This window comes from Imperialibacter sp. EC-SDR9 (assembly GCF_902498805.1).
Classification (GTDB): Bacteria; Bacteroidota; Bacteroidia; order Cytophagales; family Cyclobacteriaceae; genus Imperialibacter.
In genome coordinates this window covers 57,672-102,189 of record NZ_LR701593.1, presented here as the reverse complement: position 1 = coordinate 102,189, position 44,518 = coordinate 57,672, and the positions used below count along the sequence as shown (strand labels likewise).

30 protein-coding genes (1 of these 30 running past the window's edge) are annotated in these 44,518 nt (G+C 47.1%); 14 read left to right on the top strand and 16 right to left on the bottom strand.

What is annotated here, in order from left to right:
• Nucleotides 1-393: 393 nt before the first annotated feature.
• From GC130_RS18795 to GC130_RS18750, 10 genes are all read right to left on the bottom strand, one after another.
• The gene (locus GC130_RS18795; RefSeq protein WP_151999891.1) at nt 394-630 is read right to left on the bottom strand and encodes a DUF2442 domain-containing protein; all 237 of its coding nucleotides are present in this window, start codon (nt 628-630) and stop codon (nt 394-396) included.
• The gene (locus GC130_RS18790) at nt 608-934 is read right to left on the bottom strand and encodes a DUF4160 domain-containing protein (RefSeq protein WP_226940545.1); all 327 of its coding nucleotides are present in this window, start codon (nt 932-934) and stop codon (nt 608-610) included. Before GC130_RS18790 ends, GC130_RS18795 begins: the two co-directional genes overlap by 23 nt.
• The gene (locus GC130_RS18785; RefSeq protein WP_151999890.1) at nt 924-3,542 is read right to left on the bottom strand and encodes a DUF5686 and carboxypeptidase regulatory-like domain-containing protein; all 2,619 of its coding nucleotides are present in this window, start codon (nt 3,540-3,542) and stop codon (nt 924-926) included. Before GC130_RS18785 ends, GC130_RS18790 begins: the two co-directional genes overlap by 11 nt.
• A gap of 226 nt (nt 3,543-3,768) precedes the next feature.
• Nucleotides 3,769-4,398: a hypothetical protein gene (locus GC130_RS18780; protein WP_151999889.1), complete on the bottom strand. Its 630-nt coding sequence runs from the start codon at nt 4,396-4,398 to the stop codon at nt 3,769-3,771.
• A complete protein-coding gene (locus GC130_RS18775; protein ID WP_151999888.1) occupies nt 4,395-4,796 on the bottom strand; it encodes a GreA/GreB family elongation factor in 402 nt (133 codons plus the stop codon). The genes GC130_RS18780 and GC130_RS18775 overlap by 4 nt, the downstream gene beginning before the upstream one ends.
• 491 nt (nt 4,797-5,287) lie before the next feature.
• Entirely contained in the window at nt 5,288-7,681 is a 2,394-nt protein-coding gene (locus GC130_RS18770; RefSeq protein ID WP_151999887.1) for a glycogen debranching protein, read from the bottom strand.
• Nucleotides 7,682-7,769: 88 nt separating this feature from the next.
• Nucleotides 7,770-10,103, bottom strand: a complete 2,334-nt coding sequence (gene pbpC / locus GC130_RS18765; RefSeq protein WP_151999886.1) for a penicillin-binding protein 1C — start codon at nt 10,101-10,103, stop codon at nt 7,770-7,772.
• Between the two features lie 190 nt (nt 10,104-10,293).
• Nucleotides 10,294-15,858 (bottom strand): alpha-2-macroglobulin, encoded by a 5,565-nt coding sequence (locus GC130_RS18760; RefSeq protein ID WP_151999885.1) that lies wholly within the window; start codon nt 15,856-15,858, stop codon nt 10,294-10,296.
• A gap of 146 nt (nt 15,859-16,004) precedes the next feature.
• On the bottom strand, nt 16,005-16,613 hold the full coding sequence (locus tag GC130_RS18755; RefSeq protein ID WP_151999884.1) for a hypothetical protein: 609 nt from the start codon (nt 16,611-16,613) through the stop codon (nt 16,005-16,007).
• 3 nt (nt 16,614-16,616) lie between these two features.
• Complete coding sequence (locus GC130_RS18750) at nt 16,617-17,981, bottom strand: hypothetical protein (RefSeq protein WP_151999883.1); 1,365 nt, start codon at nt 17,979-17,981, stop codon at nt 16,617-16,619.
• Between the two features lie 133 nt (nt 17,982-18,114).
• Here GC130_RS18750 and GC130_RS18745 point away from each other — a divergent pair, with 133 nt between their 5' ends.
• Nucleotides 18,115-19,392: a serine hydrolase gene (locus GC130_RS18745; protein WP_151999882.1), complete on the top strand. Its 1,278-nt coding sequence runs from the start codon at nt 18,115-18,117 to the stop codon at nt 19,390-19,392.
• 80 nt (nt 19,393-19,472) lie between these two features.
• Complete coding sequence (locus GC130_RS18740) at nt 19,473-20,819, top strand: polysaccharide deacetylase family protein (protein ID WP_151999881.1); 1,347 nt, start codon at nt 19,473-19,475, stop codon at nt 20,817-20,819.
• A 13-nt stretch (nt 20,820-20,832) separates the two neighbouring features.
• Here the strand turns inward: GC130_RS18740 and GC130_RS18735 are convergent, their stop codons facing one another.
• Nucleotides 20,833-21,384 (bottom strand): DUF1697 domain-containing protein, encoded by a 552-nt coding sequence (locus tag GC130_RS18735; protein WP_151999880.1) that lies wholly within the window; start codon nt 21,382-21,384, stop codon nt 20,833-20,835.
• Nucleotides 21,385-21,521: 137 nt separating this feature from the next.
• Here GC130_RS18735 and GC130_RS18730 point away from each other — a divergent pair, with 137 nt between their 5' ends.
• From GC130_RS18730 to GC130_RS18675, 12 genes are all read left to right on the top strand, one after another.
• Entirely contained in the window at nt 21,522-22,091 is a 570-nt protein-coding gene (locus tag GC130_RS18730) for an RNA polymerase sigma factor (protein WP_151999879.1), read from the top strand.
• A gap of 186 nt (nt 22,092-22,277) precedes the next feature.
• Nucleotides 22,278-23,420, top strand: coding sequence for a FecR family protein (locus GC130_RS18725; RefSeq protein ID WP_193217910.1), 1,143 nt, complete (start codon nt 22,278-22,280; stop codon nt 23,418-23,420).
• A gap of 99 nt (nt 23,421-23,519) precedes the next feature.
• A complete protein-coding gene (locus tag GC130_RS18720; protein WP_151999877.1) occupies nt 23,520-26,924 on the top strand; it encodes a TonB-dependent receptor in 3,405 nt (1,134 codons plus the stop codon).
• Nucleotides 26,925-26,955: 31 nt separating this feature from the next.
• Nucleotides 26,956-28,707: a RagB/SusD family nutrient uptake outer membrane protein gene (locus GC130_RS18715; protein WP_151999876.1), complete on the top strand. Its 1,752-nt coding sequence runs from the start codon at nt 26,956-26,958 to the stop codon at nt 28,705-28,707.
• Between the two features lie 198 nt (nt 28,708-28,905).
• Nucleotides 28,906-29,862, top strand: coding sequence for a hypothetical protein (locus GC130_RS18710; RefSeq protein WP_151999875.1), 957 nt, complete (start codon nt 28,906-28,908; stop codon nt 29,860-29,862).
• A gap of 14 nt (nt 29,863-29,876) precedes the next feature.
• A complete protein-coding gene (locus tag GC130_RS18705; RefSeq protein WP_151999874.1) occupies nt 29,877-32,057 on the top strand; it encodes a PQQ-binding-like beta-propeller repeat protein in 2,181 nt (726 codons plus the stop codon).
• Between the two features lie 55 nt (nt 32,058-32,112).
• Nucleotides 32,113-33,456, top strand: a complete 1,344-nt coding sequence (locus GC130_RS18700; RefSeq protein ID WP_151999873.1) for an enolase C-terminal domain-like protein — start codon at nt 32,113-32,115, stop codon at nt 33,454-33,456.
• A gap of 261 nt (nt 33,457-33,717) precedes the next feature.
• The gene (locus tag GC130_RS18695; RefSeq protein ID WP_151999872.1) at nt 33,718-35,046 is read left to right on the top strand and encodes a hypothetical protein; all 1,329 of its coding nucleotides are present in this window, start codon (nt 33,718-33,720) and stop codon (nt 35,044-35,046) included.
• A gap of 115 nt (nt 35,047-35,161) precedes the next feature.
• Nucleotides 35,162-37,387: a DUF5916 domain-containing protein gene (locus GC130_RS18690; RefSeq protein WP_151999871.1), complete on the top strand. Its 2,226-nt coding sequence runs from the start codon at nt 35,162-35,164 to the stop codon at nt 37,385-37,387.
• 75 nt (nt 37,388-37,462) lie between these two features.
• The gene (locus GC130_RS18685) at nt 37,463-37,942 is read left to right on the top strand and encodes a nuclear transport factor 2 family protein (RefSeq protein ID WP_151999870.1); all 480 of its coding nucleotides are present in this window, start codon (nt 37,463-37,465) and stop codon (nt 37,940-37,942) included.
• Nucleotides 37,943-37,991: 49 nt separating this feature from the next.
• On the top strand, nt 37,992-39,107 hold the full coding sequence (locus GC130_RS18680) for a bile acid:sodium symporter family protein (protein WP_226940544.1): 1,116 nt from the start codon (nt 37,992-37,994) through the stop codon (nt 39,105-39,107).
• 28 nt (nt 39,108-39,135) lie between these two features.
• Nucleotides 39,136-40,176: a sugar kinase gene (locus GC130_RS18675; RefSeq protein ID WP_151999868.1), complete on the top strand. Its 1,041-nt coding sequence runs from the start codon at nt 39,136-39,138 to the stop codon at nt 40,174-40,176.
• Nucleotides 40,177-40,252: 76 nt separating this feature from the next.
• Here GC130_RS18675 and GC130_RS18670 read toward each other — a convergent pair whose 3' ends face one another.
• The 5 genes from GC130_RS18670 to GC130_RS18650 form a co-directional block, all read right to left on the bottom strand.
• Nucleotides 40,253-41,389: a lactonase family protein gene (locus tag GC130_RS18670; protein WP_151999867.1), complete on the bottom strand. Its 1,137-nt coding sequence runs from the start codon at nt 41,387-41,389 to the stop codon at nt 40,253-40,255.
• Between the two features lie 38 nt (nt 41,390-41,427).
• Nucleotides 41,428-42,315 (bottom strand): dienelactone hydrolase family protein, encoded by an 888-nt coding sequence (locus GC130_RS18665; RefSeq protein WP_151999866.1) that lies wholly within the window; start codon nt 42,313-42,315, stop codon nt 41,428-41,430.
• A gap of 53 nt (nt 42,316-42,368) precedes the next feature.
• Nucleotides 42,369-42,785, bottom strand: a complete 417-nt coding sequence (locus tag GC130_RS18660; protein ID WP_151999865.1) for a DoxX family protein — start codon at nt 42,783-42,785, stop codon at nt 42,369-42,371.
• Between the two features lie 188 nt (nt 42,786-42,973).
• The gene (locus GC130_RS18655; RefSeq protein ID WP_151999864.1) at nt 42,974-43,492 is read right to left on the bottom strand and encodes a hypothetical protein; all 519 of its coding nucleotides are present in this window, start codon (nt 43,490-43,492) and stop codon (nt 42,974-42,976) included.
• A gap of 19 nt (nt 43,493-43,511) precedes the next feature.
• Nucleotides 43,512-44,518 carry the 3' portion of a DUF3500 domain-containing protein gene (locus GC130_RS18650; RefSeq protein ID WP_151999863.1) on the bottom strand. The gene runs 61 nt beyond the window's last position, so only the last 1,007 of its 1,068 coding nucleotides appear in the window; its start codon lies off the right edge, out of view; the stop codon is at nt 43,512-43,514.

Sequence of the window (44,518 nt, the reverse complement as noted above, 5' to 3'; positions counted from 1 at the left end):
AATAACCAAAAACATGACTTCGACCAGAGGGTATCGTAAATTACCCCGATAAGTAGTTCTGCAATCTTTCATTTGACTAAAGATATTGCAAAAAAGATTGTCTTTTACCTGTTCAAAACCTTTTGAAGCCGGAAAAACTATTTCGCTCTATTGGATCAAAAAAAAAGACAAAAAAATTTACAATTATCTCATTTTCAGTATATTGAACCATGAAAGAGGAGCACAACACCAAACGCAACAGCTCCCTTTTTTTATACTAAACACACACCATATGAGACTTTGATAAGCCTCCTTGAGGCTTTGACCATTCTGTGCCCCGGGCCCCGAAAAATTCTTTTACCATTAGTCTCGTAATAATTATTTTGAATGCGATTGCCCTGAACCACGTACTATTTATCGGAGCAAGCCCGCTACCAGTATGTCTTCGTCCAAACTCTCCCAGTGGATTCCTTCTCCGCTGCCGATCAATCTCCAGTTATTTTTTTGTTTTTCTGTAGCATCTCTAAGTTTTGGGAACCAATCGAGAGGTATGGCAACTTCACGGCCATCATCTAATCTGATGAACATTTTTAAGTCATCAAACCAAATATCAACTGCATTGCTGGATTTATAGCTTGTTAAAATACTCATCCCATTTGTTCTTAAACAGTTCCAAATTCTCAATCACTAATTTACGAATCTCATTGATTTCAGCGGCGTTGAATCTTTTCGATTTAACGAGTTCAATAGGCTCAAGGTTAAATTTTGCTGTGCCGTCACCTTTTTCAACATGAATATGCATCGGGCTATGATCATTTGCATAAAAGAAGAATCGATAACCTTTGTGTCTTAAAATTGTCGGCATCTGACATAATGCTAATGCTTCATAAATATAAGACTTTTGCAGTATGTTGACCAACTCTCCATAATGAGCACTATTAACTTCAGAAATCAAATAAGTCCTCCAGGTTTGTTGCAATACCTATTCTTACGCCAAAGTTCTTGTATTGGCCATCTTCAAAAGCCGCAATGGCCTCCAGCCTGAAAACCCGCATGATATAATCCAGGCCGTAGCCCACTTCTGTGTAGTTATTAGAATTGGGTGTGCCGAGGTAATTGATAAACATGTTTTCTTTAATCCCCATCATCCGCACAAAAGCAAGTTGTGTCACCACTAGCTTGCGCCATTGGTTATGCACAAATGCGGTAACGTATTCATCATTGGTGCTGTAATAGTAGTAATCAAGCAAGCGGAAGTTCTCCACCGGGTCTAGCGTAGCAAATAGTGTTTGGTTGCCTGGGAAGTGCTTAAAGTCCGGAAAGTAAATGGCCTTGTCATTAAGAAACTTCCCGGCATTCACCCGAACGTCCAGCTTGGAACGGATGCCCCACTCAAAACTGTGTTTCACCCCTACGTCCAACAGGTCGTAGTTAACATCGCTTTCAGCCCAGGGCATGCCTTTCCTGTACTCAAGAGTGAAGGTGGGCGTCGACTTCCTGATCTCCTCTTTCGACCCGTTCTTCATTCTGTACTTCAGCCATGGTTTGTACTCCCCTGAAATGTTAAATATCAGTGCCTGGTGCTCAAAAAAGCCTGTTATTTCTGTATTGGCATTGAGAGGGTTGTTGGCTGTATATTCTTTTCCGGGGTGTTTGAAAAAAGTGTAGTCTGAATTGTTGGCCAGGCTTCTTCTCTGCGCATACTCAACGCTGGCCTTCGCCGAGAATTTGTCGTTATATCGTTTTTCGTTTTCCAGCCTTACAAAATCCTTTTCATATAGTTTTAAATAGCTTTCCTTCAAAAGCAGGGCGTAGGCAGTGTTGATATAGGGGTGGATGGGCTCAAGGGCACTTAACTGCTGCACATAACTGCCTGCCTCCAGCCGGGCGCTGCCTCTTGTGCCGCTTTCCCCGTATTGGAAATCTACATAACCTTTCGGTAGGAGCTTTTCTCTGGCAAAAGAATAGCGCAACACAGGGCCGAACTGGAGTTTATTGCCATTTTCAAACCGTCGTGAGTAGTTGATGTCGTAAAAGAAATTAAAACCTTCTACTGTATTGAAGCCGATGGTTTGTAGTGGAGACTCGATGTTAAGGCGACCCTTTTTCCCCAGCTTGTAGGAGCTTCCAAAAACTGGATCACCGAGCCTTACTTTTCTGTCTCTTCTGTTTTTTCCTTTTTTCGTGGTGTCTGATTTGTACTCGGCTTCTTCCGCTTTGTCGAGGCTGTCTATCTTCGTATACCCCCTGATCTCATAGGCAGTAAGTGGCACAGGTCTCATGCTTGTCCAGAAGGTGGAGTCGTTGTTGTAGCTTGTGGTGGAGTCTCGTTTTATGGAGATATTAGAAACAATCTCAGGAAACTCAAGATCTTCCATTTCTTCCTTTTCGTATTCCTTCACCAGCTTGCGCAGGTCTTTTCTGGTCACTTCCTTGTTCTGAGCCAGCTTTTCCAGTGTTTCCTGGCCTTTCGTCTTTTGCTTCACTTCAGCGGCAGCCTCTTTATCTATTTTTTCGTCGATCACCGTTACCGGAATGTCGAGGTCGGGGTTGAGGGTGATTTTGTATTCGCTGAGTGTGGCCAGGTAGTTGTACTGGAAGTCGAACCCGAAAAAAGAGCCGTTGATGACAAACTTATGACTTACCGGGAGCCAGGCTTTGTCCTCGATCGGATTGTATACCTGCTCAATGTTGAATTTGATCCCCAGCTTATACATGGTAAGGTCGAGGCTGTGGATGCTCCAGAGGTCGTCAACGATGTAGATTGTTCCCTCAAAAATGTCGTCTCCTTTGCTTCGGGGCGTGACAAGTATTTTGTTGATCACGTAGCCGCCTTCCCGGAAATAGCCGTCGTAAGTAAACCTGTAATAAGCGAATGCTTTGGGTGAAAGCGGAGAAATGGCGTCCACAACCTTTGGCTCGTAGAAACTGGCCGTGAGGAACTCACCAGGGCCTGTTCCGTTGTCTTCCCCCTGCGAGAACACCGCCACCACCTTTTGCGAGTAGGTACTCGGCCGTTCGTAGTGCAGCTCACTCACCGACTCGGAAGTAAATGCCATAGTACTGTCAATGCCCTCTTCGGCTATTTTGTTGCGGAGGAAAAAGGGTGAGTCGAGCAATCGGCCGGATCCCTTCATGTAGACTTTGGCATCGTAGGCATCGAGCTGGTTGGCATGGAAGCTGGCCTTGCCGATTGCTTTGCGCATGATGGTGTAGGCAGGGTCTTCTTTGCCGCTGCGTACTTCCACTTCTTTGAGGAGAAATATTCTGGGTTTAAGGGCGAGGTTGTACGTTTCGAAGCCGGTAGTCACTTCAAAGAAATGCACGTTCGATTCGTAGCCAATGTACTGAAACACAACATCGTATTTGCCGGGAGCAAGCCGTACCTCATAGTCGCCTTCGACATTGGAAGTAGTGCCCGTGTTGATGTTGCGAATGAAGATAGTGGCAAAGGGGAGAGGCTCATTATTCTCTCCAAGCACTTTGCCTTTAATACCAGTATTTTGGGCTAAAGCGGTGAAAGACACCAGCAGTAGCAGGGATAAAGAGTAAAAACAACGCATCTAAAAAATTTGAGTTTTGATTGACCTTGTAGCCTAGATGTAATAATCAGTGCTGAGGTTGCGTAAGTAATTACAATATTAATTTTTTTCCGTCGGCACAGCAGGCCGAAGGCGGTAGAAAAGTTGGGGAATTGACCTTTTAGGAGAAATGAATGGGGCAGTGAAAGAAGTGTTTTTTTTTAGGAAGTCCATCACTTGGGCAAATGGACTTCCTGTGCTTAGTCGCTCAATTAAGTATTGGGTTTTGAGGATGCCTATTCACTTTGAGGGTGCTAGAAGCAAAAATCAGTGCCTGGATGATCAGTGCAATGACAAGTAAAATGGCACTTTCCAGTTGGGACGACAAAGTGCTTGCACTAAACAGTGCTTTAGCGTCTGTCATTAGAGATGCTCCTTCTGTTACCTGGATGGAAGAAAGTGTTTTCAGGGACAATGCTGCCTCCTTTGCGTATGCTTTTGCAGCCGTCAGGTCACCCTGTTCTGCCTTCGCACCCATTTTTTTGCTGAGGTCGTTGAACCCGCCAAAGACTCTTTCTTCTTCCTCAGTGAGCACTGTTTCCAGGTACGACTCGTTCAAGACCATTATTTGCCGGAAGGCCGCCTCCACCTGCTGTTGTTTGTCGGCATGTTCAATGTTCTCGGAATCAATAATTCTCTCGATCAAGTGGAGGTGCTCTGCGTGCTGAAAAATGTAGCTCTCCACCACCAACCGATCCTGAAATATCGAATGGATCGTTTCGCTGATTTTCACCGAGTTTTTCCTTTCTTTCAGGTTATTGAATAACACTATCAAAAAAACAGTCAGGAGTAGTGCTGCCGCTGTTGTTTTGTTTCGAATGCTGTATGTCCATTTCATAGCGTCTGAATTTTAGCCTCTTCTATGGCTTGTTCAACTTTCAATATCTTGAGTTTTTTTGGGCCGCCAGGTAGCGTCCACTGAACAGTCATGCCTTTCCTGAAGCCGATCAGCGCAATGCCAAGTGGCGACAGTATGGATACCCTTTTCTCAGCAATATTTGCTTTGTTCGGAAGAGTGACTGTGAAGTTGATTTGTTGTTTTGAATTGATCTCCTCAATTTCAAAATAGGAGTTTAGTCGAATAACATCTTCCGGTATTTTGTCGTTTGCAACAACCCGAGCACGATTAAGCTCATTCGTCAGTTGTCTTATCTCAGCAGTCTTTAAATGATCCGGTAGATTAGCTATCAGGGATTTAATTGTATTGTGGTCTGCTTTTGTTATAATTGGATTCATCGTTACGTCGTATTTAAATTGAACATGGCACCAAGCGAATGCCACTGAGTGAATAGGGCATCCGTATGGTGGTATTATGCCTGAAAGTGAAATGCTAGGTAGGTTGAATAACGTGCTCCGGGTAGTCAGAGCAAGAAGTCTGCAGGAACAGTACTACCGGCCTCCTTACTTCTTTGATGAAATGGGAGGCCTATTTTACAAAGGCTTTGTTGTGCGTACAAAGCAACACACAGCTATCGATTCCGCCATCTGGCGAAAAGGGCAATTTGAGTATGTCCTTTGGTTTGCGCACGTTGTAATCTTTTTGCTATTAACAAGATACAACTTAAAATGGTTTGGTAAGCCAATTTCTGTAATATCGGTTGTTAAAGATCGACTTTTCTCTTCATATGCCTCACCCTTTCTCATAAACCGAACGCTATTTGCGGGAATGAAGAGAGTGGATAGGATGCAAATGGCAGGATTTGCAGTGTATCAGCATTTTGATTCCGCTACCGCTGAATTGATATCAAATTGTCAACACCTGTTAAACGGATAATAATATTTTCATTTTCCGCCGTTGAAGAAAATACCTTTCCATTAACTTGAATTGTGGAGTTTTTTTCACCCTTTAGTTTTAATAATACTGTCCAGCCAGGGTTTCGTTGTGTCACCTGATAGGTGACCAGGCTATCTTTCGAGCTTTTTGTGAAGCCAATGACGTTATCCCCCATCCACACGTCGCTGATAGAAACATCGTCCCAGCCCTCGGGCATGTCGGGTGCTATCGTCACCTGTTTTTTGTGCGTCTCTGGTTGAATTCCGAAAAAGTAACTAACAATCGGGACAGCAACGGCGTAAATGTTCCATGCCTGCACAATCATGCCATAATCAGGGCTCACCTCGTACATGGAGCCGGGCAGGGCGTAGCTGAATGAGTTGTGCAGCTTTTTCAGGTAACCAAGCGCCTCGCCGGGATGCCCGTATCTTGCCTCGGATATGGCCTGCACGCCAGTTGGTAGTGTCATTACCGCACCCACGTAGCTGAACGACTTCCATTTGTTGGAGGCATCGCTGGCTTCATCTCTGTCCATGCCCGTCACGTACATGCCGAAACGGTTGCTGTACTTTCTGGCAGTAGCTAAAGCCTTGTCAGCCTTTTCAGGATCGGCAATGCCCATTTCAGTCGGCGTGTTGACGACCCAGTTGTGGTGAACCACGTAGCCGCTGGTGGTTCCAGTAGCGTTAGCGACCAACTCTTTTTTTGTTTTCTGCAGCTCTTTGATCGACCATGGTTTGTTGATGGTGTCGGCTCGCACTATGGCGGCATCAATCAGCTCCAACGCTTGTGCCTTAGTCGAGCGGAAGTCAGCGAACGATTGGGCACTTTCTACCCACCATTCACTATTGATTTTCTTTTTCAGTGCATAGGCCTTCTTCTGGTATTCAGTGCCAAAGTCAGGCTCGTCCATTTCCATTGCCATTTGCGCAGCAGCTTCATAAGCTTGTTGCGTGTACACCACTACATCCACCATCTCGCTGTGCAGCCCATGAATTTCCATCATGCCGGGGCCGTCCGGATAGCCGTTGCCATCTTTGTCCTGTTCTTCGATCCACTTGATACCCTTCTTCACTTCCGGGTAGTATTTTTCGATTGTCTCTTTGTGGCCAGTCCACTGGTAGAACGTCCAGAGAAGGGAAATAAACTGAGGCGTTTCGTTCAGGTTGCCTGGATTATAGGTTTCGCCATTGGTGGAGGTTTCATGAATGATCCGGCCATTGCCGTTTAATTCCATCGAGAGCTTTTCAATCAGGTTGATGGTCGAGTTCACTTCAGCCGGGGAGCCAGTAGCCAGCATACCCTGCAGGGTATAGCAGTTGTCGGCACCAAACCACCACGGATAGTCGGGTAGCCCGGCGGAAACACCTCTCCCTATTTCCGGCACATCTCTGATGAGCCAGGCGGTATTGTACTTCACCCATCGGTACATGGTTTCAATGTCTTTGTCGGGGATGGAGATGGATGATGCCTGAGCTATTTGCTCATACCGATTCATTTTGTTCTTCAGCGTAACAGAGGCTGTTCCTTTTAGCTGATCATAGGTGGTATGGGCGTCGTCGGCTGATGTGTATGAGCCAGCGATATAGTACTGAACCGGGTAGGTTTCGTTGGGCTGTAAAGTCACCCTCGAAACAATGGTGCCGTCGGTGCCCAGCCCTTTTCTTTCCTGAGGGCAGGGGCTTTCATCGATTCTGTATCCGATAACAGGCTCGCTGCTGCCAAATATGGTATACCAGTCGTTGTTCAGGTCTTTTGCTAAATAAGTCTCGGAAAGCTCCTGCAAAAAGAGGGTGTCTCTGCCATTCTCAATGTTTTTTCTTTCCGCCAACCACACGGGCCTGAGGTCCACCATGCCTGTGAACGCAAGCTCCAGCGACTTTTCCTCTTCGCTTTGGTTGGTGATAGTATATTCTACAATGAGCCCTTCCATGCCATCATCTGGCACAAATTGTATTCTTTGAACCTGTAAATCGCCGTTGCTGAAAACATGTTTGTTAGCAAAAGGGTAGTTGATGAATTCATCGGCCTTATCCAGACACCAGGGAGCCTCTTTGCCAACCTCTCCGATATTCATTGAAAAACCATCCATTAATTTAATCGGGTGATCCCAGATACCGCCCATTTCTCCATCTACATGCCAGCCGAGGTCGGGGAAGCTACCATCCTGATGGCCAATCATATAAACCCGGTCGCCGGCCGTCACAAATGGGCTGCCCAGGTACTCCGGTTTACCGCTGATATGTTCTACGCTGTCCAGGCTGACCAGAAGGCTGGTTGGTTTGGTGTCCGTATCGCAGGACACAAAGGCCATTGATATCAATAAAAAGCAAAGGAGTTGTTTCATCAAAAACGCAGCATTTTAAATGGTTAAAAGTACCGATTCCTTTACTTGGAAGCAAAGGTGAAATGACTACCGCCGAAGAGCCTGAAGCTCATCGCAGGACCTCAAATCCCTGCTTTAACTCATTGCCCTCCTCATCCACAAGTGTAAGCATGTGGGGGCCAGGTTCCGGGTGGAAGCCCATTTGATGGATGAAATTCGTTGAGCCAACGTAGACTTCATCCAGGTGCCAGTAGATGGTTGAAGCCGGGTTACGGTGCGCCGCTTCAAATATGGCCAAGCCTGGTTTGCCATCCTGCTCAACGGGCACATATACTTTGGTGAACTCTCTGGGATAAATTAATTCCATGAAGCCATTGGTGTTTTGCTCTGCGCATGAGGACAGAAAAGGTGGTGGCTCTTTGTAGTTGGAATGATACTGCTTGTAGTACCATGCCTGCACAGCCGGAAGCACGAACCAGGGTTTAGAATGCATCTTGTCGACAGCGTAGCAGGCGCTGCTTACCTGGTGTTTTTCAGCTTGATCCAGATGGAGAAGGTGGTGGTAGGTACAGCGTTTGCCCTGAAGCATATAGTCAGGTAAATTTGAGTCAGTTGTTTCCGTGCAATACTCGCTTGCCAAAAGTCCGCTTTCTTTGCAGATGCTGACCATCTTTCCGAACGGCTCATCGAAGGTGGCGTCGCCATCCAACAGTTCGAATATGCTGAACATCAGCGGTGAGGCAGAGCGTATGCCAGTGAGTCCTGGTCTGCCCTCACTATCGGCGTTACCTACCCAAACACCTACTAAATAGCGGTCGTTGAGGCCAATGGCCCAGGCATCACGAAAGCCATGACTGGTGCCGGTTTTCCAGGCAATGGGGCGGTACGAGCCATACATTTCTGCACCTGACATTTCTTCCGGGCGCCTCAACTGCTGCATTGCCTGAAAGGCGTAGAGAATGGAAGGTGCCGTCAGGAATCCATTGGTTTCGAGGTCACCTTCTCGTTTGGTCGTTTTTAGTGGAAGGTAGCTGTTCGGCCTATAGTCCGCCGTTGAGTACCCTTTGTTGTAAGGGCGATCCTGAAAGTTGTTGAGCGCTCTTGCCATGCCGGCAAACATACCGGACAGTTCCCAAAGCGTCGATTCAGCGCCGCCAAGAATTAAAGAAAGGCCATAGTGATTGGCGGGTCTATCCAGCGACTGCATGCCGATTTGCCGGAGCTTCTGGTGCAGTTTCTCATAGCCATATTCCCGTAAGAGAAAGACGAAAGGTACGTTGAGGCTGCTGGCAAGCGCCTCATCTGCTGCAACAGCCCCCCGGTATTTTTTATCAAAGTTTTGTGGAGCAAAACCCCGATAAAAGAGTGGGATGTCGGGCAATAGTTCCTTTGGTAAGAGAATGCCATCATCCAGCGCTGCGGCGTACAGAAATGGCTTTAGCAGGCTTCCGGGGCTTCTGCGGGCGGTGATCACGTCCACAAACTGACCATGGTTGTTGGTTTCGTCACCATTGGGAAAGGAATTACCTACGTAGGCGAGCGTTTCTCCTGAAGCAATATCGATAACAATGGCAGCTGCGTTGTGGATTTCATTGTGGGCCATTTGCTCTGAATAGCGATCCGTTTTTTCCCTCACCTGGCGTTGCAAAGCAAAGTCCAGCGTCGATTGCACAATGGTACCGGCCAGACCGTCCTTTTCAGCTCGTTGCAAAAGGTGGAAAGCATCGTTGGGCAAGGGCTTTACTTTGCCGGGCAGAGGTTCAGCTTTTGCCAGCAGGGCCTCGTCGCTGGTGATGTAGCCTTTTGCACTGAGTTTCTCCAAAAGAGCATCTCTTTTGTGTCTGAAGGTGATTTCATTTTTCCCCGGGAATACTGAGGAGGGGCTGTTGGGCAGTACTGCCAGCGCCGCAGTTTCTGCCCACGAAAGCTGATAAGGCGGGCGACCGAAATACCGCCAGGAAGCTGCGGACAGACCAACTACATTGCCGCCAAAGGGTGCGTGGTAAGTATATAGCTGCAGTATCTCCTCTTTGGAATAGAAGAGTTCCAGCTTGATGGAAAGCAGGAGCTCCCAGATTTTTTGACTGTAGGTTCTCTCCTGATTCTCCAGGGCCATTCTCACAGTTTGCATGGTCAGGGTGCTGCCACCGCTTACTATTTTTCCCGACCGAATATTTTGCCAAACTGCCCTGCCAAGCGACACAGGGTTGATACCCGGATGGTAGTGGAAGTACTCATCTTCGAAGAGGAGAATGGCGGCCTCGAACTTCTGCGGCACCGAATCAGCCGGGGGGAAGCGCCATTGCCCGTCAGAGGAGATGCGGGCTCCCAGCAACTGTCCATCGGAAGATTGAAGAAGTGTGGCGTATTTCTTAGGAAAAAGGGGAGACGGCAGGGGGTAAAACAGGATGAGCATTAAAGGAATGGCGAGCAAGGTCACCATCGATTTGAACCACTTCCTTTGGAATAAATTTAAGAGGACTGAACCAGCCACGTTTGTCACTAAAAGTCAGAGCGATTAATAGAATTATTTGAATTGAGGTAGGTCAAATAAAGCAAAGTTTAGCTGATATAAGAAATACAGATGGCCTCTCTGGTTTTAAGAGAGGCCATCCGTTTGTTATCCTCTGTCACTATTTATCGGTGATCACCTCTACCCACCTTCCGGCCTTGTGGGCGTAGATGGTGTCATCGTACATAGCTTCTACTGAAGTGGCAGGCATATAGAATTTGCCCTGGTAAGATGCATTGAGCAACACCCTGATCACGATTTGTTTGCTTGCCTGCAAGTCGAAATAATTCATGACCCTGTCGTCACGAATATCGGTATAGTCAGGTTTTTGACCTTTGCTCGCATCTTCAGCGCCTTCCAGTCGGGTATTAATAATTTCCCAACCCGAAGGAAACAGTTGCGTGAGCGCCATGTCTTTGTACAGTCCCTTTTCTCCCGGGTTTCGCACAACAACCTCCGCCATGAAGTTTGTCCCTTGTTTTAGCCTCGAAACATCAAGACCGTCGCCGTCCATGGTTTTGTAGCTGACGATCATGCTCAGGTTCTTCTCGCCTGCAATTTCGCCGCCCTCAATCGGAACACCCTTGCGGATGATCCTTGCGAAGATGGGAGCACTTCCGTTATTGGTTATTTTGATGGGCTGCTGTTTGTCGGGCGTTTGAAGGTATACCTGGGTCACATAGTCCTTTCCTCCCGCCGGAGAAAGCTTTCCGCCTACCTCCAAAGCTACTGTGAGCGATTCCTCCAAAGGAAAGTCCTGCACATATTTGGCAATGGAAATAAAGCAATAAGCCGTTGTTTGCGTGCTCATCCAGTTGTCTTTATTGCCCATTTCTTTGGCTATTTTCTGTAGGATCCCAAAGGCATCTTCTTTCCTTTTGAGCTGCAGAAGCGTTTCCATGATCATGGCCTGGTCTCTCATGGGTGAGCCGTAGGTGTAGTAGTAACGCCTGTTGTTGTCGGGTTCAACTTCTGACGAGAGGCCTTCGACAAGCCCGGTTGCCTGCTGATCAAATCCAGCCAATGCATAAGTCAGTGCAAGCCTCCAGCGGGCTTCTCTTTGCAGGTTTGCTTTCTCCTTCATCCTGTTCATAGCGCCCACTGCGGGGCTGCCAGCCAGCGCCAGGGTATACAGCCTGTAGGCCTGGATGAGGTCGTTGTCTTCTTCGCCGCTCAGGCTTCCCCATGCGTCTGCTTTCTGGGTTTGGAAATTGATCCATGAAGCCAGCATACCTTCTGGCACACTATAACCTTTTTTCCGGGCCTCAATAAGGAAGTGACCGGCATAGTTGGTGCCCCAGAAGTTGGCGTAGCTGTTACCGGGCCAGTACGAGAAGCCGCCGCTACTCAACTGGAAGCTTTTCAGCCGGTTAATGGCAGCGTCGATATTTTTTTGCACTTGCATCTTCTTGTCGTCTGGCAGGGTAGTCAGGTTATCAAGGTAGAGCTGCGCAAATACCGAAGAGGTGGTTTGTTCGATACAGCCGTGCGGGTACTGGATCAGGTAGCCCAGGCGCTGTTCGATATTCAGTGGTGGCAGTGTGCTGAGCTCGATGGCTCCTTCATTCCTTCCGGCCAGTCCAATTGGCGTGTAGTCGAGGCTCCAGTTTTCACTCGCACCTAGCACCTTTTCTACCACTTGTGTTACGGGTGGGTTACGTGGAATGATGTTCATCTCAATGTCGTAGCTGGCAGTGAGGCTGCCTGAGGTGGCCGTTACCTTCACTTTGCCTACACCCAATACCTCTTTTGCTTTCAGGTCAAAGTAGATGACTTTGTCGCCCTGCCCACTGAACGTGACGGACTGCTCGGCGGCTCCGTTGAGCGCTAAGGTGCCCGTGGCTTCTACTTTCACTTTAGCATTTTTTACATTATTGTCCAGGGCAAAAACATTGACAGGCAGCTTCATCGTTTCTGTTGGCCCGGCTACTCTGGGTAAAGTAGCCAATATCATCAGTGGCTGCTTCACTGGCGTGGCCTTGTCGGCGAATCCATATGCTCCGTTGTTGGCGGCGATGACCATGGTTTTTACACTGCCGATGTATTGGGGCAGCTTGAGGTTGTGCTTGGCCGACTTGCCAGCCTGAAGGTAGAACGGCCCCAGGTACATAACCACCGGCTTGAACCTATTGGCTTCGGTTTCTTCTTTGGCTTCAATATCGCCGTCACCCCCTACAGCAAGAAGGCGCTCTATTTTGCCGGCAAAAGCGCCCATCACGTCGTCATACACATCCCAGGTTTTAATACCCAATGCCTCTCTGGCGTAGAAAGAGTTCCAGGGGTCCGGTGTTTTGAAGTTGGTAATATCCAGCAATCCTTCATCAACAACCGCAATGGAGTAGGCCATGGCCTTGCCACCCTTTTCTGATACCCCTATAGTGAAAGATTGCTCCGGACGTAAGTCGTCGGGCATGGCAATTACTGGCTCAAGCCTGGTGCCGGGGTCAACCACCTTCACCGACTGCACCCCGTACAATCTGATCGGCAAGTCATTTGATGTTTGGCCGTGAGGTTGTAGCATCGTTAGATTGACGTAAAAATTTGGAGCCATGTCGCTGGTAGCTTCAAAATCAACGGCCGTGTTGCCTTCCTTGGCTTCCACCCAAAAGGTTTGAAGTACTTTGCTTCCTGATTCCAGACTTACCAGTATGCGGTTGCCGGCCGTAGTAGGTATGGACAAAGCGATTTTTTCTCCCACTTTGTATTCTTCTTTTTCTATACCAAAGTCGAGCATGGAAGAGCCACCCAGCTCACCTCTTTTGCCTTTACCAGCCCAGCCCGGCCAGTCGATGTAGACCACCTGCCCGGCAGAGTGCCCCGAAATAGGGTCTTCCACCCGCACGAAATAGCGGCCCCATTGTGGATAGTCTATCCGCAGATTCCAGGAGCCCTCACCGTTGTTGGTGTCTACAAACCCTTCTTTGATAGGGTCACGGTACGACCGGCCCACATAGTTGCTGATGGCGTCGTAGGAATTGTCCCACCACCATTTCCAGTCCAGCTTAAAGAGCTGCACCTTCACATTGCGCCGATTGATAGGGTTGCCATCAGCGTCGACCGATGCGATGCGGATAGCATGGTCTTTATCGGTAAGGATGATACCCCGCTTGTCGCCCTCAGGAGTTTTTACACCAACAAAGGTTGAATACGGATAGTAAGGCATGCTCACATTGCTGATGCTGAAATCGCCACCTTCTTCATATACTTTGCCCAGGAACCTGGCATTGAGAGCACCAGGAGCATTGTTAGGCTCTCCCAAATTGATGTTGATCCGGGAATATCCTTCAGCATTCACCCTGCCTTCGTACACCATTTCCCGCTCTGAGTAGAAATCCTTGGAGAGGTCATCGAAGCTGTAGTTAGGGTATTTTTTGAAAGTGGTTTTAATAGGAGACAAAACCAGTTCGAATTCCGCCTTCAGGTTGCCTGCCTTGGCACCGCTCAACCAGCGCACGTTCAGGTCGCCGGATGCTTGCTGGTCGGAGGAGGTGAACACGCTTTTGTTGAAATTAAGCTCTATTTTAAGCCTGTTGGGCTTGATGGTTTCTATTTTTATCTGTTTGCTGAAGGTGGCACCGCCTACTTTGGCTTTGGCCAACCAGTTACCCGTAGGGGCGTCTTTGTCTGTGAGCAGGTCAAAGCGATACATGTCACCCACTGGCTGAGAGCTCACCTTGCGGGAGTAGAGCTGCCCCATGGGATTCCACAACTCCATGATCACAGGGTGCTCCGAAGGGAGAGTTTCTTCAATGTCTTCCAGAATAAATCCAAGATGCAGGGTGTCGGCTGGCCGCCAAACGCCACGTTCGCCGTATATGAAACCTTTGAGTCCGTTTTGAATCCGCTCGCCAGTGACGTCAAAATTACTGAGTGAAAGTGAGCTGCCATCGTCAATTTTCAGGTAACCTACCTGATTGTCTTTTTTGGCAATAATAACGAAAGGATTCCCCTTGCCTTGTAAGATCACTTTGCCATCTCCATCAGTTTGGCCTGAGCTTAGCAACTGCTGCTGGTAATCATAGGCTTTTACTTCGACGCCCGACATGGGCTGAACGTTCACCAGGTTAGTGGCAAACACATGCAGGTTCCCATCGTCTCTTTTCTTCGCAATAAGCCCCAGGTCTGAGGAGAAAAGAACCTTTCTGATAGAGCGGCGGTCTCCATAATACGAACTGGTGCATGGATTGTCCCTGTCTTCATAGCTGTAGTCGTCGTTGTAATAGTCTTCATAGCCGTCCCAATACGATTCTTCCTCTTCCGCTCCCCAGTCTTCCTCTATATCATCCATTTCTTCAATAGCGCCGCCTTCAGCAGTACAGAAGTAGAGAGAATATTTCTTACGGAAGCCTATCTTTATTTCATAAACAGCCCCGGGAGCAGTTTTAATAATTTCCTCAAGATTAAGCGTGAAGCGATTCCATTTGTTGAGATTCGTTACACCTGAGTTGTTGAGCTGGATAACAGTTTGTGTGACGGGGCGGCCTACCCGCCGAAGCTCATAGCGGCCACCCATGTTGTTTGTTTGCAAGTATTGCAGCATGTTGTCCTCAAACACCCGAGTAACAGTGACGTCGACTGCACTGAGCCCAACCGCTTCAAAGGGCAGGATGACCCCGTTTGTGCTGGGCAGGATGGATTTCCCTGATGTGTCAACCAAACGAATCTCCGGCTTGACCTGCACCATTTCCAGGCTGGTGCTGTAATCTTGTTTCAGGTTGTAGCCAGCTATGTTTTTGAGGGAATTGTGAATAGTGACTTCTACTGACCCCTGAAGAGTAGAGGTGGGGTAAATTTTTAATTCATTCAAGCTGATAACTGTGCGATGCCTGTTGCTATTGCCAGCTAGCTGGATGAGGCCCTGAAGTGCTTGCCTATCATCCAGCGGATCCGAAAACAGAATGGAAATGTAGTCTTCTGCGCCGGTTACAAATTTGCTGGATAATACTGAAAAATCACTTAGCGAAGGCACCTTTACCACCTGTTCTTCCGATTTTTCAGCGCCAATAGAGGCACCATTGAAAGCCAGGGTCACAGTGCTTTCCTTTTCAGAGCGGGTAACTTCTTCTACAAGGAAAGTGTGTACGTTGTTGTCGCCGTGCTTCCAGGTAATTTGAAGGTCTTTACCACTCTGGGTGGCTTTCAATACCTTCTCTACGTTCTCAATATCGGCAAAGTCGGCTGTTTGTACCTGCCCGTCTATCCTCATCCTCTTAAGGTCTTTTTTGTCGTAAGGCTGGAGGTTGTTAACTATTCCGTCGAAATTTTGGATGAGTGTTTGAAAGGTGAATTTGAACTCACTTCTGTCGCCGGGCACATCCTTGAGCACCTTGCCCAGACTGAAAATAGCTTCGTATTTGGTGTTGCTGGGAAGATATTCGGATGGAGTGTAGACAATAGTACGGTTATCTTCCCAAAGCGCTGTGCCCTTCATTGATGGGGAAAACTTGAAAAATGAGTCCTCCACTGCTTTGCCTGCCAGCGAGTCTCCGGCAGATTTAGCGAGTCGGATTCGGATAGATGAGGTGCGTGAAACCACACCGCCCGTGAAAGAGGAAATATAATCTACATAGAGATTTTTGGGGCTGCTAAAGTCATCTTTTCTGGCAGCAGGGCCTGAGCCTCCGCAGGCAGTCAAAAGGTAAAAAATAGCTGAGCAAGCAAAAAGTTGTTTTAATACACGTTGCATAATGATGGAATTTTTCGGTTGGTAAATTAGCTACTGAAAATCAATTTGAGAGTGACCTTGTTGTGAATTAATTATTCAGCACACTATATCTTTTAGAGAAATATAGTATTTCGCTACCGAACATATTCCTTTTCGTGTAAATAAATCTATTGGATTGAAATGGCCAGCCAAACCATATAAGGCACAGGGATTACCTCATCGGGGCTTCTGCCCAGCTCTTTTAGTTTTTCGTTAGTTACGAATCCATGCTTTTCTGTCGAAAGATCAGTCAGCGTATAGCCGTAGTCGGAAAGTAGATCTTCAAACGGGCCATAAACATGATGATCGATCATGACCTGTCTGATCAATTTATAATCCAGCTTCTTTCCATTTTTGTTCACATGCGCTTTCCACTCACTGGAAGCATTGAAGGCGGCTATTTGGTTTTGGAGCACGTCGTCGTATTCCAGCGGATAGCCAATGTTTGCCGATGTTAAGCGAATAGGGATGAGCTGTGCAGCACTGTCCCAAAGTGTGCGGATGTTAGGTATTTCGTCGGACAGGTTTGTCTTGCCCTGGGTGTTTTTACTAACGAAGTAATTTAGAAAAATTGCCGTGTCTGACTCACCGTTTTTTCGAAAGGTCAATGACCTGAATCCATCATCTAAAGTCAGCTTTAGCGAAATGGACCTAAAAGAAGTGTCGACTTCAATCTGCCCCCGGCATAAATGCGAAAAGGGTAGTAATAAGATGAGAAGATATACTTTTAAAGGCACAGTCTATTCTTTGTAATAAGCTCCAAACAGAATCATCATTTCATCGGTGCTTCTGAGCCCGAAATGCAGGCTACGGTTCTCTTGATTGTCGTACGTGGTAACAAGTTTCAGGCCACCTTTAGCCGGGATCAGCAATGGCGGATCTAGTTGTAGAATTGGTGGATGTTCCCAGTCGTAGGAGATGTATACCAGCTTGCCGTCGTTTTCGCCGCCTATGGCATACACCCGGAACTCGGTCATGTGGCTGTGTGCGTGCGACCAAAGCTGGAAGATTGTTCTCTCCTCATCAAAGCGAAACTCTTTGGTAAGGCTCGTTTTCGTCTTTGCAGGAATATTGATATTGTCGTTGTTCAGGTTGAGGATTTCGGCTATGTGCATCACCTCTTCCTCTTTTGTTGTGTGAATATTGGCATACACCTCGCCAACAACCACGTCATTTGTTTTGTTGGCGTAGTGGCTGTTCATATCGAAGCCGGAGTTGGCGGGCACTTTCAATGCCACTCCCTCCGGAAATGCGTAGCGCATGCGTGGCCACTGCGTGCCGGTGACGAACTGATGATAGGCCATGACCAGCAAAGTTGAGATAACATATTCTCCTTTGGCATCATACACGTCTCTGATATAGTCAGATTTTGGCACGAAGAGCTCCGGGATGTTGTTCGTGTAGTTGTAAAGGATAAAATGGTGGCTGCCAGGCCTCATGCTGAACTCCACCTCTTTGATGAAAATGGGTTCCGGGTTGTTGAGCAGCTTATAAGAGAACATTTCCCTGTCTGTATTAGCTGGCACATCAAAAGGCCCGAGATGGAACTGAATGCCTTCCGTAGGCAATGCCAGCGGCTCAAAAGGAAGCACCTCAAAAGTAGTGGTGTCGTTGAGAATCGACCGGTCAACGATTTCTCCGTCTTTCGGAGCGCCATTAATGATCCACTGCCTGATAAACTCAAGCTCACCGTTGGTCAGCACACCTCCAAGTGGCATAAGAGAGCCATATTGCGGGTGATCCTGGTAAAAATGCTCCTGATCATGCACATTGATTTTTTCCCAAAGGAAGCTCTTGTACAGACTTTCAATGCCTTTGTCGCCAACTAGTTGCAAGCCATCGGCTTTGGCTGCTGCATTGTTAGGGGCTCTGTTGATGAGCTGTTCGTACGACTCCTCTGCCGAAAGGATCAGATCCGATTGCTTGGCAAAGGTGGTGCCGGGCGAGTGACAGCTTACGCAGGATGCGTCCCAGATTTCTCCCTGAATAATTTCGTAGGTCGACGTATAGCCAGCCAATGGGTCTTTTGGTGGTTCCTCCGTTCTGTCGCAGCCGACGCTGGTAACGAGGACAACAAAACCGATGAACAAACTTTTCCTTTTCATACCATTGAGGGTGTTTTATAAAAATAAGGAATATCACTGACTTTATCCTGTGCGTGGCGGGACTTCACCCATTTACTCGTTTGAATTCATTCGAATAATAGTTATAATCACCTCTTTTAAAACCTACTTTTCCATGAAAAATAAACTACTCTTACGCATTTCTATTGCCCTGCTAGTCCTTTTTGTCGGACTTCACCACCTCCATGCGCAAACGCTGCCGACTGCCAAACCCGAAGAGGTGGGCATGTCATCGGACAGACTCCAGCGCCTCAGTGCTGTTTTCAGGCAGTATGCAGACGATAAAAAGATGTCTGGCAATGTTATTTTGGTGATGCGCAAGGGAAAAGTGGTGTACCATGAAGCGTTTGGCTTGAGGGACATCGAGTCCAAATCTGTGATGCCTAAGGATGCTATTTTTCGAATCGCATCGCAAACCAAGGCCCTTGTTAGTGTTTCGATCATGATGCTTCAGGAGGAAGGGAAGCTTTTGATAACTGATAACGTAAGTAAATACATTCCTGAGTTTGAAGAGACCACGGTTGCTGTGGCCAAGGAAGATGGAGTTTATGAGATTGTGCCGGCGAAAAGGCAAATCACGCTGAGAGACCTGCTCACTCACACAGCTGGCATCGGTTATGGTGGAGGGCCTGCCAAAGATAAATGGGAGGAAGCAGGCATCACGGGGTGGTATTTTGCCCATAGGGAAGAACCTGTTGGTGCCACTATTGCCAAAATGGCTTCCCTGCCTATGGATGCTCAGCCAGGGGAGAAATTTGTTTACGGCTATAACACCGACATCCTTGGAGCAGTGGTTGAAAAGGCTTCCGGAATGCCGCTTGATCAGTTTATCAAAACGAGGATTACCGATCCGCTGGGAATGAACGATACGCATTTTTACTTACCGAAGAACAAGACGGGCAAACTCGCAACGGTTTATTCAGCTTCTCAGGACAAGCCAATAGAAAAATCGCCGGTAACGGGCACCATGGTGAGCCAGGGAGCTTATGTGGATGGGCCCAGAAAAAGCTTTTCCGGTGGGGCTGGCTTGTTGAGCACTGCCGACAACTACGCCAGGTTTTTGCAAATGACGCTGAACGGAGGTGAGCTCAATGGCACAAGGATTCTTTCACCAAAAACCATTGAACTGATGACAGTGAGTCATACAGGTGATATTGACTTTCGGGACGGGCAAGGGTTTGGCCTTGGGTTTTACGTGGTGGAGGATTTAGGCGAAAGAGGTATTCCAGGTTCGGTAGGCGAATACGGCTGGGGCGGCGCCTACGGTTCAACTTACTGGGTCGACCCAAAGGAAGAACTCGTAGTCGTTTACTTCAAGCAGCTTATCCCAACGGCTGGATTGGATGATCAGGCAAAGCTAAGAGCGCTGGTGTACCAGGCGATTTTGGAGTAATTCTTTAGTTTAGATTTCAATATTTTCCAGTGGTGTAACCTCGGTTGGAGATGGGGTGCAGTTTGTAGTTATTTGATGTTATGATGAAAAGAATACACCTGAACCACATCCTCGCTACCTTTACAATTGTATCGATTTTAACTTCTTGTCAGCCATCGTTTGATGCCGATATCGGAAAGACAGAAGTTGCCAAATGGTACCAAGACAAAACCGGAGCTGTTTCTCTCACATTCGATGATGGCACCATCCACCAGTTCACTATAGCCATGCCCATGCTCGACTCGCTCGGCATGAAGGGCACGTTTTACATCATCACCGGCAAAATACCTGAGTCGCAGTACCGGGGCACCTTTATCGGCAGACCGGGAGAGGAGATCATTGCGGAAACTGCCAAAATACCGACGAACAAGGATAACCTGCTTGAACGAGCGTCGGCCATTGGCTTTCTGGGCTATGAAGGCGGCCTCGATTATCACACAAGAGCAGGTGCGGCGGTAGATGCCGAAAACGTAGACAAGGCCATTGAAATCATCGAAGAAGGGTATGCGAAGATCAGAGCTGGTAAGCTTAGGAAGGTAGGGCCACCTACCAGCTATAGAGAGGGTAACGATACTACCACCTGGGAACTGTACCGTCAATACGCCGCCAATGGGCATGAGATTGCCAGCCATACGGTTACCCATCCCCGGTTGGCCATCCTCGATGAGGCCAACATATTGTACGAGTTGGAAAAGAGTAAGGAAGAGATTGAGAATCAGATAGGTGAAGACTACATTTTTTCAGCTGAAGGGCCTTATGGCACTGAGAATGAGCACGCCATGGAATATGTGCTTAGCGTATACGAATCGGCCCGTAACCGGATGCCTGAGCCCTTTCTTGCTGAGCTCAACAGGGGTGCGAAGGAGTCGCCTGGTGAAGGAAAAGAGGGGAAGGAGTATGTGCAGTGGCAGCGGGGGCCTTTGTCTAAAACGCCCATGGAGCTGATGAAGTCGTGGGTGGACACTACCGCCGCCCGCAATGACACCTGGCTGGTGCTGGTGTTTCACGGCGTAGAGGGTGTTGGCTGGGAGGCCAAACCTAAAGAGCAGCTACGGGAATACTTTGAGTACGTGGCGGCTAAAAAAGACGACGTATGGGTGGCTCCGTTTGTGGAGGTAACGCAATACATAAGAGAACGCATGGCTGCGAAAGTGAGCACAAAGATTGTTGGCAGCACTATCGTAGTGAACCTTACACATACCCTTGATCCGAAGTGGTATGGGCATAGCCTGACTCTCAAAACACTGGTGCCTGACTGGAAAAAGGTGCAGGTGAAACAGGGCGACACTATACTCGCTGTGCGAATGACGGAGGAAGATGGGAAGAAGTATGTGATGTATGAGGCTTTGCCCAACGGCGAACCGGTAACGGTCAGGGAAATGGAATAGCTGGCAAAGTCTGTTAAGCTTTTTTAATCCCGACCATTTCAGCCAGCACATTCACTGTCTTCCAGTTTCTGGTAGTAGCCCCAACCTTCAATTTAGATTCAAAAAAGGTATTGTTGATCTTTGTTCGGCCATAGCCGTTGGGGCAGTATACGTATACTTCTTTTCCTATCAACACAAAGCGATCCGGGGCGTAGTCGTACGTCAGCAGCTTATCCACGTTCTCCTGCTTTGGCAGCTCGTCAAGGAAGGTAACGTGCAGTTTGTCAGGTGCAATTCCTTTCTCATTAAGAAAGGGATTTTCTTCAATCACTTTTTGTACGTCCGCTTTGGTTCGAACAAGGACGGGTACATCGAAACCAAAGTGTTGGCTGATGGCTTTTTCGATATTTCCTTTGACCAGCGTTTGTTGTTGTTCGCTTGTTGCAAAAGCCACGTTGCCGCTCTGGATATAGGTCTTCACTTGTTCGTATCCTAATGATTCGTAAAGTGCTTGCAGCTCTTTCATGGGCACCGGCTTGTGCCCGCTGACGTTGATGCCTCTGAGGATGGAGATGTAGGTGGTCATGTTCGTGGACTGGCTTTAAAATACTAAAATTACATAAAACTTCGAAGTCAGCGTATTTTGGCATTTTCATACCACTAACCCTTTAGCGACTTTTCTTTTTGATAAATCTTTATAGATTTAGGCAAATTTTATTATAAATGAAATCTGACCGAACCGATCTGGAGCTGTGGCAAATGATAGCACAGGATGATGCAGCTGCATTTGAGGAGCTCTATAATCGGTATTCCAAAGGTCTGTTCATTTATGCATTGAATATTTTTAAAAAGAGAGAGGCTTGCGAAGATATTGTTCAAAATGTTTTCATTGATTTTTGGTCCAAACGAAAAACAGTCAACATTGTCAGTGTAAAGCCATACTTGTTTCAATCGGTAAAATTCCAGGTCTTCAAGCACATGCGTGATGCCAAAATCTCTGACGAGGATCTAACCAGGTTGAATATTGTTGATGTGTCGGTTGACATCTTACAAAAGCTTGAGTTTGAAGAGCTTGAGGAGCTGATAAAAGACGTGGTGAGCTCCCTGCCTCCCCGGTGCCAGGAGATATTTGTGATGAGCCGGTTTCAGAATAAGTCAAATCAGGAGATTGCCATAGAGTTAAAAATTTCGATGCAGGCGGTGAAGAATCAAATAAGCAAAGCATTGAAATCGTTGAAACAAGAACTTCACCCCCATAAAATTGCAGCACTCGCTTTGCTGCTGGAGCTATAACGCCCGTTTAGCCTGGAATTTCCCTTACGCTAAATCAGCCGCTGCTACTACGCCGGAACTTTAATGGCGTAAGTCTTTCAAAACTTTTCCCCTCAGATAAACTATTCTTCTTTTTTTTTGAAGTGGACGTGTACCTATTGATCATTTATGGTACTTAACACTATACAAAAAACAAAAGAGTACCAGATGGATGCTAAACAGGGACGAGCACTTTTTAATAAATATGTGAACAATGAATGTTCTCCTGAAGAGCGTGAGCTTTTGGAAAAGTATTTAGATTCATTTCAGGATGATAGCTTGGAACTTTCAGACTTGAACTTTGATGAGGAAATCAAACCAAAGATGTGGTCGAAGATTATGTCGGAGACAACAAAAGAGAAGCAGCCAGTCGTTAGAGTCCTCTCATTTTCCAGCGTGATGAAGTACGCCGCCGTTATTGCAGGAATTGCGATCGGCGTCTCAATATGGGCCAATCTGCACAATACTAGCAGTCAATCACTTGTTATCGGCGATGATAAAGTAGTTCTGAGAACAAGCGAGGGCACGTCCAACGAAATTGTCATTGGAGGTATCAGCCAAATTAATGATGATGAAGGGGGCGTAATTGCTTCCCAGGAGGGTGATGTGATTGTTTACAAGCCGAAGAGTGATGTTAAGCAACTGGTATTTAATGAGATAGAAGTGCCAAGAGGAAAAACCTTCAAGGTGGTGCTTTCTGATGGCACATCTGTGCATCTCAATTCCGGTACAATTTTTAAGTTTCCAGTCAATTTTATTCAGGGTGAGGAAAGAAAAGTTTTTCTAACTGGAGAGGCATATTTTGAAGTGGCGAAGGATCCAGAACACCCTTTTTTGGTAAACACCAGCGGCATGGATGTCAGGGTTTTAGGAACACATTTCAACGTCAGTTCTTATGAAGGGTCAGTGGCCCATGCTGTATTGATTGAAGGCAGCGTGGCCGTTCAGGAGAAAGATGGCGGTAACATCGTTGGCACCGAGAAAGTGATTGTGCCTGGTCAAAAGGCTTCTTTGGTTTCTGGCAAATTCGAAGTACAGGAAGTGGATGTGGAAGACTACGTGGGTTGGATGCGAAATGTGTTGATATTCAACGACGAGCCTTTTTCTGAGATAGTGAAGAAAATAGAAAGAAGATATAACGTGGAAATCAAAAACGAGTACAAAGAGCTAGCACCTGTCCGATTCAATGGAAAGTTTGATGACGAAACGGTCATCGACTTGCTGGAGACATTCAGAGCTAGTGCTGGTTTTGACTACCACATTTCGGATAACAAAGTAATTATCAACCAAAACAAACGAAACAGCCTATGAAATGAAACACACTTAAAAAAAGATCGGGAAACGCTGGCACGCTCCCCGATGTAGTTGGATTTTAATAAACATACCTATTTAAAAAAATCACCTAAAGTTATGAAAAAATCAAGTTGGTTTTCCATGCTTGTGGAAAGTAATTTTTACAAGCACAGTGGTTTGAAACTCTTTCTCTTCCTGATGGTTGTTGGTTTGCCGAAAATTCAGGCCAATGCCTATTCGCAATTCGAGGAGATTACGCTGCACATTGAGAACAAGACGATCAAGCAGGTCTTGGTAGAAATTGAATCCAAAAGTCAGTTCAAATTCTTTTACAAGACGGATGAGATTGACCTGGAAAGAAAGGTTTCTATTAACGTGGATCGAATGCCCGTTGATAAAATTCTTGAGCGGGTCTTTGACGACGGAACGGTTTCATTCAGTACAATCAAGAATCAGATTGTCCTGAAAAAGGCTGAACCTAAGCCTGCAAAAACCATTAAACCTGATAGCAGGAGAGAAGCGCAGGAAGCTAATCCTGCTGTTTCGGTAAGCGGTAAGGTGTCAGATGAGCAAGGTGTTGGCATTCCTGGTGTGTCTGTTATCGAAAAGGGGACATCCAATGGTGTGGCAACAGACGTTGAGGGGGGCTATAGCATTGAAGTGGATGGCCCCAATTCTACGCTGGTGTTTTCATCAATTGGCTATATCACACAAGAAATTCGTGTTGGGGCTGTCAGCTCTCTCAATGTTTCGATGGTTGAAGATATACAGTCTTTGAATGAGATTGTGGTGCTGGGCTATGCTTCGCAAAGCAAGGAGGACCTTACCGGCGCAGTGTCCAGCTTAAAGTCAGAGGATATCAAGAATTTGCCTGTTACCAGTGCTGCTGAGCTTTTGCAGGGCAGGGTTGCAGGTGTGCAGGTGGTTAAGTCTTCAGGAGCACCGGGTGCCACATCTGATATCGTTGTTCGTGGTGGAGGCTCCGTGAACGGAATGTCTCCCTTGTTTATCGTCGATGGCGTGCGAATGGGCACTAACTATTCTTTCAATAGTGAGGACATTGAATCAATGGAAATCCTGAAAGATGCGAGTGCTGCTGCGATTTATGGAGCGCAGGCAGCAGGTGGCGTTGTTTTGATCCAGACCAAGAGAGGCTCTGGAAATAATGAGAAGATCAATATTAATGTAAGTGGCTATAGCGGGATTAGAAATACACGCCCGCTGGTACCATTGATGAACACTCAGCAAATGTTTGCTGCACGGAAAGCATTTGGCTATGACGTGTCAGCGTGGGGCGACCCTAACACCTTGCCCGATGTGGACTGGGTGGACGAACTCTATAACCCGGGAAACGACAATAACTATACGGTATCCCTGGCAGGATCTTCGCAAAAAGCAAACTACTATTTGTCGGGAAACATATTTAAACAAAAAGGAATCAAGCTGGATAATTCTTTTGAGCGTTATTCCTTCAGAACCAACTCCGATTTTCACCTGTCTAAAAATGTGACGGTAGGTGAAACTGTTTACCTCTACAAAAGCTCTTTAAACCCGGATCAGGGAGGGAACTATTGGAGGACAGTACCCACCATGCCCGTGTATGAGCCTGATGGAAGCTGGGGACAAGCACCTTCTGCCGGCTACTTTAATGGCAACAATCCGGCGCTCGTAGCCCTAACCAACCATGGTGGGCAAGATGAGTTTGCTATTCAGAGCAATGCCTATGTTGATATTAAAATAATGGAAGGACTTAACCTTCGTGGTACGTTGGGCGCTAACATTGGCAGCAGTGTAAACAGTATTTTCTCGGAGGCATACAACATTGGCTCACAGTCAGCTCCTGCTATTTTCACCGAGACTTACACTGATTGGGAGAATTATACTGCCAATCTGGTGGCTAGCTATGAAAAGATGCTTGGAGACCACAGCTTCAAAGCATTGGCTGGTTACGAGATGTACAGGGAGGATAGAAAATATGTGACTGTCAACGCAACAAACTTTGTTGCTGATGTAACGGAATCATTTTTCTTAAATAACGACGTGACATCCCAGCGTGTAACAGGTGGGCCTTCACCTGATCAAAGATTGCTTTCACAGTTTGGTCGTATTAACTACTCGTATGCTGGTAAATACCTGGCATCTGCCACCATCAGACGAGACGGCTCGGATAGGTTTGGGCCTGCTAACAAATGGGGTGTTTTCCCCGCATTCTCCGCCGGATGGAGGATCAGCGAAGAGGGATTCTTTGACCAGGGTGGGTTTATTTCATCTATGCAATTGCGGGCCAGCTATGGTGCGCTTGGAAACATAGGGGCAATTCCTCAATACCTGTATCAGGTATCTTACTCTCCACAAAATTTTCACGCTTTAGGCGATGGCAGAGCGGTACAATCTTACTCCAGAGCACTTAGCCTTGCCAACACCGAGATAAAATGGGAAGAAGTGAAAACTACTGATTTTGGTGTTGATTTTGGCTTATTGGATCAGCGACTGACAGTGACCATGGATTGGTACAAGAGGCTAACCTCAGATATGATTTATCAGCTTCCGCTTCCTATGTCATCGGGCTATGTTGCCGGGCGTTTACTGGCTTCTAATCCAGTGTTCACAAACATCGGCGAACTCAGCAACACAGGTCTAGAAATTGGGGCTAACTACGAACAATCGGTTGGCGATCTTCAGATGAATTTTGGCTTAACCGGCGCTTTTAACAAAAACAAGGTGGTCAGCCTTGACGGTTCAGGCACTAAGTCCATTAATGACGGCGTAGGTGGACAGTATTTGTCAAATTCGATTTCCAGGACGGTTGATGGCCAGCCAATGAGCCAGTTCTTTGGCTATGTGGTGGAAGGGATATTCGCCACCGACCAGGAAGCTCAGGAAAGAGGGGTGGTGCAGGACGGAGCTGGGGCCGGTGACTTGATTTACAAGGATGTGAACGGCGATGGCGTAATCACACAGGATGACAGAGATTTTATCGGAAACCCGTGGCCAAAGCTCAACTTCGGCATAAATATCAACATGAAGTACAGAGGCTTCGACCTTGCATTGGCCTTTCAGGGTGTATCTGGCGTGGATCTTTACAATGCCAACCGTCATTATTCAGATTTTCTGGCTGGCGATTATAATTCTTCTCCTGAGGTGTTCAAAGCTTCATTCTTTGATGGAAATGGCCTTACCAGTGTACCAAGGCTAGGCTTTACGGACGTTAACGGAAATTACCAAAGAGATCCCAATGCGAACTACACGAACATTTCAAGCTATTTCGTTGAGAATGGATCGTATCTAAAGCTTCGGAACCTTCAGTTTGGGTATAGTTTCCCAACAGCGGCGCTGTCGAAAATCAAAGTGTCTGCCCTAAGAATTTACCTGATGGCCGACAACTTCCTAACTTTTACGAAGTACAAGGGAGTTGATCCGGAAGTGCTCGGGGAAGGAACAGTGGGCAGCAGGGGTATAGACTTTAACTCCAGATACCCTCAGACAACATTTGTTTCAGCTGGTTTTAACCTAAGCTTCTAAGGTTTTTCACGAAGACTAAATGTAGAAAATCATGAAAAAATATATTGTAATACTATCGTTTGCGTTTTTGATGGGCTGTTCAGAAGAGTTTTTGTCTGTAGACAACCCGAACGCCTTGACGCCTTCTGCTTTTCCAACATCGGCTGCCGACCTGGAATCGATCTTAATTGGGGTTTATGGTACCCAACATGGTTATGGATTGTATGGCCACACTATTTTAGCTAAGGGATATCATGGCTGGGATCATACTATGAACCTGGCGTGGCAGGGAACCCAAACCTGGATCAACCAGGCACAAAATGACACCAGGCCGTCCGACGAATTTCTGAAAGATATTTGGAAGGATTCCTATAAGGGTGTTATTCGTGCCAACAGCCTCCTGGAATCCGTGGAAGGATTTCGGTCGGGCGAGGTAAAGCCAGCGACGGCCGTCACGGGCGATCAACTGGATAAATTTGAGGGACAGGCACTTTATCTGCGTGCATGGTTCTACTATAACCTGATCATCATTTTTGGTGAGGACATGATCATCAACGGACAAGGACGTGATGCCATGGGCGTGCCGATCGTTTTAAAAACCGCTAACAGCGTTTCTGAAACATTTGTTGGCAGGGCTTCAGTGGGAGAAGTGTGGGATCAGATCAAGGACGATCTTCAGAAATCACTTGCATTGATGGGCACTACTACCTGGTCAGGTGCGGATCGTTTTAAGATAAATCAGTGGGGACTAAAGGGCCTGCTTGGAAAGGTGTATGCTTTGACAGGCGACTGGGAAACAGCAAAAGGTTACCTGAAGGATGTGATTGACAACAGCGGCAAGTCACTCGTTCCATTCAATGTTTATAAGAACATGTACAACTCTGACCCGGCCAATGAATTCAATTCCGAATCACTTATTGAAATAGCCCTTGAGGATGATAACGTGGGTAGATCAAATGATGAGACGTCGCTGGGATCGTGGTATGCCAGCATAGTGGCACCGTCTATCGTCATCAACGACCTTCCTTTGGCCTCAAGCTGGTCCAATGAGTTTATTCATGAGAAGAACCTGGCTCGCTTTGGTTTTACGCAAGATCACTATTTTCAGGATGGCGTGGTGGAACCACGGGCATCTAACGTAAGACCTGGGTATGTGACTGAGGCCTTGGCACTTCGTGCTGACCCACTGAACAGCCCGGTTGATCCGAGATTATATATTGCCGGATTTCAGCCCTACGCTGATTCAATTATGGCTGATGGCAAAAAGACTGCCATCTCACATTTTGCCGATGGTGTTGAGGTGAACAGACCTGCCTGGAGCTTCCGCAAGTATGTAAATGTAACTGAGAGGCAAAGGCTTATCAGAGATAGTGGAGCCAATTTCTATCTTCTTCGCCTGGCCGATGTATACTTACTCTATGCCGAAGCCTCGATTGAAACTGGCGATATCGCTACTGGTCTTGAGTACATCAACAAGGTGCACAGACGTGCCTACAACCTTCCTGTGGATGTACCCCATCCTAGCGATTATGTCACGCTCACCGATGCTACTAAAGCTGTTGGCGACCCTGAACTCGGCAACAATGTGCTGAGATACGAGCGCTTTGTGGAGCTTTTTGGTGAGGGACAAAAATGGACTGACACCAGAAGGTGGAAAAACGGTAGCGCAGAGGCAGCTATTTATCAGACCGTACGGGGAGGTACGATCAACTGGGAAGATACTGACTACGCTCAGCCAATTCCTACGCTGGAGATTGAGAACAATGTCGCTATTAATTTCTCCGATCAAAACCCCGGCTACTAAATAGAAAATGGGCTAAAGCAGTGGAAAGAAGCTGCAGGAAAATGTGCAGACTCACAACTGCTTTGGCCCGCTTTCTTTACCGAATCAATGAGCCAGGTGTACTGAAATAAATTAAAGTTTTTTGACACAAAGTTGACAACACCCTTTTTCGAAATGGCTGGGCTGGATAACTATTACCTGTTACGAACGATAAATGTTATGAATAAAGCATTTTTGACTGCGACCCTTTTGGTGATTTGGTATGTTCCTACAAGGGCTCAGGAAGTCCCAAAAGCAAAAATTTCTAACGGAACTATAAGTGCAGAAATCTACTTGCCCGATGCTGTAAATGGTTACTACAGGGGAGCAAGGTTTGACTGGTCAGGCGTGGTTTCACAACTTAACTACAAAGGACACAGCTACTTCGGGCAATGGTTCGAGAAGTACGACCCCTTTTTACACGATGCAATAACCGGCCCTGTGGAGGCTTTTGACCCGCTGGGATACGACCAGGCCAAAGTAGGCCAGACGTTTGTCAAGGTTGGAATAGGAGTGCTGGAAAGGCTGGACACCGCCCCTTACCATTTTTCAAAACCTTACAAAATTATTGACCATGGTATATGGAGTATTAAGCACAGTGCTGACAAGGTAGAATTCGTCCACGATTTAGTAAGTGAGGATTATAGCTACAGCTACAAAAAAGTTGTAAGGCTAAGTGGAAACAAAATGATAATTGACCACACACTGACGAATAAGGGAGGTCAGGTCATCGATACGCAGGTGTTTGATCACAACTTTTTTGTCATCGACAATGCCACCGTAGGTCCTGGTTTCCTCATTCGATTCCCCTTTGAGGTGGAAGGGGATGCAAGTGGGCTTGGCGACTTTGCCGAGGTGAGTGGTGGGGAAGTTAGCTACACGGGGGTGTTGGGCAAAAACGACCATGCCCGACTTCGCTCGATTGGTGGTTATGGCGGCTCTGCGTCGGACTATGATATAGCGATAGAGAACAGAAAAACCGGTGCCGGAGTCAGAATTACCTGCGATAGGCCGCTATCGAGGTTGATTTTTTGGTCAGCTATGAAAACGGTTTGTCCGGAGCCCTATATCAGCGTCAAAGTAGCTGCGTCGGAGTCATTTTCATGGACAATTACTTACGATTACTACACACTTTGATTGACATGCTAAAGATGAAATTTAGACTTAAAAGTCTTGCCATACTGTTGGCATTTGTATCTGGTTGCCAGCAGAGCGAGTCAGATAAAACAGTCTCAAGGTTTGATACAGGTGTGAACTGGCCTGTTTACGGGGGTAATAATGCCGGAAACAGGTATTCACCGCTCGATCAAATTACTATTGAGAATGTAAGCCAACTTGAAGTGGCGTGGATGTACAAAGCGAGAGAACCACAAGAGCCGGGGAGCAGCGCCAGAGTACGGGAAATCCAGTGTCAGCCGATTGTGATCGATGGTGTGCTGTATGCGACAACGCCGCTTCTCCAGCTATTTGCTGTCAATGCGGCAACCGGGGAAGAGCTTTGGAAGTTTTCGCCACCTGAAGAGGGCTTTCGCAACCGTGGTGTCATGTACTGGGAGAATGGAAACGACAAGCGCATTTTGTATACCGTCGAATCAAATCTGTATGCGGTAAACGCTGCCACTGGTAAACTGATTCCTGGTTTTGGAAACGACGGGGTGGTTGATCTTAGGCAGGGGCTTTCGGACGGTATCGACGCCGATATCACAAAAACACGAGTAAGGGCTACTTCACCAGGTGTGATTTACAAAAATACGCTTGTGATCGGCTCAGCTGTGTCTGAAGCCGGCGATGGTGCTCCTGGCCACGTGCGGGCATTCAATGTTGTCACCGGAGAGCTGGAATGGGTGTTTCACACCATTCCACATCCCGGAGAGGTTGGTTACGAAACATGGCCTGAGGGTGCCTACAAGGAAGTTGGTGGCGCAAACACCTGGTCTGGAATGATCCTGGATGAGAAAAATGGAGTGGTGTTTTTTGGTACTGGTTCGCCTGCAGCGGACTTCTATGGTGGAAGCAGAGCAGGACAAAATCTCTTTGCCAACAGTATAGTGGCTTTGAATGCGAGCGACGGCAGCCTCGTTTGGTACTACCAAACCATCAGCCACGACCTCTGGGACAGAGATCATCCACTGCAACCAAATCTTGCTACCATTGAGCACAACGGGCGAAAGCTTGAGGTGGTTGTTCAGGCGACGAAAGATGGGATGGTGTATGTGCTCAATAGCAAAACAGGGGAGTCGGTATTTCCGGTAGAGGAAAGACCGGTGCCAACCAATGGCTTACCCGGGGAGTCACCATGGCCCACCCAAAAGTTTCCATTGAAGCCAGCTCCATTCTCAAGGCAGGTGTATACCGAGGATGATATTTCCGACATTTCGCCCGAAGCAGAAGCCTATACCAGGCAAATATATGAGAGATATAAAACGGATAATAAGTTCGCTCCTCCAAGCAAAGAAGGAACGCTATTGTTCGGCTATAGTGGCGGAGCAGAGTGGGGTGGAAATGCAATCGACCCCGACGGAATATTATACCAAAATGCCAACGACAACCCGTGGATTCTTGAGATGACTGAAAATATCCAGCAAGGGGACGCTGGTGATGAGGTATTGTCAGGTGAGCAACTGTTTTCGCTCAATTGTGCAGCATGCCATGGCAAGGACAAGAAGGGTAATGGAACCGATTTTCCCGACATAAGCAATGTTAAGAATCAATACAATAGCACTCAGCTACTAAACATCCTTGGGGGCGGCATAGGTAGAATGCCGTCTTTCCAACACCTGGCAGAAAGGGATCGGAAGACAATTGTCAGCTACTTGCTGGAAGAAACAAAAACGCAGGGAGATGGCACAGCAGACGAGCGAAGCGAGCCACAGCCATCATTGACACAGAATGCGTTTGGCTTTCAGCCGGCCTACGTCAAAAAGGCCTGGACGAAGCTTTTTGATGAGCAGGGTTATCCCGGAATCAAGCCTCCGTGGGGGACGCTTAACGCCATTGACCTCAATACAGGGGACTACCTGTGGACGGTTCCTCTGGGAGAATTTCCGGAGTTGACAGAGAAGGGTATTTCAATAACCGGCACAGAAAGCTACGGCGGCCCGGTGGTCACTGCCGGAGGCCTCGTCTTTATCGCTGGTACCAAAGACGAAAGAATCAGAGCCTTTGATAAAAACACGGGGAAAGTGGTGTGGGAATATCAACTGCCAGCTGCGGGTTTTGCTACACCAGCTATTTATGAAGTGGATGGCAAGCAGTATGTGGCCATTGCCGCAGGTGGAGCAAGAGGGCAAAAAGCCGGTGACTACTATGTGGCCTTCAAACTTCCCGATTGATCACAATCTAGTTGACTTAAAATAAGACCAGAACATACACTTAAACACTAATACCATGAAAAAAAATGAAAATATAGAAAGCCGTAGAAATGTCCTCCGGACGTTGGGAATTGGATCGGCAGCCGGTACCCTTGGGCTCTTTGGTTTTAGCAGCGCCAATGCGAAAGACAAAGAAACGCCAGCGTACGCAAAGGGCACCGCACCAGTCACGATCAAGAACGTAAAGGCGATTGCTACCTCGCCAAGCAACGCCAATCTCATTGTGGTTAAAGTTGAGACTAGCGAACCCGGGTTATATGGTTTGGGCTGCTCCACATTCACACAGCGTGCGTCAGTGGTGGTTACTGCCATTAATGACTACCTCGCCCCGTTTTGCAAGGGTAAGGATGTAGATAATATAGAGGACATGTGGAACTCGTTCTACATCGACTCCTATTGGCGCAATGGCCCGGTGCTGAACAACGTGTTGAGCGGCCTTGATCAGGCACTTTGGGACATCAAAGGGAAAAGAGCAGGTATGCCTGTATATCAGCTGCTCGGCGGTAAGTCACGCTTTGCCATTCCAGTTTATGCCCGCACGGGGGGATCCATTCAGGAAGTGGCCGATAACGTCAATCGTTTTAAGGAAGAGGGCTATCAGTACGTTCGAATGAGCTCTCCATCATTGACTGACGATTCTTACGTTCCAGACTTTAAAAAGGCGGGATATGGCTATGCGGGAGATCGCTACTTCCATCCTCAGAAATACATCAAATCGGTAATAGAGCTTTTTGACACAGTAAGAAAGCAATGTGGTGACGAGATTGATCTCATGCATGACATTCATGAGAAGATCCAGCCCATGGAGGCGATTCAACTCATCAACTCGGTGGAGCAATACAGGCCCTTCTTCATGGAGGATCCTTTGTCTCCCGAAAACCAGGGCTGGTGGCCACAGCTCAGAGAAAGCACCAATGTGCCTATCTCAATGGGAGAGCTCTTTAATAATATCAACGAATTTCTGGATCCTATCGCCAATCGCTATTTTGATTATATCAGGTGCCACGTGTCGCAGATCGGCGGTATTACTCCTGCCATGAAAATCGCCAGATTGGGTGAATTCTTCGGTGTTCGTACCGCCTGGCACGGCCCTGGCGATGTGTCACCAGTTGGTCATGCAGCCCATGCGCATGTGGACATGGCCATCTGGAACTTTGGCGTTCAGGAAGGCCGGATATTTCCAGAGGCAGAACAGGAAGTGTTCCCCGGATCTCCGACGACCACAAATGGTTATATGCACCTGAACGACAAGCCGGGTATCGGGGTGGACATTGATGAGAAGCTGGCTGCTAAATATCCTATCAGGCTAAGGGGCTATAATCAGATACGAAACGCTGACGGTACCATCATAAGGCCGTAGGGCTCACATAAGACATTGATTTTGTAGGTTTTATACATTGTTTAAGTAGGTGGAAAGGTGCGCCAGCCTTGGCGCACTTTTTTCAAGCTTTTTAAATAACGACGGGGGAGGAACATGTCTTTGAGGCAACAAACCGTTAAGTGCAATATTTAAAATAATCATAGCCGATCCATGGTCAGCTGTATGTAATCAAGGAAAAAATAGGAAAGCTTTATTGAACAAATCAGATCATCAAGAGAAATGAAAACATCAAAAATAGTTATGCTAATTATACTGCTGTCAGCGGCAGTTGGTGTGGTAAGAGGACAGGGAATACCGTCGGGTGCACTGAAGGTAGGTGCGGCCAGAGAAATAATGAACCCGCCAGCAAGCATTTTCACCGCTTCTGCCGATCAGTTTCGGAGGTTTAGTGGCATTCACGATTCGCTGCTTGTTCGCTCCATTGTAATAGATAATGGATTCAAAAAAGTGGCGTTGGTGTCTATGGACATAAGCAAAGTGCCCGGCGGCGCCCGCTTTATTCAGGAAGTGGCATCTGGCACAAAGATTCCGCAAGAGGATTTGTTCATAGCGGCTACACATGATCATAACACCATACAACTGCCAGCAAATGATTATGCTGATGAGTACTACAACATCATTAAGAATGCCACGATAAAATCTATTAATGCAGCCAATGCTAATATACAGCCTGCTAAAGTGGGATTTGCAAAAGGTAAAGCCTATATCAATACCAACCGGGACGAGAAAATTGGTGAAGGCTACCACATGGGCTATAACCCGGACGGTCCTTCCGACAAGACGGTGGCTGTTGTTTCATTTACTACGCTTTCGGGCGAACCAATTGCCATTTATGCCAACTACGCTGTGCATGCAGTGGTGATGTATCGGGCTACAACTAAGGATGGACTTCCAGAGATCTCGGCCGACCTGCCGGGGGCAACTGCTAAATATGTTGACAGGCACTTCAAAAACGCTGTGACAGTTTGGACAAGTGGTGCAGCTGGGGATCAAAACCCTATGTTTATGTCGACCTACAACCAGGATCATCCAGACACACAGGACGAAGGTATTGGGGGATATGCCATACTTGATGTGCAGGCCAGGAGACTGGGAGAAGAGATTGTTCGACTCGTTAAATCGATTAAAAATACTGATCAAACAGTGCAAATCTGGAGTAAAAAAACCTCAGTAACCTGTGAAGGGCAGGAAAGGAAATATCCAAGAAACCCTGAAGAGCCAAGAGGTGGGTACCTCGCACCAACTAAGGTCGAAATGGTTGATGGAGACCCGGTAACTATTCCATTACACTTGTTGATGATCAACGATATCGCACTGGCCGGAGTAGCTGCTGAAGTGTTTACCGAAATTGGGATGCACCTGAAGGAAACCTCACGATTTGACAGGACGATGATGGTGACAGTAATGGCAAATGCTGTTGGATATATACCTACCGATGCAGCTTACCTGATGCCGTCGGAAAAGGCCCTTGGCAATAGTTTGAAGCCAGGCTGTGCTGAGCCTGCCATCATAGATGCATTTGTTCAGCTAATGGACGAATACATTGCGCTCAACCAAAAAGCCAACTAGCATCTTACCGTAGCGACTTCATTTCTTGAATAGGGCGTAGGGGGCTTAGCCAAAAGGCAGAGCCAAGGGGTTCTATGCTCTATTCATTCACAAAAAATATAGAAATCATTGAGAAATGAGATACCTGACCCTTTTTCTATTCGTTGTTGCCATTATTTCAATCTCCCCATTGTCGGCGAGGCAGTTACAGGGTGATTTGTCAAGCTATCAACTGCGGATAAAAAGGAATAATGATCCGATTAAAGTTGATGGTATGCTAGATGAGGACTCATGGTCTACGCCAAACGTTGCGAGTGATTTCTGGCAGCAATACCCCAAGGATAACATAAAGACGGATGTCCGCACTGAAGTTAGAATGACTTATGATGCCGATAACTTATACATCGCTGCTATTTGCTATGATGTGGAGGATTATGTTGTTCAAACTTTAAAGAGAGACAACGGACTTTTCACCAGTGATGCCTTTGGAATAATTATCGACCCGGTAAATAGCAATACCAATGGCTTTCTTTTTGGTGTGAGTCCCTACAATGTGCAGACGGAAGAGCTGCTTGGGCCCAATGCTACCCAACCCGACAGGATGACTTTTAGCTGGGACAACCGGTGGTACTCTGCCGTTACCCGCCACCCGGACAGGTATGTTGTTGAGATGGCGATCCCATTCAAAACCCTGCGGTTCAACAGCCAAAACAGTACCTGGGGCGTCAATTTCTTTCGCAATGATATGTCGAGGAATCAAAAGTATAGCTGGACTCCGTTGCCTGTTAATTTTGAACTTTATGATCTGGGGTACACTGGTGATCTGAAATGGGACATTGCCCCGACAAAAAATGGCACCAATATCTCCGTGCTGCCCTATGTTACAGGCGGCGTAACAAGAGATAACGAGGCCGAATCGCCTCGCTCTGAGACGAGCGTGCGTGTGGGAGGAGATGCGAAAATTGCACTCACTTCTTCACTCAACCTGGACCTTACGGTTAATCCCGATTTTTCGACAGTTGATGTGGATGTGCAGCAAACGAACCTTACAAGATTCAATCTCAGGTTTCCTGAAAAACGTGGTTTTTTTCTCGAAAACAATGACCTCTTTACCGAGTTTGGCCCCAACGACGCCAAGCCCATTTTTACCAGACGAATGGGACTCGACATGGACAACAGACCGGTTGCAATTAACTACGGAGCCCGAATGAGTGGAAATGTGACTCCCAACACCAGGATTGGTCTGTTGCATCTTCAAACCAAATCAAATGATACCTTGCCAGGACAAAACTATTCCATAGCCGTTTTTAATCAGAGAATTTGGAGTCGCTCAGTTTTGAGAGGCTACGTTACAAATCGCCAGGCTTACACACAAGAGGATGGTTGGCATGCGAATAATTATGGGAGAAATACCGGATTGGAGTTTAACTACCTGAACAACTCTGGCACCTGGAATTATTTTGCGGCTTATCACCTTTCAGCGAAGCCTGACGCTGGTTATGGGTCGTTTACGAACCTGGGTATTGAATATGCGGGAAGAAAATGGAAGGCACGCATAAATTACTGGAACATATCGTCCGACTACTTCGCCGATATGGGCTTTTTCCCCCGACTTGAAAACTACGATGCTGTGAGAGATACACTGATTCATCTCGGTTGGGAGCGAATTTATGGCAGGTTCGGCTATGTGTTTCGTCCGGCAAAGGGCAGCAAGATAGTGGCGCACGACATAGAGTTGAGAACCTATAACGATCTTTATCCGGACGGCACCATCAGCGACCTGGAGAACAGGATTGACTATAAGATCAAATTCCAAAACACGGCCGAACTCCAGCTACAACCTCAGTTGCTTAAGACCAACCTAAGATTTCCTACAGACTTTACCGATGCCGCTCCGCTGATGCCGGGCTCATTCGACTACGGACGGTTCAACGTCACCTACCAGTCCGATGCCAGGAAATTATTCTCTTGGCAAACTGAAGTAGGTGTGGGGCAGTACTACAATGGCAGCCTAACGAGGTACTTGCTTCAGCTGAACTACAGGAGGCAGCCCTGGGGTACCTTTTCCGTGGGCTGGGAACAAAACAATCTCAAACTGCCTGATCCATACGGGGAGTCAAACCTCAGGCTGGTAAACGCCCGAGCTGAAGTCAATTTTAGCACGAAGGTATTTTGGACGACTTTCTTGCAATACAATACACAGCGGGAGAATTTCAATGTGAACAGCAGGCTACAGTGGCGCTACAGTACCATGTCGGATATTTTTCTTGTGTACAGCGACAACTATACTACGTCGCCGTTTCTTCAAAATAACCGAAACAGAGCCATTCTTCTTAAGCTCAATTACATGTTCAATTTATAATAAGCACTATGCACGGAGGCTGTCATTGGTATCACATTTCATCTTCTTTAATAAGTCACAAAAACATCTTATAGAATGGAAAAAGCCTTATACAGTTTAATATTTACTCTCCTTGTCGTTTTGTTAAGTTGCGGCGAGCAAAACAGTCAGTCAGCTGTACGGGAAGCAGGTGACGCCCCTGGCCAGAAGATTAATGCTGACCTGGTGAAACTGACTGTTGATAGCCTGAACATGGCCCTGCTTAACAGAGACCGAAAGACGTTGATAAGCATATGTGCAGCAGAGCTTAGTTACGGGCATTCGAGTGGTGCTGTTCAAAGCAAACAAACCTTCATTGACGATGTGGTGAAGGGGCCATTTAGGTTTCTGTCTATTGAAACAGAAAACCAAAAAATAACCACTACTGAAGACATGGCAATTGTAAGGCATGTCTTTCAGGCCAAGGGACTCAACAACGGAGACACGGTTGATGTGCGCATTGGCAACGCACAGCTTTACAAGTTGTACCCTAACGGCCATCTTCGCCTGGTCTTGCGCCAGGCTTTTAAGTTATGACGGGCCAGGCCGCCACGGTAAATCAATAATTCACCCTAAACACGAAGTTTTGAAAAAATTCAACATCTACTCAACAGCCCTCGGGGCTACTTTGCTTCTTCTTTTACTGATACTCTTTATCATATTCACCGGTGGGCTGTCGCAGGCTGGCTCACTCATTATAGCGTTTTTTACATTGCTTGCTTTCGGCTTTAGTGGCCACGAGCAGCTGAGAGGCTATGTGTTTACCACTATGATCTTTGCCGGTGTAACCATAGCCTTATATTACCCAGAGTATTTTCTGGTAATAGAAGGTTTCAAACTCACCAACCTGATCATACCACTGATTCAGATTATCATGTTTGGCATGGGTACTTCTATGAGTCTTGGTGATTTCGGTTCCATTTTTAAGTCCCCGAAAGGTGTGGTAGTCGGTGTAAGTGCGCAATTGTTGATCATGCCTTTAATTGGCTTCACGCTGGCCAAGCTCAGCAACTTTCCTCCTGAAATTGCCGCCGGAATAGTGCTCATTGGGTGCTCACCCAGCGGAGTAGCGTCCAATGTGATGGCCTACCTTGCGAAGGCCAACCTGGCACTTTCTATTACCATTACATCCATCGCAACGCTGCTGGCACCATTTACTACGCCACTGATGATGAAGTTGCTTGCTGGTGAATTTATCGAAATTGAGGTGCTTGCGATGATGTGGAGCATTGTGAAGATGATCATTCTTCCGATAGGAGCTGGCCTGCTTTTTAACAAATTGTTGGGTGACAAAACTAAATGGATGGACAAATTAATGCCGTTGCTTTCCATGCTGGCGATTGGGGTCATCATTGTGATTATTACAGCGGCAGGCCGGGATAGCCTTCTCGATATCGGTGGAATATTGATGGTGCTTGTGCTTATTCACAATTTATTTGGGTATACGCTTGGGTATTTTTATGCAAAGCTGCTAAAGCTTAACGAACAGGACTCAAGAACAATAGCCATAGAAGTGGGGATGCAGAACGGAGGTCTCGCCTCAGGCATAGCCAATACGCTTGGGAAAATTGGCACCATGGGACTGGCACCGGCGGTATTTGGCCCACTCATGAACATCACGGGCTCTATACTGGCTTCCTATTGGCACAAAAGAGCCCCAAAGGGATATGAGGAACCAGAGCAGATCCCAGCAAATAATTAACTGATAACATCTTGAAAAAGAATTGACCATGAAAAAAGTAGTAACCTTTGGTGAGATCATGTTGCGCCTTGGAACCCCAAGAGTTTTAAGGTTCTCGCAGACAACAAGTTTTGATGTAGTTTATGGCGGAGGTGAGTCAAACGTGGCTGTATCACTTGCCAATTATGGGATTCCGGTAGACTTTGTTACCCGGCTGCCAAAAAATGACCTCGGCGAGTGTGCGTTAATGGAGATGCGCAAAAGGGGCGTTGGAACAGATAAAATTATTTTTGGCGGAGACCGACTCGGCATATACTTTCTGGAAACCGGTGCGGTGAGCAGAGGCAGTAAAGTGGTTTACGACCGGGCTCATTCTGCGATAGCGGAAATAAAAAAGGGCATGGTTGATTGGGAGAGTGTATTTTCGGGTGCCCGGTGGTTTCACTGGACTGGTATTACACCGGCTATATCACAAGGTGCAGCTGATGCTTGCCTGGAGGGTGTGCAAACAGCCCGCAAAATGGGCCTTACAATCTCGACGGACCTGAATTATAGGGCAAAGCTTTGGAAGTATGGAGTTGAACCTAAGGAAATCATGACAGAGCTAACCTCTTATTGCGACATCATTTTAGGCAACGAAGAGGACGCCGAAAAACACTTCGGCATCAAGCCAGACGGCCTGGACATCACCAAGCAAGGAGAGCAAGTAAAGGCCGAAGCATTCCTATCGGTTTGCCAGCAAATGATGAAGAAATTTCCGAATGCTAAGAAAGTAATCACCACGCTAAGAGGCTCCATTTCTGCGTCACACAATACCTGGGCAGGTGTGCTCTATGATGGAACGACCATGTTCAAATCCCCTGAATATCAAATTACGCATATCGTGGATAGGGTAGGTGGAGGAGACTCCTTTATGGGAGGCCTCATTTATGGTTTGCTCACTTATCCGGACGATGATCAGCATGCACTCAATTTTGCTGTGGCCGCCTCGTGCCTCAAGCACACGATTGTGGGAGATGCTAACCTGGCAACGCTTGAGGAGGTGAAGAAGTTGATGGCGGGAGATGCTTCAGGCAGAGTAGCACGGTAACGCCCAAAGCAAAGTTGGGGAATCACATGTCAGTCGTATGATTCCCCTTTTTTTAACCAGTGATCATAAGACTGTGTTAGAACAACAAGCAAACAGGACTGGGAGCCTCTATCTCACTAACAAACTCCAGCTTGCCGCTCTTCTTGTCACGCTTAAACGAAATGATATTGTTAGATTTTTGATTAGCCACAAGCAAGTAGTCGCCGCCGGGGGATAGCGTAAAATTTCTGGGCCAGTCGCCCCGCACACCCTCATGCCCTACAAGTGTCAGGCTGCCGTTCGATGAATTGACCTGATAAATCGCTATGCTGTTGTGCCCCCTGTTGGAGGCATAAAGGAACTTTCCATCATCGGAAATATGGATGTCGGCGCAACTGCTGGTTTCTCCATATCCGGTGGGCAGTGTACTAATGGAGCTGGCAATTTGGTAATGCCCCACATTATTTTTGTTTATTTGAGTTATTGTGGACGATAGTTCATTGACTACATATGCCCAGCTGCCTTTGGGATGGAAAGCCATGTGTCGTGGACCAGCTTCCGGAGCCATCGCCAGTTTGTAAGGGGCTGTCGGAACCAATTTTTCATTGCCTTTATCCAGGGTCGAAAACCAGAGTTCGTTGGTGCCAAAATCGACTGAGATGATTGTGTTTCCCTTTGGCTCGAACCAAACAGAATGCGCATGCGGCCCCTTTTGCCTTGCGTGAGATCCTTCGCCCTCGTGTTGCAGCACGTGCAATGGGCCTTCTAGCATGCCTGAGGAACCTAACCGTAGCAACCCTACATTCCCACTGCTATAGTTGGCCGCAAACACATAACCAGATTTATCGATTGTTACAAAGCAAGGCGAAGCCCCTCCTGATGGCTTTTTATCGATGAGAGACAAAGCCTCGCCATTTATCTCAAACGACGTAATGGTGCCACCACCACCTGCATCATCTCTGTTTTCGTTGGCCGCCAACAAGTACTTGCCGTCGAGGCTTTTTGCCAGAAATGATGGGTTTTCCGACTCAGCGGCTAGCCCGAAGCTCTTCAGCTTGCCGTCAGGTTGAAGCTGATATCGATAGATGCCCTTGCTTTCTCCACGGGTATAAGTGCCTACGTAGAAAGAGATGCCGTTCGCTATAGGCTGTCGTTTTGCTATTTCTGTAGACGACAACGTCATTAATTGAGTCAAGAGCAGAACTGCTGCACCTGTTGAAGCTTTGATGATCATAGAATCTGGATATAAAATTTGAGACCTACTTTTGTCGTTTACAGTAGATTTTCTTTAAAGAAAGCTGTAGTCCGCTCCCAGGCCAACTCAGCTGCTTCTTTGTCATATCTCGGTGTGGTATCGTTATGAAATCCATGATTCACATCAGGGTAAATGTAGGCTTTGTACGGCTTTCCGTTCGCCTTAAGCGCAGCTTCGTAAGCGGGCCAGCCTTCATTTACTCTCGTGTCCAGACCGGCATAGTGCAACATCAGTGGTGCCTTGATGTTTGGAACCAAGTCGATGGGGGGCTGTCCGCCATAAAAAGGAACCGCTGCTGACAAACCAGGAACTTTTACTGCCATCAGATTTGAAATACTTCCTCCGAAGCAAAAGCCTACCACCCCTATTTTACCTGTACACTGCGGACTTGCAGTCAGGTACTCATAGGCAGCGATGAAGTCTTCCAGCATTTCATCACGGTCTCTTTTGCTTTGCAAGGCACGACCGTCGTCGTCATTTCCAGGATAGCCCCCAAGTGGTGTGAGGGCATCAGGCGCTATCGAAACAAAGCCAGCCAGAGCAGCCCTTCTCCCTACGTCTTCAATGTGCAGATTTAGCCCACGGTTTTCATGAACAACGATAATTCCAGGGAGCTTGCCATTTGCATTCGCTGGTCGGCTTAGTAGAGCTTTCATTTCTCCTCCCCCTTTTGGAGATTGATAGGTGATATAATCAGATACCAGTCGGGAGTCATTCTGAGGTATCTGCACTTTACCTTTGTAATCCGGCATCAGGAAGCTCATCAGAGACATCACCGTTACGCCACCAATCGCATAGGTGGATAGTTTGTTCAGAAACTGTCGTCTGTCAATCCGGCTATGTGCGTAGTCATCATAAAGGTCAAATACTTCCTGGCTGACATCTTCCTTCTTTAGCTCTTTCATGTGAAATGTAGTTCAGTGTAAATATTTCAAATATTGATAAGACAACTTTCTGTCTAGTTGTCCTTCTTGAGGTAGGCATCAAGGGATATTTTTCCCGGGCCGGTGAAAAACAGAGCCAGAAAGGCAAAACTGAACAATATTACTTTTTCCTGTTGCCCAAATTCCTGACTGAAGTGAACTGTAAAGAACGCAGTTGCTACCGTGATAAAGGGTGGGATCAACGCTGCTCTTGTAAATAGCCCCGCCATTACTAATATGGCGCAGATTACCTCAGCGAATACTGCGAAACTCAATGTGAAGGCTGGGCCAAAGCCGAAGGGGTCGGCAAACTTAATTTCGTCGGGGCCGAATAACCGCATCATTTTGCCCCAGCCATGGCCGTACATGAGGGAGAAGCCAAAAGCAAGTCGCAACACAAGCAATCCATAGTCATGAAAACGAGCAGGTAGTTCAAAGCGAAGCAGGTTCATAGTTTTAAGTGTATTGGTGAATATCAAATTTTAAAAACAGATGTGATTTAGTTCATTGGTTGTAAGTACCCTTCAGGCGGTTTTGGTACACGCCGAGCTGTATTTTTTTCACCTTTTTTGTGGATTGATGATGGCGTTTTTTGATTTCTGGTGCAAGGGAAAACCATTCTCTGAATCAATAGTCGACGTCACTGTAAATTTGAGTGCTTTACGTAGAACTTTCTTGCATTCGCATTTTCCTGCCATAAGGCCATCGGGTACGTCCAGTATTCTACCTCTTCGTCATAAAGTGAAATGTGTTGCTCACCCCAGCCATATTCAAACGGAACAATTTTCCCGCTGCCAGGTAATTCCACCCAACCGAGCACAAACGCATGTGCGAATCCACTGGAGCCGTTTGTGAAGTGCTTTGCTTTTTGAATCTCCAGCGAGGTACCTATCGGCAGCGTGTCTATAGCTTCGGTGCCTTCAAAAAGGCCCTGATCTATCTCGATTAGTAAATAAGGGTGCTCATTTACAAAGGCATCAAGGTTTCTGACAATGACTGCCGGACGTTTCAAAACAACAGTTGTGCCTACTATTTCGCTATAAGGCTCAAAGGATGAAACATCTGTCACCTTAGTTCGAAGGGCGTAGTAGAGCAAGCCTCCAAATGTCAGGATCGCCGCCAGCGCAAAGCCGATCAATAGGGCCAATCGTCTATTCATCCCAATCGCTGTCTATTGACTAATGCTTGTGGCCCAAATAGTGCGCCTTGAGAATGTCCTCCCCAAAATCGGCTCCTTTTTCCCTCCAGATGGCATGAATATGATTGCCGTCGTTGTCAAAACCCACGTTGTCGTACTCGATCATGAAGTCAGGGCCATTGATGATATAGTAATGCGGGCTTCTCGCCTCATAGCTTCCTATCCAGGCGAAGTAGATATTATCGATCCCAGTCTTAAGCAGCTTGTCATAAGCCCTCTTTGCACCGTCATGCTCCAGGTTATCGACATATTCTTTGATAAGCCATTCAAGTAGCCCTTTTTGTTCCTTGTTCATGTCGGAGGCTTTTATACCGTAGTAGTCGTCAATTCTTTTCGGCCCGCTGGGGTTGGTGATAATGTCGCCGGGTACCTTTTGGCTTAATGTAGCCACTTTCTTTTGCTGTTCAGTCAAAGCGTTGATCAGCAGAAAGCCATAGTCCTCTTCTTTGCTCAGTACCCTGAGTCCGGCAAATTTTGTAATGCGCACCTCAGCAGGATCGGTGCCGATAAAGAGGGGGGTAAGTGAATATCTACCATCGGCCATCGACAGGCTGATGGCGATGTGATGACCACCCAAATTAAGCCCCCAGGGTTCTTTCACGTCGGGTGTGCCCCATAGAGAAATATAGTAATTGCCGTATTCCCAATCGAGTTTCTTGATTTGAGCCAGCCCTTCTTTGGAAATGTTTCCTCTTCTAAAGGTGGAGTCGTACACAACATTCAAAATGTCGTCCAGCTGCATGATGCTGGTCACCTTCAGGTAGCCCTGCGAGCTAAACAGCGTGGTAAGCACCCGGTGAAACTGAAGCATACTTGCCTCTGAGAGGTCGCCATATCTCTTGCCTGGCCTGGGCACCATGCCAACAGGCAGGTTCGTCCATTTTTCCCGAGCCGGGTCGTCAAACGATAAACTGATTTGCTGAAGCTCTTCTGCACTCAGGGTCTTCAGGAACACTTTGGTAACGTCTACAATTTCCTGGGCACTTT

Bases quoted from the DNA above. Each gene is read 5' to 3' on its own strand.
- GC130_RS18795 (WP_151999891.1), bottom strand. From the start codon at position 630: ATGAGTATTTTAACAAGCTATAAATCCAGCAATGCAGTTGATATTTGG.
- GC130_RS18785 (WP_151999890.1), bottom strand. From the start codon at position 3,542: ATGCGTTGTTTTTACTCTTTATCCCTGCTACTGCTGGTGTCTTTCACC.
- GC130_RS18780 (WP_151999889.1), bottom strand. From the start codon at position 4,398: ATGAAATGGACATACAGCATTCGAAACAAAACAACAGCGGCAGCACTA.
- GC130_RS18775 (WP_151999888.1), bottom strand. From the start codon at position 4,796: ATGAATCCAATTATAACAAAAGCAGACCACAATACAATTAAATCCCTG.
- GC130_RS18770 (WP_151999887.1), bottom strand. From the start codon at position 7,681: ATGAAACAACTCCTTTGCTTTTTATTGATATCAATGGCCTTTGTGTCC.
- pbpC (WP_151999886.1), bottom strand. From the start codon at position 10,103: ATGGTGACCTTGCTCGCCATTCCTTTAATGCTCATCCTGTTTTACCCC.
- GC130_RS18760 (WP_151999885.1), bottom strand. From the start codon at position 15,858: ATGCAACGTGTATTAAAACAACTTTTTGCTTGCTCAGCTATTTTTTAC.
- GC130_RS18750 (WP_151999883.1), bottom strand. From the start codon at position 17,981: ATGAAAAGGAAAAGTTTGTTCATCGGTTTTGTTGTCCTCGTTACCAGC.
- GC130_RS18745 (WP_151999882.1), top strand. From the start codon at position 18,115: ATGAAAAATAAACTACTCTTACGCATTTCTATTGCCCTGCTAGTCCTT.
- GC130_RS18740 (WP_151999881.1), top strand. From the start codon at position 19,473: ATGATGAAAAGAATACACCTGAACCACATCCTCGCTACCTTTACAATT.
- GC130_RS18735 (WP_151999880.1), bottom strand. From the start codon at position 21,384: ATGACCACCTACATCTCCATCCTCAGAGGCATCAACGTCAGCGGGCAC.
- GC130_RS18730 (WP_151999879.1), top strand. From the start codon at position 21,522: ATGAAATCTGACCGAACCGATCTGGAGCTGTGGCAAATGATAGCACAG.
- GC130_RS18725 (WP_193217910.1), top strand. From the start codon at position 22,278: ATGGATGCTAAACAGGGACGAGCACTTTTTAATAAATATGTGAACAAT.
- GC130_RS18720 (WP_151999877.1), top strand. From the start codon at position 23,520: ATGAAAAAATCAAGTTGGTTTTCCATGCTTGTGGAAAGTAATTTTTAC.
- GC130_RS18715 (WP_151999876.1), top strand. From the start codon at position 26,956: ATGAAAAAATATATTGTAATACTATCGTTTGCGTTTTTGATGGGCTGT.
- GC130_RS18710 (WP_151999875.1), top strand. From the start codon at position 28,906: ATGAATAAAGCATTTTTGACTGCGACCCTTTTGGTGATTTGGTATGTT.
- GC130_RS18705 (WP_151999874.1), top strand. From the start codon at position 29,877: ATGAAATTTAGACTTAAAAGTCTTGCCATACTGTTGGCATTTGTATCT.
- GC130_RS18700 (WP_151999873.1), top strand. From the start codon at position 32,113: ATGAAAAAAAATGAAAATATAGAAAGCCGTAGAAATGTCCTCCGGACG.
- GC130_RS18695 (WP_151999872.1), top strand. From the start codon at position 33,718: ATGCTAATTATACTGCTGTCAGCGGCAGTTGGTGTGGTAAGAGGACAG.
- GC130_RS18690 (WP_151999871.1), top strand. From the start codon at position 35,162: ATGAGATACCTGACCCTTTTTCTATTCGTTGTTGCCATTATTTCAATC.
- GC130_RS18685 (WP_151999870.1), top strand. From the start codon at position 37,463: ATGGAAAAAGCCTTATACAGTTTAATATTTACTCTCCTTGTCGTTTTG.
- GC130_RS18675 (WP_151999868.1), top strand. From the start codon at position 39,136: ATGAAAAAAGTAGTAACCTTTGGTGAGATCATGTTGCGCCTTGGAACC.
- GC130_RS18670 (WP_151999867.1), bottom strand. From the start codon at position 41,389: ATGATCATCAAAGCTTCAACAGGTGCAGCAGTTCTGCTCTTGACTCAA.
- GC130_RS18665 (WP_151999866.1), bottom strand. From the start codon at position 42,315: ATGAAAGAGCTAAAGAAGGAAGATGTCAGCCAGGAAGTATTTGACCTT.
- GC130_RS18660 (WP_151999865.1), bottom strand. From the start codon at position 42,785: ATGAACCTGCTTCGCTTTGAACTACCTGCTCGTTTTCATGACTATGGA.
- GC130_RS18655 (WP_151999864.1), bottom strand. From the start codon at position 43,492: ATGAATAGACGATTGGCCCTATTGATCGGCTTTGCGCTGGCGGCGATC.